The sequence below is a fragment of the Legionella waltersii genome (assembly GCF_001468085.1).
GTDB classification, from domain to species: domain Bacteria; phylum Pseudomonadota; class Gammaproteobacteria; order Legionellales; family Legionellaceae; genus Legionella; species Legionella waltersii.
This window is the reverse complement of sequence record NZ_LNZB01000015.1, coordinates 127,055-184,527: the sequence shown is the minus strand read 5'-3', so window position 1 is coordinate 184,527 and position 57,473 is coordinate 127,055. Positions and strand designations below refer to the sequence as shown.

The window sequence follows — 57,473 nt, the reverse complement described above, 5'->3', positions numbered from 1 at the left end:
GATTTGTTTCACTATTGTGCTTATCATTTAGAAGAGATTGCAGAGAATGTTCGTGATGTCGATTTAGCAATACGTTGGGGTTTTGGATGGGAGCAAGGACCATTTGAGACTTGGCAGCTCGCTGAAATAAGAACCATGGTTGATTTTATTGAATCATCAATTCAAGCAAATACCAGTTTAAGTCGAGCTAAGCTACCCACATGGCTGATGCAAATTAATCATTTTTATTCAGAAGAAGGAGCTTATTCTCCTCATCAGAATCAATACCAGGCTCGGAGTCATTTACCTGTTTATAAACGCCAATTTTTCCCAGATAGGGTCTTAAGAGAAGCGCAGTACCCAACAACAGTGATCTATGAAAATGAAGGTGTGCGTTTATGCCATCTTAAAGACGATGTTGCTGTTGTTAGTTTTAAAAGCAAAGCTAACACCATCGGTCAAGCCGTTTTAGACGGGCTTGAAGAGGCTATTAGTATTGCCGAAAAACAGAGCCAGGGACTCATTGTTTATCAAAGCGATGCTGGTAATTTTAGCTCCGGTGCTGATTTGAGAGGGGTATCCGAGCTTATAGCAAAGAGCCAGTTTACCGCATTGGATAAAATGGTTACTCAGTTTCAGAATATTGCTATGCGCTTGAAATACAGCACCATCCCGACTATAGCGGCATTGAGAGGTCGCGCATTGGGTGGGGGTTGTGAGCTTATGATGCATTGTGACCATGTTGTTGCGGCCTTTGAGTCTTATCCAGGTCTAGTCGAGGTGGGTGTAGGTGTGATACCTGCGGGTGGCGGTACCAAGGAGATGGCACTGCGGGCAAACAATCAATCACTGCAAGCCGAACTAATGACCTTTATCGCGCCATTGTTTCAACAGATAGCAACAGCCAAAGTGGCCTCAAGTGCGAATGAAGCAAAATTAATGAGTTACTTGAAACCCAATGCAAATATTGTCATGAATGCAGATGAGGTACTTTATATCAGTATGGAAAAAATTAAATTCATTCAGGCAGCGAACTATCTTCCTCCCTTACAAAATCCCATTAAAGTTGCCGGGATAGAGGGGAGAGCTCGATTACAGGCCGGGTTAGTGAATTGGTTGGAAGGTGGCTTTATTTCAAAACATGATTATTTGATTGCGACGGAGTTAGCAAACGTGATTTGTGGTGGTGATGTCAATCAAGGGACGTTGGTGGATGAACAATGGCTATTGAAATTAGAGCGTGAAGCATTTGTTAAACTAGCAGAAACCCCACTCACCCAAGCTAGGATTCAATACTTATTAGAAACTGGCAAGCCATTGCGCAATTAATCTAGGAGAATGAGAGATGACTGACGTATATATTGTGGATGTATTGCGTACTCCAGTAGGTAAGGCACCCAAAGGGGTTTTTAAACATACGCTTCCCGATGATTTATTAGCACATGCCATCAAATCACTAATGAATAGGAATCAGACTATCGATTGGCAAGAGATTGGCGATGTAGTCATTGGTTGTGCTATGCCTGAAGCTGAGCAAGGTATGAATGTTGCAAGAATTTCATCGCTATTAGCTGGATTGCCTAATTCTGTTCCTGCAATGACGATCAATCGTTTTTGTTCTTCGGGTGTGCAAAGTATAGCAACAGCGGCTGCTTCAATACGCAACGGAGATATCCATCTGGCTTTAGGTGGTGGAGTTGAGAGTATGTCTATGGTTCCCTTAGGAGGCAATAAATACACATCTAACCCTAGAATTTTTAATGACGAAGATGTAGCTATCGCTTATGGTATGGGAATTACAGCAGAAATTGTTGCTAAGCGCTGGGAAATCACACGTGAACAACAAGATGAGTTTGCTCTTTCAAGTCATAAAAAGGCTCTAGCCGCTCAGGAGCGCTTAGATTTTGATGCAGAAATTAGCCCTATTGAAGTGACTACTCGAATTGCTGATTTAGAAACCAATACCGTTGAAAAGAAGAAAAAACTAATTTCGAAAGACGAAGGCCCAAGACTTGATACCTCACTTGAGGCTCTTGCACGATTAAGACCTGTATTTTCTCTCAAAGGTTCAGTCACGGCTGGCAACAGCTCACAAACAAGTGATGGTGCGGGCATTGCACTTCTGGCTAGTGAGAAAGCACTAAAGCAGTATAATATTGAACCGATGGGACGTTTGCTGAGTTTTGCTGTAGCTGGTGTACCACCTGAAGTTATGGGCATAGGCCCGATCAAAGCGATTCCAATTGCTTTAAAGCGCGCTGGCCTCACTTTAGATCAAATAGATTGGATCGAGCTCAATGAAGCGTTTGCAGCGCAAGCTTTGGCAGTAATAAAAGAATTGAATTTGCCTAAGGAGAAGGTAAATCCTCTTGGAGGGGCAATCGCATTAGGACATCCGCTAGGAGCTACTGGCACCATTAGAACAGCTACACTACTTCATGGCTTAAAAAGGACTAAAGGTCGTTATGGTATAGTGACTATGTGCATAGGTACTGGTATGGGCGCTGCTGCAGTATTTGAAGCGCTGTAGTTTTTACAGGTTTGTGCTCCAATTAAGTTTTAATTTGTTAATATATTCAAGCAACTTTGTTTGTCGTTTACTTGAATTGTTATTTCTTTATTCTAATCTTAAATAAAGAGGGACGAAATTGGAGCAAGTATGCGACGTTTTCTCTTCGCACTGTTATTGACACTTAGTGGTACTGTGTTTGCTGATGAATTAATTGGTTTTACAGCCTATGAAAATGGCGATTACACTACTGCATATCCTCATTTAATGCAGGCAGCTAAAGATGGAAATGATGATGCGATGTACTTGCTGGCACGCATGTATCAATATGGGTATGGTGTTCCTATCAATTTTGAAGAAGCTCGAAATTGGTATTTAAAATCGGCTGAAAAAAATAATGCATTATCACAATTAAGCATCGGATATTTGTACGATACAGGAAAGGGAGTCAAACAAGACTTCTCCGAAGCATTTAATTGGTACATGAAGGCAGCCATGCAAGGAAATGCAATTGCACAAAGAAACATAGGTTTAATGTATGCATCAGGTGATGGTGTTGCTCAGAACGAGGAAAATGCATTTACTTGGTTTAAAAAGGCTGCTGAGCAGGGTTATAGTAAAGCTCAAGTCAATTTAGGTTATCAATACATGACGGGTAAAGGTACACCTAAAGATGTCGCGAAGGCCATGGAATGGTATCGAAAAGCCGCTGAACAAGGTGATGATAAAGGAGAGTACAGTTTAGGATTATTATACACCGGTCAAGAAGGTGGGGTTGCTATTGATGATAAGGCCGCTTTCTATTGGTTTTCTCAGGCGGCTAACCAAGGTCATGTTAACGCACAAACCTATTTGGCTTATTATTATTTAAAGGGCTATGGAGTAGATTCTGACCCACAAAAAGCGTTCTATTGGTATCAATCAGCGGCAGAAAAGGGTCAGCCTGAAGCTCAGGCGCAGGTTGGGCAATTACTGCTTACGGGATTGGGTACAAATAAGGACTATCAACAAGCTGCTTACTGGTTTGGGAAAGCCGCAGAACAAGGAAATGCTGTGGGACAAGCTAAATTAGCCTATATGTACATGGCAGGTTTAGGTGTAACTCAAAGCATGGTTAAAGCTTATGCTTGGCTTAAAATTGCGGCAGACAATAAAAACGAAGAGGCTGTTAAACAACTCAAGTCAGTGGAAGCGAAATTAAGTCCCAGTGAAAAGGCAGAGGCTGAAAAAATGATCAAAGAGATGGGGCCATTAGAAAGTAAAGGGGATTATGAAGAGTAATCTCAGATCCACGAACTGTAATCAAAGATATTGGCATTAAAAGCTATTTAAACTCTCTCTAATTACTTTTACAGATAGCTTACCTTTTTTATCTCGAGTTCTCTTTAATAAACTGTAAACAACCAAATCAAAATCTTCTGTTTTAGCGTAAGCTAAACAAAGGAAGTATTGGCTTTCAATCGTAATTTGATCACTAGGTAGATTCATTTTTTTTAATAACTCGGAAATGGATTTTATATCTGAAATTCCTTGTGATCCACGTGCTTGAATTAATTCATTGGCTTGGCTTTCACTAAGCCCGTCTCCTAATGCCATTATTACTGGTGTGGGTGCAGTATTGATATTTACACTGGTTGATTCCGGTAATGCTGTTATAAAGGGTTCTAAATTCAAGTACATGGATTGATCAACGTCTTTGAGCAAACGAAGTTCAGAACTACTTTTCAGTGTTTGATGTGCTGGATAATAGGGAGGCTTTAGGCTTAAGTAATAAGACGTGTAATTGTCTTCTCCTTGTCCTGGTCTGTAATCCAGTAGCCAATGTTTTACTCCTAATGCAATATTTACACGCTCTAAACTAGTAGCTTGGGTATTTAGTTGGTGCATAAGATTCATGAACACCGAGAGATTTTTCTTTTCGATTAGATTATTGATATTAAATCGAGCTTGTAGGTCATAGATTCCCCCCCCCAATTGAACACTGTTATCCAATTTAGCTAATTCTCTTGGAAATTCGGCAACTAAGCCCTCTTTATATGACCTAAAATAGTGATTATTTTTATCGTATAAATCATTTATTGCCCAAAAAGTAACGGCTTGTGATGCAAAATACAATTTATCTTGATTCACAATCATCCTAGTACGATAAATATCCAGCTGCAGTCGTGTTGTCATGGCTGTAGCAACAATTGCTACTAAAGTCATAATGAACAATGCGGTGAGTAGGGCACTTCCATGGTGCTTATTATTCGTACACATACAATGCCCCAGGAATAATGAAGAGCATATTGAGCTCACCCCAATCTTTTAGAATGATATTAAGCTGTATAGCTTTTGGAAGGGGCTCCTTTTTCTGATTTTGCGTGACCGCTTGTTCACGCCATTCAGAAAGAGTCTGTAAGGTGTGGTTTAAGTAATTGAAATAGCAATTGTTCAAATTGCTGATGAGTACTTTATCTTCATAGATATTTCGATCTATTGGATCAAGCGTTCTCCATGTTCTTCTGAGTAGTTTCCCTTCTTGGCACACGAGGGCAATACGTTTAAGTGAACTTCGTTTTTCTATACCATTAGGGTTCACTAAGCCATCTCTAGTTAATTCAAGATAGTGATCCTGCCCTACGAACACAGGAAAAAGACGCATTTCATTTCCCCTAATGGCTCGCTCTACAGTTTGTAAAGTATCTTGTCGAATGATACTCATCGCAAGCTGTAACTCATTTAGACGCTCGGCTTGTTCATTGACTCGGTTGCGAGTGGTAAATGTGTTAAATAGGACCGAGGAAGTAATTGTTGCTAGGATAGCAAAGACAGTAAGAGCGATGAGTATCTCGATGAGGGTAAATCCTTTAGGCCATCTCATGATATGTACCTAAACGCGATTAATTCTTCTCTAAAAGGGCCAGACTGATTTTGACTAACAGAAATAACGATTCTTTGTAATCGTTTGATCGGGGTTGAGTGAACTGCTGCACGCCAAAACCATTTTTCTCCCAACATGGTTGTTGCTTGAGTTGATTCTTGGCTTTGGTTGGGCTGCATTAAACCTAATTGAATCATATTAACGCCTTGTTCAGCTATCCAATGGCTTATGGTCTTTTCTTTTATGCGAGAGGTATTTTCTACATCTTGAGAAGTTGCTTTCAAGAGTGCTGTAAGGGCTATTGCAATAATAGCCAAGGCTAATAGGACTTCAATAAGGGTAAATCCGTTGGTTTTCATTGGATTAATCATTCGGATCGCGCTGAGTTAAGTTCTAGATCGCCATTAGAGCTACCAATAATTCGTGTTATTGATTGTTCACTATTGCTGCCAAAGTCTAGGGTAAAAAGCGTCATATCACCAGAAGGCATAAGAATAATATCTGGGGAATTATGCTCACTGTTTCCATTTTTTTTTAAATGTAACACAGTATGACTGGGAAGGTAATGAATTTTAAAGATTCCTTGATTGGATATGGGCTTCCACTCTTTGTTATTTACAAATTTTAAAATTTGGTAGCTGGATTTATCTAACTTTAATCCTAAGGTGCTTGATTCTAGGATTGCTTTTTGTTGCGAAAGCTTGATGGTATTAAGTAATTGTTCTGCAGCAAAGCGAATGCGTTTACTTTCGCCAAAATCACCAAAAGCAACTAAGGCAAAACCGATGGTAATGCCTATAATAACTATAACAATGAGTATTTCAATTAAGGTGAACCCTTTATGAGGGGTCATCCCAATTTCCAATTTCTGCATTAATTCCAGTTCCCCCAGGTTGGCCTTCAGCGCCATAGGTAAATACATCCACGTCAGTATGTTGTCCAGGGTTTAAATAGAGGTATTCTCTTCCCCAAGGATCTTTAGGTAAAGATTTGAGGTATTGTTTCCAATTGGTGGGGATTGGATTAGAGCTAGGTTTTTCAACCAAGGCCATTAATCCCTGATCGGTTGTAGGATAACTACCATTGTCAAGCTTGTATAAATCCAGAGCGTTTTGAATGGCAAGTACGTCTTGTTTCGCTTTTACTTTACGAGCTTCATCGGGTCGGCCCATTATTTTGGGCACAACAATGGATGCTAAAATACCTAAAATAACAACAACCACCATAATTTCAATCAGAGAAAAACCTTTTTGTCGATTCATTTTGTTACCTTAAAAATCAAAACAGTCAAGTATACCATACCTAGACCACCAATTGCTCCATAGAAAAGATTGGGAGCAACGTGGCTAACACAATGAACAAGACCACAGCACCCATCACTAAAATGACCAAAGGTTCTAGAAGTGTTAATGACGTATCAATAATTCGATTAACTTCATTATCGAGATGATTAGCTGCTCTTTCCATCATTTCAGACAGCTGACCACTTTTTTCACCACTAGCTATAAGATGGATTGCCATAGGACTGATGAACTTAGACTCCTTTAAAGCTTCACTAATTCCCCCTCCTTCTCTCACTCTTACAGTGGCTGTATCAAAGGCTTGCCGCATGATCACATTTGTAACAAGACTTGCGGATACACGCATAGTTTCTAGCACACTAACACCCGCAGCAAATAAAATTCCAAAGGTATGGATATAGCGTGCGACGTTGATTGTTCTTACTAGGTAGGAAACAATAGGGAGCTTTAAAATAATGCGATGCCAAATGGTTTTGATTTTTATGTTGTTAAGGCTTCTTTTAAATCCAGCTACAGCGATTATGATTCCTATTAGTGCATATAAACCATAGAATTTAATAAACTGGCTTAGTTTAATTAAAATTTCAGTCATTGCCGGTAAGGTTTGTCCACTGCCTGTAAATACTTCAATAATCTTGGGGACAACAAAAGTTAACAAAAAACTAATAATACCAATCGACACCAAAATCATTAATATTGGGTATATTAATGCCTGCTGTACTTTCTGACGTGTTTGTTGCTGTTTTTCAGTGTAGTCAGCGAGTTTTTCTAGAACCAAATCCAATCTACCGGTTTGCTCTCCTGAGGCTACAGTTGCTCTGTATAACTCTGGAAATGCGTTTGGATACTGGTCCATGGCTTGAGCTAATCCATATCCCTCTAAGACCTTTGCTCTTATGCCTATCATTAATTCTCTGACTTTGTCTTTCTCAGTTTGTTCACTCACGCCTTTTAATGACTCTTCTACGGGAATCCCAGCAGCAAGCAAGGTAGCTAATTGTCTAGTGAGAAGAGATAGGTCGCTTTGAGAAATTTTACCTTTTGTACTAACGGATTTTTGTTGGGAAAGTGTTTGTACCTGAGTAGGGATAAGTCCTTGTTCACGTAGTAACTGCCTTGCATGACGCTCAGAGTCTGCCTCAAGAACACCTTTGGTGGCATTACCATTGACCTTTAAGGCTTGATATTGATATGCACCCATATTATTTTAATAAAGTTAAAACTATAGAGTGTAATCTATTGGGTTTCATAAGTCACTTAGGGTAAACTATACGCGGACTATCCTGGAGAACGAAAGATGACAAAAAACGCACTGCTTGACGCTATCAAAGAGTTTGATGCCAAATTTGTGGATTTAAGATTCACAGATATTCGTGGTAAAGAACAACACATCACTATTCCTGTTTCTGCAGTTGATGATGATTTCATCGAGAATGGTAAGATGATAGATGGATCTTCTTTCAAAGGATGGCAAAAAATACATCAATCTGATTTGGCTTTGAAACCTGATATGAATTCAATTCAAATGGATCCATTTTTTCAGGACAGTACATTGTTTATACGTTGTAACGTAGTAGACCCTCAAACGATGATGGGCTACGATCGTTGTCCGCGATCATTGGCTCAACGAGCAGAAAATTATCTAAAGTCGACAGGGATAGCGGATGGCTTTAATGTTGGTCCAGAGCCAGAGTTTTTCATTTTTGATAATGTGCAGTGGGAAACAAACATCAGCGGATCATTTTATAAAATTGATTCTGAAGAAGCTCATTGGAATTCTGGGAAAGAGATGGAAGGAGGAAATATTGGGCATAGACCTCCTTTAAAAGGTGGGTATTTCCCCGTTCCTCCGGTGGATTCTTCTCATGATATTCGTTCAGCAATATGTCTAACTTTAGAGTCTTTAGGTACGGTTGTAGAGGCTCATCATCATGAGGTAGCAACTGCCAACCAATGTGAAGTAGCCACTCGTTTTAACTCGTTAACATTAAAAGCAGATGAGATACAAATATTAAAGTACGTTGTTCATAATGTAGCCCACAATTATGGAAAAACAGCTACCTTTATGCCAAAACCATTGGTAGGTGATAATGGTAGTGGTATGCATTGCCACCAATCTCTGACTAAAGATGGAGTCAACTTATTCTCTGGTGATCAATACGCAGGATTATCTGAAACCGCATTGTATTATATAGGTGGAATTATTAAGCATGCTAGAGCACTCAATGCCTTTACTAACCCTTCAACGAATAGTTACAAGCGTTTAGTACCAGGATTCGAAGCGCCAGTGTTATTAGCTTATTCAGCGCGTAATCGTTCAGCTGCAATTCGTATTCCTCACGTGAGTAACCCGAAGGCGCGTAGAATAGAAGTGCGATTCCCAGATCCTACAGCTAATCCTTATTTGGCTTTTGCAGCGATGATGATGGCCGGTCTTGATGGAATTCAAAAGAAAATTCATCCTGGCCAACCGATGGATAAGGATTTGTATGATTTACCTCCAGAAGAGTTGGTTGATGTACCTACTGTGTGCTCTTCATTGGAGATGGCTATGGATCATCTAAGAGCCGATTGTGAATTCTTGTTGCAAGGTGATGTATTTAGCCGTGATTTTATTAACAATTACCTTAGCATGAAGGAAGAGGAAATAACAAAGATAAGAAGTTTAACTCATCCTTATGAATTTGAACTTTATTATAGTCTCTAATTAGGTCTGAACTGATGAAAAAACTGGCTCTATTCATTTGTTTAATGATTTGTATTAATTTAACCTACTCACAAATCTATAAATGGATAGATAGCCAGGGTATTGTGCATTTTACAGATAAGCCTCATGAGGGTGCTGAAAAAATTAAACTACCTGAAACACAAACCTATACCCCTCCTAAAACACCTGAGGAAGGAACTACAGAAAATCAAAAAAAAGAAGAACAGCCGACTGATGAAGAGAAATACACAACCTTATCCATTATCCAGCCTGAAAATGAAGCTACGATTCGAAATAACCAAGGATATATTGTTGTTGCTGTAGAAGTTAATCCCGAGTTAAGTGCTGGAGATATGGTACAAGTTATCTTTGACGGTGCACCCATGGGTGATCCTCAGTCGAATTTAGTGTTCCAGTTAAATGGAGTATACCGCGGCTCTCATTCAATTGGTGTACAAATTGTAACTCCAAGTGGGGCTGTGATTAAAACGAGTAAAACCATTCAAATTTTTATGCATCGTCCTCGCGTTGGTATGGGGAAAAAGAAATAACCTTATTAGGCTAATCGTTCATGTTGACTTTGTTATCACCGGCTAAAAAATTATTAGATTTTAAGACTCCATTTGCTCATGACACAACGGATCCTATTTTACTTACTGAGGCTAATCGATTAGCCCAGATTATGAAAGAAAAAACAGTCGACGAAATTGCTCATTTAATGAATCTTTCAAAGGATCTGGCGCAACTTAATTATAAGCGATATCAACAATTTCATCTTAAACACGTCACTGAAGAGCTAACGTACCCTTCACTCTATCTGTTTCAAGGTGATGTATATCAAGGTTTACAAGCTGCATCCTGGAGCTCTAAAGACGTAAGCTATGCTCAAGAACATCTTGGAATATTATCTGGACTGTATGGTCTATTAAGGCCTTTAGATAGGATTCAACCCTATCGTTTAGAAATGGGGGTCTCTTTGAGTAACCCTGAGGGAAAAAATTTATACGCATACTGGGATGATACGCTCGCCCATACTTTAAATCGCTTAATTGCACATCACCAAACACCTGCTCTGATTAATCTTGCATCCAGTGAATATTTTAAGGCGGTTAATGGTAAAAAAATTAAATGTCCAATAATTACTGTTAACTTCTATGAAAAAAAGGGAAATGACATCAAAATGATAGGTCTTTTTGCTAAAAGGGCACGAGGAATGATGGCGAGATTTTTGATGCAAAATCAGATCGATACTCTTGATGATATACAAAACTTCAATGAAGCAGGGTATGTTTTTAATCGAGAAATGTCGAACAGCAATACATTGAGTTTTGTGTGCCTAAGAAGCTAGATGCAATCTGGAACTTGTGCAGTAGGGTGCATCAACTGCATTCCTATTCTTCTCCGGATATTCAATGTTTTGTAAAGCGTGATGACGAGCTAGGCTGCGGTATTAGTGGCACTAAAATCAGAAAATACGCCAGTTTAGTTCCATCTTTACTCAGTCAAGGTATACAGCACCTTCTGATTATTGCTGGTCCCCAGTCCAATAATCTATTAGCCGCCTTACAGATAGCTAGAGAATATCATTTCCAAGTTACTGCTTTTTTAATTCAACCTAAACACACTCAAATACAAGGAAATTTTAAGCTGAGTCTACTCTTTCTTAAAGAGGAAGAAATTCAATGGATTCCCAGAGAGAAGTGGGTGAATGTAGAGGTCATTGCCGAAGAGTATTTAAAATCAATGAATGAGACAGCATTTATTCTATCGGAAGGGGCTAGTGTTAAAGAGTCTATGGCTGGTTCCATGACATTAGCTGACGATATCCTCCTTAATGAAACCTCTCTTGGATTTCAATTTGACCATGTATTTATTGATGCTGGAACAGGTTTTTCTGCAATTGCACTCATTAAGCGAATGCAAGAAATAAATCATCCTGCAACTATTCACGTGTTATTGCTTGCTGATAAAGAAGAGGTATTTACTGCAAAAGTACGCCATTGGATAGAAGGATCAGCTGCAAATTACAATTGCTTTTATCCAAGCACTGCAAGAGCATTTGGCTCCGTAAACCAAACTATTAAAAATGAAATTAAACACCTTGCTTATGAAGAGGGGATTTTAACGGATCCTGTTTATTCGGCTAAATTATTTTATGAATCGAAGCTCTACATCAATAATCGAAAACTGAGTGGGAAAATTCTCATCGTACATTCAGGTGGGACTATAACACTCTCAGGGTTCTCATTTTAGTTCTGTCAGGACTTACGCAAAACCCTGATCTCTTCGTTAAAAAATGGTTTGAGTTCGGTCATTTAGTTTATCTAAACTCCCTCATTCATGCCATTGTTTGCCTTTACCACAGGGCTTTGCATCAGTCCTGTCTATATAGGATAAACAAGCCTAAAGAGAATTTGCACAACAATCTAAAAAAGTACTTATTAAAACCTTGAAATTAGCAAGATTACCCCTATATGAGTATCTATGTATGACAGTTGGTTTATAGGAGAAATTTTTCATGGTTAGCAAGCAACAAACAATGGGATTCCAAACTGAAGTAAAGCAAATGTTGCATTTGGTTGTGCATTCATTGTACAGCAATAAGGAAATCTTCTTAAGGGAGCTGATATCAAATGCTTCAGATGCATTAGATAAGTTAAGATTTTTAGCACTATCAAATGCCTCCTTGTTTGAAACTGATTCCGATTTAAAAATAACCGTAGAAGTCAATGAAAAATTAAATACCCTCACCATAACTGATAATGGGATTGGGATGAGTTGGGATGAGGCAGTGGATAATTTAGGAACGATTGCTAAATCAGGTACTAAAGAATTCATGAGTCAATTAACCGGTGAACAATCTAAAGATTCACAGTTAATCGGTCAATTTGGAGTCGGTTTTTATTCTGCTTTCATTGTAGCAGACAAAGTGACCGTAAAAAGTCGTCGTGCCGGTTTAAAGCCAGAAGAGGGGATAGTTTGGGAATCCAATGGGGATGGAGAGTTTACGATTGGATATGAAAAAAAAGCCGCAAGAGGTACAGAAATCACTTTACACCTTAAGCCTGAGAGCGATGAATTTTTAAGCGACTGGAGAGTTCGTGGAGTTATAAGTAAATATTCAGATCATATCTGCTGGCCTATCTCCATGAAAAAAAATGCTGAAGAAGGCAAGGAGAGCAAAGAGTTTGAAACTGTAAATAAAGCAACAGCATTATGGACTCTACAAAAGTCAGAAATTAGCGATGAAGAATATAAAACGTTGTATAAACACATTTCTCATGACTTCATGGATCCATTAACTTGGTCCCATAATCACGTTGAAGGTAAACAAGAATACATTAGTCTTTTATACATCCCAGCACACGCTCCCTATGATTTATGGCAGCAAGAAGTAAAGCATGGGTTAAAACTTTATGTAAAACGTGTATTTATTATGGACGAGGCTGCACAATTTCTGCCACGTTATTTACGCTTTGTAAAAGGTATTATTGACTCAGGGGATTTACCCTTAAATGTGTCTCGTGAAATATTACAAGACAACAAGCAAGTTGAATCGATACGTTCTGCATGCACAAAGCGAATATTGTCTATGCTTGAAAAAATGGCACAGAATGAAAAGGATAATTACCAGAAGTTTTGGGATGAATTCGGTTTAGTGATGAAAGAGGGGCCAATTGAAGATTTTGCAAATAAGGAGGCTATTGCTAAACTACTGCGCTTTGCTACGACAACTTCGAACAGTGAAAAGCAGACAGTGTCTTTGGAAGATTACCTAAGCAGAATGCAGGAAGGCCAAGACAAAATATACTACATTACTGCATCGAGTTATAACGCCGCTAAAAACAGCCCACATCTTGAAATTTTTAGGAAAAAGGGCCTCGAAGTTCTTTTATTAAGTGACAAAGTAGATGAGTGGTTGGTTAGTTACCTGAGTGAGTTCAATGGTAAGAAGCTTCAATCCATATCTAAAGGGAAAGTCGAATTTAAAGACGAACCGACTGAGCAAATTAAAGAACAAGAAAAAAACTTGGAACCTTTGACTAAGCATATTGCGAAAGTTCTTGGTGACAAGGTGAAGGAAGTTCAGGTAACGAATAGATTAACTGACTCTCCTGCATGTGTTGTTGCGGACGAACAGGATATGGGGCTAGAAATGCAAAGAATTCTCCAGGCAGCTGGACAACAGATTCCTGTGAGCAAGCCAGTTTTTGAAATCAACCCTGAGCATGCTTTAATTAAGCGATTGCATGATATTCAAGACGATACGCAATTTGAGTTGTGGGCGACCATGTTGTTTGAGCAAGCGGTTCTTGCTGAAGGTGGACAATTGGATAATCCTGCAGATTTCATTAATAAAGTGAACAAGTTATTGGTATCTGCTTTATAGGATGCAAGTTGTAGTGCCCAGAGCGGGATGGGACCCACTGGGTTCCGTCCGAAGTTTCGAAGCCCGAATCAAAAGCCAAAAACAGTAGATATCTGCTCCCTTACGGTCGCGGCTCGGTTAGCATAGAACAAAACAGAGCCGCGACCGTAAGGGAGCAGAAAACCTTAAACAAAAAAGGCTCGAACATTCGAGCCTTTTTGTTTAAGCTTTTCCTTATTCGTCAGTTAGGCGGAAATATTTTGTGCCGAAATATTTTTGTAATTTCTTTCTAATTGTTCCACGGCTGATACCTAACATTTTAGCAGCTTGTAGTTGGTTGCCACGACGTTTCTCCATAACAGCTTGTAATAGAGGCGGCTCAACTTCCGACAAAATCATGTCGTAAAGATCGCTAATCGATTTGGATTTGTTTTCAGCAAGAAAGCGGGTAACCAAACTGTACACTAAATCCTGTAAACCTTGTTCTTGTTTAACGGATTGTGTTGTAGCTTGTGTATCAATGACATTCATCTTAACTTCCTTATTATTAATTAACACATACAGTCCTAGTGCTTACATATTGCAATGAAAGCAAAATTAATTTTACATGAAGGCTAATTTATTATCTAGATTTTCTAGAGAAAACTATGCATTTTTTTCGGGCAATTCAGTCGCTATTAGTTCTTCAAGTGAGCAGTCAGATTCATTAAGTGACAGACTCTCTTTTAATGCACTTAATTGACTTATCATAGCTTGTGGCTGTAGAGGGTTGTTATAAAAACTCAATATATATTTAGTTAATTCAGTAGAGTTACAATCGTATTGTAAAAACTCAGGAACCATCATTCGATTGACCAATAAATTGCATAACCCTAAAAATTTTACTTTTATAAAATACATCGCGACTAAGTAGCTTATAAACTTGCCTTTATAGATTATGCACATGGGCTTTTCAAGTAAAGCTGACTCAAGAGAGGCTGTTCCTGATGCAACTACAACAAAATCGGCTGCAGACATCGACTCTATAGACTGTGCTTGAATTAAACTAAGTTTTATCTGTTTATCTTTAGTATAGGATTCAATTTTCTTAGGGCAAATGGTACCAGCTATTGGGATGATAAAATGCAAGTCCGGTTTTGCTCTGGAAAGTTTCATTGCAGTTTCTATGAGTACTGGCATATGCTTTTCAACCTCATTGTTTCTGCTTCCTGGAACTAGCGCAATGATTTGTTCGTCTTCTCGGAGGTTTAATTTCTGTCTATTGGACAGTTTATCTTGCTGCTTCTCGAGTTTACTGACTAAAGGATGACCTACAAAGGACACGGGAACTCCAGCTTTTTGATAGATGTCTTTTTCAAATGGAAGTATAACGGCCATATGGTCAACACATTGCTTGATTAGATGTATGCGTTTCGCTTTCCATGCCCATATTTGAGGACTAATGTAATAGATGATTTTTAGTCCGAGCTTCTTTTTAGCATATTTTGCTAATCTCAAATTAAATCCTGGTGAGTCTACTAGGATTAAGAGATCGGGTTTGGTGTTTGCTAAATGATTTTTTATAGTCTGTAATGCTCTATGGAGAACTCTAATATAAGGAATAACCTCAATAAGTCCAGTAATTCCATAGCGTGCTAAATCGGATACGAGCTTTGCTCCAGCATTTTGCATATGCTGACCACCTACACCACTTATTTCTATAGAGGGATCACTTGCTTTTAGTTTATGAATAAGCTCGGCAGCATGGTGATCCCCTGATTCTTCGCCGGCCACAATGACGATGTGTCTAGCTCGTTGCATAACGCTCTACTAGATTCGAGTTAATTAATGTTGTTATTTTTTCTGCTGTTTTAAGAGCATCTCGACCTTCTTCTCCAGTAACCATAGGCACAGTGTCCTGATCCACGCATTTTACAAATGACTTAATTTCTTCAAGCAAAGCATCACCTTTTTCAAATTCCTTTTGATCCATGGTTATGTCTGGTATACCTGGAAACATTTCACCAGTACCTTTCTTAAATACAGCAAACTGCTTGTTTTGATAATCGATAGAGATGTAGGAGTTATCTTGAAAAATTCGAGTTTTTCGTTCAACTTTAAAGCTAATTCGACTGGCTGTGACATTGGCAACACAATGATTGGCAAAAGTAATACGAGCATTGGCAATATCAATATCTTGAGTTAGAACTGGAGCTCCATGTGCCATAATGGACTTGATGGGGCTTTGTACTATATTTTGAATGATGTCGATATCATGAATCATTAAATCAAGTATGACGTTAACATCAGCGCCTCTGGGGTTGAAAGGGGCTAATCTTTGGGACTCAATAAATAATGGAGCATCAAGATAATCATCTAATGCTAGCCTAGCTGAATTGAAGCGCTCAAGATGTCCAACCTGGAGTTTTACGTGATTCATTTTAGCAATTTGTATGAGCTCGTTTGCTTGCTCAACTGTTTCTGTAATTGGCTTTTCAATCAACACGTGAATCCCTTGTTTTAAGCAATCTAAAGCAATTTCATAATGCTTGTTTGTTGTAGCTGCTATGCTAACAGCATCCACACTTCCAAATAATTCACGGTAATTAAGGTAAGCAGGTACATTAAGCTCTTTGGAAACCGCTTCACAGGATTCTGGATTTACATCACATACACCAACTAATTCGACATTCGGTAGTAAATGATATTTTTGGGCATGAAAACGTCCAAGATAGCCTACCCCAATTACGGCACAACGTATTTTACTCATTTGTTCAACATGTGATAATAATTTGTACTTATGATCGCATTTCCTAGGTGATAAATCAATTTTAAATCGTTATTATAGCGCAACTATTCATACACTTGCTTTTAAGGAATACAGAATAATGAATAAGGACAGAATAACAATCACTGCTGGGGTTGATGAAGTAGGTAGAGGTCCATTGGCTGGAGACGTTGTGACTGCTGCAGTGATATTAAGTCATCCTATAGATGGCTTAGCAGATTCAAAAAAATTAACAGCACTTCAACGGACAAAGTTGTCTTTCAAAATACAGGAGCAAGCTCTAGCTTACGCCTACGGTCGAGCAACTGTAGCAGAGATAGACGAGTTAAACATTCATTATGCGACCTTGTTGGCGATGAAGCGCGCTGTAGAGGCCTTACCAATTATTCCCGATTTTGTGTTAGTGGATGGAGCACACTCTCCAACATTGAGCGTTCCTTGTAAGGCGATTGTGCAAGGAGACTCATTGATTCCGGAGATAAGTGCTGCATCAATTCTTGCTAAGGTATTGAGGGATGCTGAAATGATAGAGCTTGAAAAAGCATACCCTGGGTACGGTTTTTCAGAGCATAAGGGTTATCCCACGAAGGCACATAAAGAAGCGTTGTTACGTCTGGGGCCTTGTGCGATACACCGAAAAAGTTATGCACCTGTAGCCGCTCTTTTTGCTTAGTTTCTAGTCCAGGCTGTTAAATAGGATCCTATGGGAGCTGATGGACATTAAAATCCCAAAGCTAGCTAGAAAAGTAACCATAGCTGTTCCACCATAGCTTACAAGAGGCAAGGGAATTCCAACGACAGGAAGAATTCCCATAACCATACCTATATTCACAAAGGCAGACAAGAAAAAAGTCATGGCAAGGCTTGCAGCTAAAAGTCTAGTAAACGATGTTTGGGCGTTCCTAGCTATGGTTAAGCTTCGTAAGGACACAACAACCATCAGCACAATAATAGCAAAGCTACCCATGAAACCAAATTCCTCACCACTTACTGCAAAAATAAAATCTGTAGCATGCTCTGGTAAAAAATTTAAATGGGATTGGCTTCCCTTTAGCCAACCTTTACCCATTACACCGCCTGAGCCGATAGCAATTTTGGATTGAATAATATGGTATCCAGAACCCAATGGATCTTGTTCTGGATCCAGCAAGGTATAAATTCTCTGCTTTTGGTAGTCATGCATGAAGTTCCAAACTACTGGAACAGAGGAACAAATTAACACCGCAATTAATAAAATAATTTTAAAGCGAATCCCTGCAATAAATACCACGCACAATCCTGCTGCACTCACCATAATGGCAGTCCCTAAGTCTGGCTGTTTGGCAATAAGTAAAGCCGGTAAAAAGATAATGAGAAATGCAACTCCTATAGTCTTCAAATTGCTCGGCTGTGTTTGACGATCAAAATACCAAGCGGTCATCATAGGCACGGCTAATTTCATTATTTCAGATGGTTGAAAGCGAAATAAGCCTAACTCAAGCCATCTTTGAGCACCTTTACCTATCTTTCCCATCAGCATTACGCCAATTAAAAGGGATAATCCAACACCATAAATCCATGGTGTCCAAATTTTATATTTGTGGGGCGGTATGAATCCCATTACAACCATAATCATCAAAGCGAAGACCAAACGTATAGACTGGCGAAAGATCATGCTCATGTTGGCATTAGAGGCGCTATATAATATCAAAAGCCCAAAACCTATAAGCACTAAAAGCATAATGAGCAATGGGAAGTCAATATGAAGAGATTGGGCAGTAAATCGATAGACTGGTTTTGCAGTTTGTCTTTTCATGATGATTCTTTCAATGGGTAGAATTGGTAATAAGTATCCAGTACTTGCCTAGCAACAGTAGACGCTAGTACATCGTTTTCAACGACAACAGCGATTGCAATGTCAGGATGATCTACAGGGCTAAATGCAATAAATAATGAGTTATCTCTCAGATGCTCAGGGATATCCTCGTACTTTGCTTTTTCATATTGCTTTCCACTATACACTTGAGCTGTTCCAGTTTTTCCACCCACGGGATAGGGAGGGTTTCTTCCAAACCGATATCCCGTTCCTTCGTTGCTGATCAAAACGTTGTGCATGGCCTCTTTAACAATGTCCCAATTTGCCTTTTCGTGCAATTTGATGGTTTTTTCTTTTAAAGGTTTGTACTCTTCCACTGCATTATTATCGCTATTAACTGTTTTCATTAAGAGGTGGGGTTTAAATCTTTTTCCATGCTGGCTCAATGCGGCTGTTGCATTTGCCATTTGTAGGGGAGTTGCAAGCATAAATCCTTGTCCTATCGAGGATATTACTGTATCACCAGGATACCAGGAAACTCCTTTACTTTTACGTTTCCATTCTGCAGTAGGAACAACACCATTGGCTTCTTCATAAAGATCAATGTGAGTTAATTGTCCTAAACCAAACTTCATAAGCATTTTGGCGATATTGGTGATTCCCATTCGATATCCAAGTTGATAAAAATAAATATCGCAAGACACAGTAATGGCTCGTTTAAAGTTAATGACTCCATGCCCAGTTTTTTTCCAATCTCGGTATACATGACTTGCTGTGGGTAGTCTGTATTTACCATAGTCCCAAATTTCGGTATCTGTTGTTACAAAACCATTATCAAGACCAGCTAGGCCAACAAAGGGTTTAATGGTTGATGCTGGCGGGTACACGCCTCTGACTGCTCTGTTAAACAAAGGTCTTTGTAATGCATTCGATAGAATTTTGTAGTCATCCTTACTGACTCCACTCACAAAAATATTAGGGTCAAAACTTGGGGAGCTGACCATAGCTAGAACTTCACCATTGTGTGAGTTGATGACAACTACTGCTCCTCGTTTATCTTTTAAGGCTTTGTATGCCGCTTCTTGTAGCCTAACATCAAGGCTTAAATAGAGCTTAGCCCCTGAGTGTGGGAATATTTTATTGATGACTCTTAATGTTCTGCCACTTACATCAGTTTCAGCCATTTGATAACCTACTTTTCCGTGCAGAATATCCTCATAGTATTTTTCAACACCGGCTTTACCAATGAAATTGGTAGCTCGATAGTTTGTAGGATCTACTTGCTTTAATTCTTCAAGGTTTATACGGCCGACGTAGCCTAGTGCGTGAGCAGTCATTTCACCAAGTGGATAATGGCGCATTAGACGTGCTTTAATGTTAACTCCAGGATAATGGTACTGATTACTGGCAAATATAGCGACTTCTTCCTGGCTTAGCTTTAATTTAATCGGTATGGGCACAAACGCACGATTCTGTGACTTGGCTTTATAGAAATTATCGATATCCTCATTTGTAATGGAGGGTAGCAGTTTTTGTAACTTGGCAAGTGTTTTCTTCATGTTCTTTACTCGCTCAGGAGTGATTTCAAGCACGTAAACAGGAATGTTTTCAGCGAGTAGAACCCCATTTCTATCTAAAATGACGCCTCTTGGTGGTGCAATGGGAATAACATTCACTTGATTTTTAAGTGATAGGGTTTGGTAACGCTTAAATTCTGAAATTTGGAGGTAGGCAAGTCTAAGAACTAGAACCAAAGATAGAATAATTAAAAGTGCGATTAATAAATTAAGCCTAAACTGTTGATGTTGAGATTCGATACGATAATTTTTGAAAGATTGATTTCGATACATCACAGACAGTTTTTCTAAGTGAATAACAAATCAAATATAGTAACTGAAAAGTGGTATTTTTACCAATGGTTCTCTGAAATGAGGTGGAAATTGAGGTGGCCGGGAAAAAGGGGACCCATTCCACCGAGTTCCATCCCCGTTATTGACCCAGATGATCTTATTTATGATATGGATGGTTGTTAATTATTGACCAAGCTCGATAAAGCGCTTCAACCAAAACAATCCGCGCAAGCGGATGAGGAAGTGTTAACTTTGATAAAGACCAGCGCTCATGACATCGATTCAAGACGTCGGGTGATAGGCCTTCAGGGCCACCTATAATAAAGCAGAAATGGCTGCTTACATTTTGCAATTGAGTAATACGTGTTGCCATCTCTTCGCTGTTAAATTCCTTTCCATAAACATCCAAGGCAATGAGGTGGCAATTGTTGGGTATGTTTTCTACTATGATCAAAGCCTCCTTTTCTAGGATTCGATTTAGGTCGGATGCTTTATTTCGTTTTATCAAAGGGATTTCAACTAGTTTTACTTGAATCCCATCCGATAAACGTTTTGTGTAATCATGAGTACCTTGATTAACCCAATCAGGCATTTTGTTTCCAAGCGAGATAATGGTTAATTTCAACATACACGGTCTAAGTAGGACTGGGAATTTCTTCCCAAAGACCTTCTAAGTTATAGAAATGTCTTAGCTCAGGTTGCATGACATGCAGTATAATATCGCTAAAATCAATTAACGCCCAATCACCATGCTCGACACCACTTGCGCTTAGGGCGGGAGTTCCTGAGGCTTTCATGTCCTCCATCACCTTTTGTGCTATCGACTTTACGTGTCTAGATGAACGACCTGATGCAATGACCATGAAATCTGTAATTGTGGTTTGCTTGTGAACATCAATCACTTTGATGTCTATCGCTTGGATATCATCAAGAGATTTGAGTACTTTTGTTAATGTTTCTGTTGGCTCAGTCATAAATAGGGAAAGTTTCCATCAAAAAAACTTGAATCATATCAATTTTTATTGGTCTTTGACAATTCATTATGTTCATTACATTGAATATGGGTGAGCAGAAACTTGATAACTGCATAGATTATTACACACCCTAAGCTGGCAATGAATAAAATACCTAATTGTTGATTAAAAGCGGAAGCATAAAGTGATTTCAGCACCATGATACTCTTTTCACCAGTAGGAATAGCTGTTAAAGAAGCTAATTTACCAGAAAGAAATGCTCCTATACCTAGAGAAACGAAAAAGATTCCCATCATGGTACTGACTTTATTTTTATCAGCCAACACAGTGATCGCTGCCAAGCCAACTGGGGATAACAGTAATTCGGCCACAGAGATCATCAAATAAGCTGGAATAACCAAGATAGGGGATATCAAGACTTCTTTACCTATAAAATTACTAATAACAGCAATGATTGAATAGGCTAATGTCATAAATACCATGGCTAATACAAATTTTTTCCCTGTACTTAAGCCTCTTTCGGTTAGAGACATGTGGTGATGCTTTTTAGAAAGATAGTAGCCAATAAGGAGCATTCCTAAGCTTTGAACAGTAATGTAGTAGGGTGGTGGGAAATCAATACCCAAAAAGCTTGGTTGAACTACACGAGATATAAACAATGTGAGCGACATAAACATCTCAAAATAGAAAGCCCAGAAAATAACTGAGATAATGCAGAGCAAACCTATAACAAGAGTTTGACGTGACTGGTTGGTACTCTCTCTATTGACGGAGTATAAAATGTAGCTTGCAGAAAATAAAACCACTAAGCCAAACATAATATTGGCTAATTTAGGTGAGTATAAAATATAAAAAGACAAGCCCCAAAGAGAGAGAATTAAAGCTGCAGCACCTAATATACTCTTTAGTTGCAACTGAAATGGATTATAGTCCTTAATTCGATAATGGGTAATTCCAAACAGAAAAACCATAAAGGCAATGACTAGGCCTATTGCCGCACTTAAAAATGAAGTTGACCATCCAAATGATTCACTAAGTTGGCTAGGTATGGTTGTGCCTAAAATAATCCCTGTTGTAATACCCATGTAGAAGATGGTAAAACCACTTTCTCTTTTAGTTGAGCCAATCGGGTATTCATTACCTAATAACGAGGAAATGTTTGGCTTGAGTAATCCAGTTCCTACAGCAATACTTGCCAATGAACCTACTAATGCTGAATGTCCAGAAATTACCGATAAAAAACAATAACTTAGTCCAAGAATTATAGCACCTAGAAGAATAGCTCTCTTTTGTCCAATTAATTGATCAGCTATCCAGCCTCCAACTATAGGAGACAGATAGGTTAGGGCTGTAAATGAACCTACTAATGCATAAATATCCTTGTCTGCCCATTGAAAATGATTCGCTAAATAGAGCGCGAGTAACGATTGTACAGCGTAAAAGCCATAGCGTTCCCACATTTCAGTGGTGAAGTATATACGGAGAGATTTTGGGTGTTTTTCCATAGTACTCATGGTTATGCATTAAACAATAAAAAATTATACCATATTAATATCAATTTGAGTATATAGTGGTCAACAAATGGTTCATGTATTCAACTTTAGTCATTAAATCGGTAAAGAATGATGGGTGGCGGGGGGCGAACCCTGAGGGATCGACTCATTTTTTAAAATGGGGCATTTATACCAAAGGTCGGGTGTTTCGCCAAATGGCGCTGTCTTAAGCGGCGTCATTAGGTTCTTCTATACGGCCAACATCGCTCCGCTTGCTGACGCGCGCGGCTCAGTTCCTTCTTTGCTGTCTGAATCAAATCCTAGTCACAGCAGGGAAGGAACTGAGCCGCGCGCGTCAACAAGGGATACGAAACTATACGCTTTCACGAATGACCCTGCTTAAGGCAGCACCATTTGGCGAAGCGCCGGACCTACGCTTACTGACCATCATAGAAGAGATTAGTTGAGGCAATATAATTTGAGTCGATTCCTCAGGGTCCGTCCCCTAGAACCTCCATGTCCATCGGGTTTTCCTGGGCTTAAAAAGAATTTGAACAGACATTTTCGAAGATTCATGTGTAGTGTATTATGTTAATTTAATTTGAAGTGCTTGAAATCGAAAGGGATTGTTATGGAAAAAACAAAGCGAATCATTGCAGCTCCAAAGGGAGATAGAATACAGACAAAAAGCTGGCTAACAGAAGCTGCTCTTAGGATGATTTGCAACAATTTAGATCCTGCAGTTGCTGAAAACCCTGACTCGCTCATTGTCTATGGAGGATTGGGGAAAGCAGCAAGAAATTGGGAGTGTTTTGATGCGATTATAGATGTGCTAAAACAACTCGATTCTGATCAAACCTTATTGATCCAATCTGGTAAGCCTGTGGGTGTATTTACAACGCATGAAGATGCACCAAGAGTTCTCATTGCAAATTCAAACTTAGTTCCTCGATGGGCGAGCTGGGAACATTTCAATGAGCTGGATAAGAAAGGCTTAATGATGTACGGTCAGATGACTGCAGGAAGCTGGATCTATATAGGTTCCCAAGGAATTGTCCAAGGAACTTATGAGACTTTTGTAGCAGCTGCTAAAAAACATTACAACGGCGATTTATCGGGTCGATGGATATTAACTGCGGGCTTAGGTGGAATGGGGGGCGCGCAGCCTTTGGCAGGAACTATGGCCGGAGCAAGTGTCTTAGCGGTGGAATGTGATATTACCAGAATTGAAAAGCGTCTGAAAACAAAGTACTTGGACAGATACACGGCTGATCTAGATGAGGCTTTAGAGTGGATTCAACAGTCCTGTGAAAGGAAGGAACCTTTATCAGTTGCACTATTAGGTAATGCTGCTGATGTCTACCCGCAATTACTCATTAAAGAGGCTACCCCATCTCTAGTCACTGATCAAACCAGTGCTCATGATCCTTTGAACGGCTATTTACCCTTGGGTTGGACAATGCAAAAAGCTGAAGAATTGAGACATACAGCGCCAGCAGAAGTAATTAGAGCTGCTAAAGAATCCATGGCTGTTCAGGTCCATGCAATGCTTGAGTTTCAAGCGAAGGGAATTCCTGTATTTGATTATGGTAACAATATCCGTCAAATGGCTTTCGAGGCTGGGGAGCATAATGCTTTTGCTTTTGAAGGGTTTGTTCCAGCTTATATAAGACCGTTGTTTTGTGAGGGAATTGGTCCATTTAGATGGGTTGCACTATCTGGAGATCCAGAAGACATTTATGCTACTGATAAGGTGGTGAAAGAACTAATACCGAATGAACAGCACTTACATCATTGGCTTGATATGGCTAAAGATAAAATTAGCTTCCAAGGGTTACCTGCTAGAATATGCTGGGTTGGTTTAAAGGATAGGGCACGGTTAGGACTCGCATTTAATGAAATGGTAAAAAATAAACAAGTGAAGGCGCCTATTGTTATTGGTAGAGATCATCTCGATTCAGGATCAGTGGCTAGTCCAAATCGTGAAACGGAAGGAATGATTGACGGTAGTGATGCGGTATCCGATTGGCCTTTGTTAAATGCTTTATTAAATTGTGCCAGTGGCGCAACTTGGGTCAGTATCCACCACGGAGGCGGCGTTGGCATGGGTTTTTCTCAGCACGCAGGTGTTGTTATTGTGGCTGATGGAAGTGAGAGGGCTGCAAGTCGCTTGGCCAGAGTACTGCATAATGATCCTGCTACAGGGGTTATGAGGCACGCAGATGCTGGGTATTCCATAGCAAAACAGTGCGCCAGAGACAATTCACTTTGGTTGCCAATGCTTAAGTAGAAGGAGCAATTTGCATGTCAGAACAATTTATTCTTCATCCGGGAACGCTAACTCTAAGCACTATAAAGCTGATTATGATGCAACATTTAGAGTGTTGTTTATCAGAAGCGGCGTACGATTTGATTCATGCATCACATCAAACAGTGAAGCAGGTTATTCAAGAAAATCGGACAGTATATGGAATCAATACTGGTTTTGGTTCATTAGCAAACCAAGCCATTAGTCCAGATAATTTAAAGCAACTCCAACGCAATATAGTGCTCTCTCATGCCTGTGGAACTGGAGAACTATTACCTGATGATGTTGTGGCTTTAATATTGCTTCTTAAGATTAATAATTTAGCACAAGGGTATTCAGGTGTAAGACTTGAGTTAATTGAGTCATTAATCGCTTTATTTAATCATAGAGTTTATCCCTGTATTCCTTGTAAAGGTTCAGTTGGCGCTTCGGGGGATTTAGTTCCTTTGGCTCATTTATCCCTACCTTTACTTGCAGAAGGACAAGTACGTTATGATGGGAAGTTGATTCCTGCTAGAGATGGTTTGAGCATAGCTGGTATAAAGCCGTTGGTGTTGGATGCAAAAGAAGGCCTTGCTCTTTTGAATGGGTTGCAAGTATCTACCGCGTTAACCTTAAAAGCATTGTTTGAGAGTGAAAAAATCTTTGAAACAGCTGTTGTAGCTGGGTGCCTTAGCGTTGATGCAGCTCAAGGTAGCGATGTACCCTTCGATGATCGAATACATCAAATTAGAGGACATAAAGCGCAGTCAATCGTTGCTGCAATGTATCGATCCTTATTGTCAGGAAGTGACATTCGTGAATCTCACAAGCAGTGTAATCGAGTTCAAGATCCATACTCACTCCGCTGCCAACCACAAATAATGGGAGCAGCTTTCCATCAAATGGGGTTTGTCGGTGAAACTTTGCAAGTAGAAGCGAATGCTATTTCGGATAATCCCTTAGTATTTGCTGAACAAGGAGATGTCTTATCTGGTGGAAATTTTCACGGTGAAATTATCGCTATGGCAGCAGACAATTTAGCTTTGGCAATTGCTGAAATAGGAGCAAGTTCAGAGCGAAGAATAGCTTTATTAATCGATAAAAACTTTAGTGGATTACCTGCCTTTCTGGTTAAGGAAAGCGGGTTAAACTCTGGTTTTATGATTGCGCATGTAACAGCGGCGTCTTGTGCAAGCGATAACAAGGCACTTGCCCATCCTCATTCTGTAGACAGTATACCAACGTCTGCGAATCAAGAGGATCATGTTTCTATGGCAACCAATGCAGCACGACGATTATTTGCAATGATAGATAATACACGGACTATCTTAGCGATTGAATTATTAGCGGCTTGTCAGGGATTAGAGTTTCATAAACCGTTAACAACTTCTCCTCAATTACAGCAAATCCATAAGAAACTTAGGTCGGTTGTTCCTCCTTATGATAAGGACAGGTATTTTGCTCCAGACATCGCAGCTGTTAAAAGCATGATTGCTGAGGGTGTGTTTGCGGTATCAAACGATAATTTAAATTCTTGAGGAATCTGATGGACTTACAAACAACGTTTACTGAGCTTCAAAAGAATTTCCAAAGCGCACCTTATCCATCTCTAGCGGAGCGTAAACAGAGATTGAGCAAACTAAAGACATTGCTTCAAGAAAAAGCTCTTGTTTTATCTGAAGCAATCAATAGTGATTTTACTCATCGTTCAACCGAAGAGACGCTATTTTTAGAGCTATTTCCAATAATCAAAGCCATTGACTATTGTCTTAAACACACCAAAGGCTGGATGAAGAAAAAGCGTAAAAGTGTTTCATGGTTGCTATTTCCTGCAAAAGCCTATGTGTTTCCTCAACCCCTAGGTGTGATTGGAATTATGGTTCCATGGAATTACCCTGTCTATTTATCACTGGTTCCAGCAATTTACGCCATAGCAGCTGGAAATAAAGTGATGATTAAAATGTCTGAGTTGTCTACCCATATTGGTGAAACACTATCTCAATTAATCCAATCAATTCATCTGCAATCTGAGATAGCGATTATTAATGGAGATGTTAGCGTTTCACGAGAGTTTTCTTCTCTGCCGTTTGCGCACATACTCTTTACGGGATCTACCCAAGTTGGAAAATTAGTCATGAAAGCTGCAAGTGAAAACTTGACGCCAGTGACATTAGAACTAGGTGGTAAATCGCCAGCAATAATCTCTAAGTCTATGAATAAACGTTATTTTAAACGGCTGTTTATGGGTAAATTATTTAATGCTGCTCAAACTTGTATAGCCCCTGATTATTTATTAATACCGAAAGGGTGGGAGTCTAAAATTGAAGATGAGCTTAGAGGATTTATCCATAAGTCTTATCCGGAGTTAATGAGTAATAAGAACTATTCAAGCATTATTTCCTCTCATCATAAACAACGTCTATTAGATATGCTAGAAGATGCTCGGACTAAAGGAGCACGAATTGTAGAGTTTGGAGAATTAAGTTCTGAGACGAGAAAGCTACCACTTTATCTATTATTTAATGTCTCTAAAGAGATGAGAGTGATGCAAGAAGAGATATTTGGACCCATTTTGCCAGTTTTGAGTTACCAAAGCTTTCAGGAAGCAATCGATTATATTAATTCCGAGCCTAATCCATTGGCATTGTACTATTTTGGTGAGAATAAGAAAGAACAGCAAATAATTAAAACACTAACTCTTTCGGGTGCCTTTACAATTAATGATACAATCATGCACATTGCTGTTGATGATTTACCATTTGGAGGTGTAGGAAATAGTGGAATGGGCCATTATCATGGCCAAGAAGGATTTAATGCTTTTTCAAAGTTAAAGCCTATTTTTGTACAGCGTTTTATATCCACTGTATCCTGGCTTTATCCACCCTATGGAACTCTAATGAGATCTTTTCTATCGTGGATTGGGGGCATTAAGTTGAGAGGTGATGAATTTAATCGTCACTGATTATGAAATTAATCATTGGAACTTATGAAAGTAGAAATTTACACAGATGGCGCATGTAAAGGAAATCCTGGTCCAGGTGGATGGGGGGCTTTGCTTAGATACAAGGACACTGAAAAAACCTTACATGGTGGAGAAGCGCATACTACGAACAATCGCATGGAGTTATTAGCAGCAATTAAAGCACTTGAGGCACTGAAGCGTCCTTGCGAGGTTGATTTATATACTGATTCTCAGTATTTAAGGCAAGGGATGATGCAATGGTTGGCAAACTGGAAGCATAATGGCTGGAAAAACTCTAAAAAGGAACCAGTAAAAAATGCGGAACTTTGGCAATCCTTGGATAAGTTGGCATCGACTCACACTATACATTGGCATTGGGTAAAAGGGCATTCGGGTCATTTGGAAAACGACTTGGTTGATGCATTAGCAAACCGTGGAATTGAAGAGTTACCATGAGACAAGTTATTCTTGATACTGAAACTACAGGTATTGGTCCTGAGCAGGGGCATCGTGTGATCGAAATCGGTTGTGTTGAATTGATTGACCGTAAAATTACTGGTAAGCACTATCATGTCTATCTTAACCCTGAACGAAAAGTAGATGATGGTGCCTTCAGAGTCCATGGGATAAGTACTGAATTTCTAAAGGATAAGCCGCTGTTTGCGGATGTCGTTTCGGAGTTTTTGCAGTTTATCGAGGGCGCAGAGCTCATCATACATAATGCAGCATTCGATTTGGGATTTCTCAACTCAGAGCTACGGCATGTTAAGTGGAACAGGCAAATTGAAGATTATTGCAGAATCATTGATACCTTGGCTTTGGCCAGAGATAAACATCCTGGACAGAGAAATAGCTTAGATGCCTTATGCAAGCGCTATGACATAGATCACTTTAACAGAGATTTACACGGCGCTTTATTAGACGCTGAAATCCTAGCTTTTGTTTATCTAGCAATGACAGGCGGTCAGAGTAGTCTATTTATTGAAGCTGATACAATGTCAGGCCAGGGTAAAAAGAAAAAACAGGAAATTGTTGCATTGAATATAAAAAATCCTGTGGTCATTCAGGCTGATCATGAAGAGATTCGGCTTCATAGAGAGTTCATACAATTATTAACTAAAAAGTCCGGGAAAAATTATTGGAGCGATGACCATACTGAAGAGTAGGCATGGTCATGTAAGAAGTCGGTAATCAAGGGAGATAAATGGTGCCTTTCAAGTATAAATGGCAGCTTCCTTCCAGTAAGACTCTATTCCCGTTGACTGCACAAATGAGATCACCCTGACGACGACCACCTTGTTTGGCCTTAATTCGGTTTTTTCCAAAACGTTCACACCAATACGGTGCTAGCACGCAATGAGCTGAACCTGTCACTGGATCTTCTGGTACATCACAACCAGGATAAAAGCATCGAGAAAATACATCTGATTTTGATCCTGGAGCGGTTAAAATCAATCCCCGATAATCCAATTTGGCAACGGCTCTAAGATCGGGTTCTGCATTTATAACATCCAGCTCACTGTCATAGACGAACAGCAGGTCAAAGGAGCTTTTGAACACTTTTACAGGCATTTTAAGATTTAACGACTCGAAGCTATTCATTGACTCTATGGGAGTATAGCTCAGGGCTGGAAAGTCCATGATTAATGTTTTTTCTAGCTTTCTTACGTTTAGCTCACCGCTTTGACTATAAAACTTAATTTCGTTACTAGAATATCTCATCTGATCGAAAAGAACATGAGCTGTGGCAAGTGTTGCATGTCCGCAAAGTGCTATCTCTTCATTTGGAGTGAACCACCTAATGCGAAATCCATCGTTTTCAGACACAACGAATGCTGTCTCTGATAAGTTGTTTTCTTTGGCAATAGATAGCATCTGTTCATCACTTAGCCATTTATCCAAGGGGCAAACCGCTGCAGGATTTCCTTTGAATATATCTGACGCAAAAGCGTCAACTTGATACATCGTTAACTTTTTCATTGAATGCTCCTAATACAACTTGCGCATAATAACATAGCTTGATATTATATAGCAAGCTATGTAAATAGGAGTTCAAATGTACTTATCAACCCTCCTTAAAAGGACCAATCGATTGCTCGTTAAAAGAGCCAATGAGATCATAAAACCCTTAGGGTTAAATCATGCCTATACCTTCATTCTTATGGAGTTGTATAATCAAGATGGGTTAATGCAAAGCGAACTCGTTCAATTAATCGATGTAGAACAGCCTACATTGGTAAGAACACTAGATAGAATGGAAAGAGATGGTTTAATTACCAGAAATCCAAGCCCATCTGATCGAAGAAGCATGAATATTTACCTTACAGCTAAGGCACAAAACCTGCAATTTAATTTAGATCAAAGTGCTAAACAACTGAATAAGGAGGTATTAAAAGGATTTACCAATCAGGACGTGGTTCAGCTCAGTAACTATCTCTGTAGAATATCCGATAACTTAAAAATTAGTTCTGGAAATAATGAGCTACGCTACATGTAAGTCTTATTCTTAAGCCCTACATGTAGCGATGCACAATAAGGATATTAAGATAGCATCCTATCTTATTTTATTACTCATTTTTAGGGATTAGATGTTTTTCAGCAAAGTCTTTCCCGATGCATTCACCCAGTGATTTCCCCCAAGTTGATGCTGATTCGCTATTCACCTTATCAGGAATACTCGCATACAACTCATCCTTGCATTTATTACTGCTTTCAGGGATCAATGTTACGCATTGTTCAAAAGTTAATTTAAGCTCGTCAAAGCGTTGTTTCAGTTCAGCGTCTTGCATGAATCCTTTGCATATAAGATCTGGCAACATCGGCATCATGAGATTTAACCAGGCATCCTTTGCCATCTCATTTGAAGAAGCTGATGTATCTTCAGCATAAGCGGCTGGTAGCAATGAACTGCCTAAAATTAAACCAGCTATTAGTAGTTTCCTAGACATGATGATTTATCCTTATTTTTTTGTCTCATTTTAATAGTAGGACAAAAAAAATAAATTTGCCTTTTCATTAGTCAGAATTTTGTTTTTAAAGGAAAAGTTACTGCATTTTAACGTATTAATGATTAAAAAATGCTTGAAATGATCAAAATATAAACTAAAATAAAAGGGCGATGGAAAGAAAAAGGGAACATCATGGAACAGTCCAATTATTTTACACGACGTGTATACCAAATAATACTACTGCTTTTATCCTTCTCAATTGTTAACTGTGGATTTGCTGCAGGAAATGTGTTTATTTTTAACCCTAATACGCTCACCTGGAAAGCGATTAATGCAAACGGTAAGGTTATTAAAACGGGCCGAGGATCCGGTGGGAAGCATTATTGCAAAGATGTAGGTAGATCCTGTAAAACACCATCAGGAGTATTTACAGTCATCAGTAAGGGAGGAGCTGGCTGTCGTTCAAGTCGGTACCCTGTAGGAAGGGGCGGATCACCCATGCCTTATTGCATGTTTTTTAGTAAATTGTATGCAATTCATGGTTCTTATGATGTCCCCAATTACAATGCCAGTCATGGTTGTGTAAGGGTCAGACCTAGTGATGCAAAATGGCTAAGTCAGAATTTTATCACTATTGGAACAAAGGTGATTATCAAATCCTATTAGAAGATACCTAGCAGTACATCCGTAAAAATCTGGACAACTGTTGAATTGATGTTTAATACAATAGTTGTCTAGTTGTTTTTAAATTACATGTCTTCGTCGTCAATGCTAAAGGAAGATCCACAGCCACAAGTCGTTTTAGCATTAGGGTTGCGAATAACGAATTGCTCACCTTGGATTCCTTGGACGTAATCAATTTCTGCATCGTGCAAATATTGATAACTCATAGAATCAACAAGAAGTTTTACGCTTGATCGCCCATCTGAGCATTTCTGAGTAACAATAGTATCATCTTCATTAATTTCTTCGTCGAAACTAAAGCCATATTGAAATCCTGAGCAACCACCACCAGTGATTGACACTCGTAAATTTAAGTTATCGTTATTTTCCTCTTTGATCAACTCAGCAACCTTATCTGCTGCACTGACAGAAAAGTAAATATCAGTTTCATTAGGTGATGCGTTAATTGCAGTCATGTTAACCTCAGCTTATCTTTATACTTATAGTATACCATTATTCATTGGCTAAACGTAGATAAGGAGCAAAAGAGAGGGGAAGATTAAAAAGCGTTGTACTATCGAATAATTTCTTCAATTGTAGCACCTCCCAAACAGCGATTTTTTTCATAGAACACAATGAACTGTCCTGGAGTAATAGCACGCTGGGGTATTGAAAACATCACGTAATGCCGCCCATTATCAGGAGGGGAAATCATGCAACCTTGATCGGGTTGTCGGTATCTGGTTTTTGCATAGCAGGTCAATGGGAGTTGATCTTGATACTCTGCTAACCAATGGATAGGACCACATATGAGACCTTGTGCGAAAAGCATAGGATGGTTACTTCCTTGTGCAACGTAAAGAATATTGTTGTTTACATCTTTGTCCACAACATACCAGGGTTCATCAGAAGAGTTTTTCATACCTCCAATCCCTAAGCCTTGACGTTGGCCCAAAGTATAAAACATGAGACCATCATGTTTACCGATAAGCTTTCCTTCGGTACTCTGAATTTCACCTGGTTTAGCAAGAATAAATTCATTTAGAAACGTCTTAAATCGTTTTTCACCAATGAAGCAAATACCGGTTGAATCCTTTTTTGCATGAGTTACTAGCCCGAGGTTTTTTGCAAATTCTCTTATTTGTGGTTTTGTATAATCACCAACGGGAAACAAGGTTTTAGCAAGGGCTCTAGGTTCTACTGCATGTAAAAAGTAAGTCTGATCTTTGTCTTTGTCTTTGGCTTTGAGTAAGTGACCGATAGAACCTTCTATTTTATTTTTTGCATAATGACCTGTTGCAATATAATCAGCTCCCATTTTCAGAGCGTGGTTGAGAAATGCATTAAATTTAATTTCCTTATTGCATAAAACATCCGGATTTGGTGTACGACCCATTTCATATTCGTGTAAAAAATAAGCGAAGACACGGTCCCAATATTGTTCCGAAAAGTTAATGGAATGCAATGGAATGTCTAGTTGGTTACAAACCGCTTGGGCATCTGCTAAATCTTGTGCAGCAGGACAAAACGAGTCAGTATCGTCTTGTTCCCAATTTTTCATAAACAAGCCTTCTACACGGTACCCTTGCTCTTTTAACAACCAAGCTGCAACAGAGGAATCTACTCCGCCGGACATACCGACAATAACTTTTGCATTCATTATTTAACTTCTAATACTTTAATACCAAATATTATCGCATATTCATTGTGAAATAGCAGCAATGTTGGGGCAAACGACCAGAGGGGTGTCGTTTGGTGTAAATCCCAAGCTTTCAATACATGGGAGGCAGACAACAATGTAGTCCGTTTCCGTTTCAAGCCTAAACAACCAGAGCGATGTTGCCCGTTTTGTACTTCCGTAGCCCGTAGTAACAAAGTTAATACGGGAAAACTCTCATTTCGTTATCCTCTTTTATCCAATGATTCGGATAGAAAGCACAATAAGTTGTGAATTTCTTCATATTGTAAGATAATATTATATTTTGGAAATGCTTTATGATTCATCTGCAAGAGCTGTCAAAGCACGGACAACAAGAGCAAGTATTCGATTTGGATCAGCGCTTGCCAATCTTTGTTAAACCGGTGTGTCAGCTTAAAGCACTATTTCATATTGAATCAAAGGATGATTACTATTTAATTCACTTGCAAGTGAAAGGGGACTACACTGGAATCTGCCAACGTTGTTTGCAAGAGTTCCCAGTGTGCTATGATAATGCAACAATCATAGCGGTTTGCCGCAGTGATGAGAGGGCGGAGCAATTATTAAGTCTGTATGAATGTATTGTTTCATCCAACTGGCATGTGGATTTGAAAGAGTTAATTATTGACGAGTTGCATTTGTATGCCCCACAAATGCATTCGAATGTTCAAGACTGTGATGAAGTCGTGAATAAAATGCTAATCGGGAAAACTTAAACTTATTGATATTTTATGCATTTAATACTTGGATTGAAGACAAAATATCGGTAATATTCCCGCCCTATAAATGCGATTTGCTTAGGAGTAATACAAAATGGCTGTTCAACAAAATAAGAAATCACGTTCACGACGCGATATGCGACGTTCACATGACTCTTTAACTAAACCTACATTATCTGTAGACCCAACTACAGGGGAAACTCATCGTCGTCATCATATGACTCCAGATGGTTACTACAGAGGTAAAAAAATTATTGATACTGAAACTGCATACGAACAAGAGTAATATTCTTGAAAAACATAACCATAGCAATTGATGCCATGGGTGGGGATCATGGACTTGAAGTCGTGATTCCTGCTTGCGTTCGAGCGGCAAAACAAAATGCCAACTTAAAACTATTGTTAGTTGGTGTTCAAGATAAAATTAATGCCATGTTAAAAAAACAAGGTGTTTCTACGTCATCTCAATTTACAATCATCCATGCATCAGAAGTAGTGACAATGGATGAGTTGCCATCGCATGCCTTGCGCAATAAGAAAGATTCATCAATGCGTGTTGCAATAAACTTGGTGAAGGAAGGGCGTGCCCAAGCTTGTGTAAGTGCGGGTAACACAGGTGCTCTAATGGCTACTGCGCGCTATGTATTAAAAACACTACCAGGAATTGATAGACCAGCGATTATATCAGCTCTACCGACAATTAACGGAAAAACTAGAGTGATTGATCTTGGAGCTAACGTAGACTCCTGTGCAGAGCATTTATTTCAATTTGCAGTAATGGGATCGGCCTTGATTCAAGCTGTTGAAGGAAAACAGAAGCCTAAAATTGGTCTGCTAAATATAGGTGTCGAAGAAATCAAAGGGAATGATCAGGTAAAACGTACTGCACATATGCTTGCAGAGTGCACAGTTATGAATTATGTAGGCTATGTTGAGGGCGATTGCTTTTATCTAGGTGATGTGGATTTAGTGGTTTGCGATGGATTTGTCGGTAATGTGGCGTTAAAAGCTAGTGAAGGCTTAGCTAAATTATTGTTAAGCGTACTTAAAGAGGCATTTAGCCGAAATTTCTTCACAAAAATATCAGGTCTTTTAGCTACTCCAGCACTAAAACATTTAAAAAATCGTTTAGATCCTTCCCGCTACAATGGCGCTAGCTTACTTGGTTTAAACGGCATTGTCGTTAAGAGTCATGGCGGAGCAAATGAATTTGGTTTTCAAAATGCGATTCAGCAAGCAGTCCTAGAAGTGCAAAACAATGTGGTTGATTTGGTACGAGATCAAATAAATGATTTTATTAATCAGGGATTGTTGTTATGAAATATGCTGTTATTAATGGTACCGGTAGTTACTCACCAGAAAATAAAGTCACAAACGTTGATTTAGAGACTCAACTCGATACTACTGATGAATGGATAGTATCAAGAACGGGTATTAGTAGTCGCAGTGTAGCTCAAGAACATGAAACCACCTCTTATATGGCAGGTAAAGCAGCAGAGCAAGCAATTTTGGCATCAACCATTGTTGCAGACGATATCGATTTGATTCTCGTAGCAACATGCACTCCAGATCACTTTTTTCCAAGCATTGCTTGTCATGTACAACAGGCATTAAAAATAAAAAAACCTATCCCCGCCTTTGATATTGGTGCTGCTTGTAGCGGATTTGTCTATGCTATGGATGTGGCCAAACAGTACATTGCAAATGGTGCAGCTAAGCATGTTTTAGTTGTGGGTAGTGAAAGCATGTCAAGAGCTGTTGATTGGTCAGACCGATCAACGTGTGTATTATTTGGTGATGGTGCAGGAGCTGTTGTGCTTAGCGCTAGTGATAGACAAGGTATTATGGGTAGCGTTCTACACTCAGCTTATGACGCAGAAAAATTATTGGTTTTAGAAAATTCTTCGTTCAAAGGTCAAAAGGCCACTATTGGTATGAAAGGGAATGAAGTATTTAAAATTGCTGTAACAATTATGGGTAATATTGTTGATGAAGTACTTGATATCAGCAAACTAAGTAAGTCAGACATTAATTGGTTAATACCTCATCAGGCTAACATCAGAATTATCCAAGCAATTGCAAAAAAATTATCACTTCCAATGTCCCAGGTTGTCGTTACTATTGGTAATCAAGGTAACACTTCAGCGGCCTCAATCCCTTTGGCCTTAGATTATTCGATTAGAAATAATCAAATCAAAAGGGATGAGTTGTTACTCATCGAGTCCTTCGGTGGAGGAATGACTTGGGGCGCCATGGTTATTCGATATTAAACTAATACACAAGGTTGATCATAGTATGACAAAAACAGCATTTGTATTCCCAGGGCAGGGATCTCAATCTTTAGGTATGTTATCTGATTTTATACCGCAATATTCGATTATTTCTGATGTTTTTTCAGAAGCATCTAATGCTGTTGGATACGATGTTTGGCATTTAACACAAAATGGCCCTGAGGAAAAGCTGAATCAAACAGAGCATACTCAAGTGGCTATGCTGACTTCTGACGTAGCAATATATAGCTTACTTATTCAACAAGGTTTTCCGAAGCCACAATTAATGGCAGGTCATAGTCTAGGTGAGTATGCTGCATTGGTATGTGTTGGTGCGTTAACCCTGACAGAAGCAGCAAAACTAGTCGCTCGTAGAGGTCAATTAATGCAAGATGCAATTCCTTTAGGACAAGGAGCGATGGCCGCTATTGTTGGTTTGACTGATGATCAAGTTCGAACTTTATGCCAACAAGCAAGCACACATGCTATGCAAGTATCGCCAGCTAATTTTAATGCAATTGGACAAGTGGTAGTCGCGGGACATAAGCCAGCTGTTGAAGAGCTGATTAAACGAGCTGAGCAAGACGGTGCTAGGTTGGCAATGATGATACCTGTAAGTGTTCCTTGCCATTGTCCATTATTGAATGAGGCTGCCCAGCTTTTCGCACAGGATCTAAATGCAGTTGATTTTAAAGTACCTTCAGTAGAAGTAATTAGTAATGTTGATTTGAGTATTTATAGTTCAGGACAACACATTAAAGACAAATTAAAAGAGCAATTATACAGTCCTGTACGTTGGGTTGAAACCATTCAGCTACTCCAGCAAAAATCCATTGAACTTGTGATAGAATGCGGTCCTGGAAAAGTGCTTAGTGGTCTAATTAAACGAATTGATAGAACTATTGCGACAATCAGTGTGTATGACACCATTAGTCTAGAACAGGCTATGGATAGAATACATAGTGCGGCTTAAGAGGATGATACATGTTTAGCTTAGAAGGTAAAATAGCTTTAGTTACCGGTGCTAGCCGGGGAATTGGTCATGCCATTGCTACTAAGTTAGCAAGGAGTGGCGCATTCGTTTATGGAACGGCTACAACTGAACAAGGTGCTGCTGCAATCCAGGCTTACTTTGAAAAGGAACAACTAGCTGGCAAAGGGATAGTGCTAGACGTAACAAGTACAGAACAAGTTGAAAATTTAATGGCGATGTTATCAGACAATGACCATTGTCCAGGTATTTTAGTGAATAATGCAGGGATTACTGCTGACAATCTATTATTACGTATGGATGACGATGAATGGTATAAGGTCATTGAAACCAATTTGAATTCCATTTATCGATTATCTAAAGCATGTTTAAAACCTATGTTTAGGGCCCGCTGGGGAAGAATTATATCTATTGGCTCAGTTGTTGGATCGATGGGTAACTCTGGTCAGGTTAATTATACGGCAGCTAAAGCAGGGGTTGTTGGATTTTCTAAATCATTGGCTCAAGAGATAGGCAGCCGCGGTATAACTGTAAATGTTGTTGCGCCTGGCTTTATTGATACAGACATGACTGCTGCTTTACCCGATATGGTGAAGGAAGAAATGCTAAAGCGTATTCCTATGAAAAAATTAGGACAGCCAGAAGATATTGCAGATACTGTAGCATTTTTAGCGTCAGATAGTGCTAAATATATTACAGGTGAAACAATTCACGTCAATGGTGGCATGTATATGGATTAAATTGACTTGCGTTCTCCGTATAATTTAATAAACTAGCCTTCATGCTTTAAAATTTAAATCAACCGAAAGAGGAAAATCACGATATGAGTACAGTTGAAGACCGAGTCCGTAAAATTGTTGTTGAACAATTAGGAGTCAAGGAAGAAGAATTAAAAAATGATGCATCATTTGTTGATGATCTAGGTGCTGATTCTTTGGATACTGTGGAATTAGTAATGGCTCTTGAAGAAGAATTTGAAACCGAAATTCCTGATGAGAAAGCTGAGAAAATTACCACTATTCAAGAAGCGATTGATTATATTGAATCTAATTTGAATAAAGAAGAAGCTTAATTTCTTCGAGGAGCTTTAAGTGAGTAAGCGGCGCGTTGTTGTAACCGGCATGGGGATGTTAACCCCAGTTGGTCTTAATGTTGAAGAGACTTGGCAGAATATTTTAGCAGGAGTAAGTGGAGTAGGGCTGGTGGACTGTTTTGATCCCAGCGAATACTCAACTAAAATTTGGGCCAAAGTAAAAAACTTTAACGTTGAGGACTATGTGCCTGCTAAAGATGCTCGAAAAATGGATGTATTTACTCAGTATGGAATTGCTGCTGCTGATGAAGCACTTCGAGATTCAGGTCTGGTCATGAATGAGGCTTTAGCTCGACGCACTGGCGTAGCAGTTGGTGCCGGTATAGGCGGTATACAAACGATTACTGATAACCAGGATAAGTTAGTAGCTGGCGGACCTCGAAAGGTTTCGCCATTTTTTATACCAGCAGGCATTATTAACATGGTTGCTGGACAGATTTCTATCAGGCACAATCTTAAAGGCCCCAATATTTCTGTTGTCACAGCTTGTACTACTGGTACACACAACATTGGTATTGGTGGGCGAATGATTGCCTATGGTGATGCAGATGTTATGGTTTGTGGTGGTTCGGAAATGACCACAACACCTCTGTGCCTAGCAGGGTTTTCAGCAGTTCGATCCTTGTCGAAACGTAATGACGAGCCAACAAAAGCTTCAAGACCTTGGGACAAAGACAGAGATGGCTTTGTTATGGGTGAGGGGGCTGGAATTCTGATTTTAGAAGAATACGAACATGCTAAAGCTAGAGGTGCAAAAATATATGCTGAATTAGTAGGTTTTGGTATGTCCGGCGATGCTTATCATATTACTGCACCGGATGAAGATGCTGATGGCGCTTCACGTGCAATGGAAGCCGCTATTCATGATGCTGGGATTGATCCCAAGAGCGTTGATTATATTAATGCACATGGTACATCAACTTATTTAAATGATTTGAATGAAACAAAAGCTATAAAGCGTGTATTTGAGAATCATGCCTATGATTTGGCTGTAAGCTCAACAAAATCGATGACAGGGCATCTTTTAGGCGCTGCGGGAGCTGTGGAAGCTATATTTAGCATTTTGGCAATTCGAGATCAAATTGCTCCACCAACAATTAATCTTGATAATCCAGATGAAGGATGTGATTTAAATTACGTACCTCATAAGCCACAAAAGCGTACCATTAATTATGTTCTTAGTAATTCATTAGGTTTTGGTGGGACAAACGGTAGTATTATATTCAAGCGAATTTAAATGCAATGGATAAACTATAAAAAGTCAGTGTCGCTTATTTTTTTAACACTTTTTATAGGTATTGCAGTTTCTTTCTGGCAAGTGAATCGGATGCTTTATGTCTCTATGTTACCGGAGAATGCGTCCCCTACGATAATCACAATTGATAGGTCAACAACAGCCTACCAACTAGCCTATTCTTTACAAAACAAGCAATTAATCCCCTCAGCTAGAGCTTTATTATGGGTTATTCGTTATAAAGATCTAGCTCACCGATTGAAAGCAGGGGTCTATCAAATAGCACCAGGTGATACTCCAATGAGCCTATTGGAAAAAATTGTAAATGGGGCTGTTATTGTTCAATACTTTGCAATTATTGAAGGTAGTACTCAGAAAAAAGTCGATGAAGATCTGCGTAAAGCAAATTATTTGTTCTATCAACCAGAAGCTTGGTCAATAGTTCAGGGTAAATACTCTAATGCTGAAGGTCTATTGCTTGCTGATACTTACCAATATCAAGGAGGAAGTGGTTCTGAGAAACTCCTATTGCAAGCCCATAATAGTCTGATTGCCTATTTAAACAATTGTTGGAATTCCAGAGATGATAATTTGCCGTATAAAACGCCTTATGAGCTATTAATAGCTGCCTCCATTATCGAAAAAGAAGCCTCTATTCCTGCAGAACGTAAATTAATATCTGGGGTCATGATTAACCGTTTAAGAAAGAAAATGCCATTGCAAATGGATCCTACGGTGATTTACGGACTTGGTAATGACTATCAAAAAAAATTAACCCATAATGATCTATTGATCCCATCGCCTTATAATTCCTACTTGAATAGAGGCTTGCCTCCAACGCCAATTGCAATGGTTGGAAAAGAGTCTATAGATGCAGCTGCACATCCTCAACTTTCCAATTATTTGTATTACGTGGCAAAAGGCGATGGATCGCATCAGTTTTCTGAGACTTATGAACAACAAAAGCAAGCAATTAACCAATTTAGACGTAAGGATCACTAATGCCATCGAATGCTAATGGGAAGTTAATTGTTATTGAAGGTATAGAAGGTGCTGGAAAGTCAACGGCAGTTAATGTAATCGTTGATATTTTGGCAACAAAGGGTATTCCATACATAACAACACGTGAACCAGGTGGAACAGAAATTGGTGAAATCCTGCGAAGCATTATCAAAGATCCAGCAAATAAACACACACTGGATAACCGAAGTGAACTTTTGCTGATGTATGTTTCTAGAATTCAATTACTAGAACAAGTGATTAAACCAACACTAAAGCAAGGGGTATGGGTGATTGCAGATCGTTTTGAGATGTCAACTTTTGCCTATCAAGGTGGGGGCCGAGGTTTAGATGTGGCTATGATTCAACAACTTTCTAATTTTTGCCTGCAAGGATTTAAACCTGATCTCACTATATACCTGGATATTTCACCCGAACTCGGAATGCAGAGAGCTCAAACTAGAGGACAGTTTGATAGAATTGAACAACAGTCTATTGATTTTTTTCATCGAATTTATGACTCTTATCAAAATTTGTTAAAGAATGCTCCAGATATAATACAAATTGATGCTAGCCCTCAACTTGATAGGGTTAAACTGAGCGTAGAAAAGGCTATAACGCAATACATAGAGCAACTATGAGTGTTAAAATGGAACAGTGGCAAGCGATTCAGAACGCATTTGACAAGAACAGAATCCCTCAAGCCATGTTGTTTGTTGGATCGCCGCATATCCCTCTGGAGCACTACGTTAAAAAAGTCCTATACCATTTATTTTGTAAATTGAAAACGGCCCAACCTTGTCTAACTTGCATTGACTGTAAAATGATAGAGGATTGTGAGCATCCGGACATGGAGTGGGTAAAGCCAGAAAAAACTGGCTCAGCGATTAAGATAGATCAAATTCGCAGTTTACAAAGTTCAGTGTATTTGTCTCCACAACGATCAACCCATAAAGTGATTGTCATTGATGGGGCTGAAACCATGAATGAATCTTCATCTAATGCGTTATTAAAAATTTTGGAAGAGCCATCAGAAAAAACAATATTTATTCTTTTATCTAAACAAATTGGGAGTCTATTGCCTACGATTGTGAGTCGTTGTCAGCTCACCCAGTTTTCAAATTCAAAAGAGTGGTCGGCAGAGCAATTATTGGATGCAAGCCAATATACCGATGTGGATAAAACAATATTAATGGAAAATGCAGAGCAAATTTTAGAGGGGCTTATCCGTTTGTTGCAATGCGAAATACATCCTTGTCAGTTAGTGTCTGAATGGAGTCAGTATGATCTAGCCAATTTTTTATGGTTTTTGTATCTTATCTATTCCCAACTCCAGTACATGTATTTATTCAAGGTGGAATACAATGGTTTTGCCTGTGAACAAATCAATAGATTATTTGTTCTATTAAATCCATTGGTTGTATTTGAGCAAATTGATAAAATTAATAGCATTAATAAAAAATTAAGCCATAATATCAATATGAATCATACTTTAGTGATGGAAGAGATATTATTTTCTATTTCATCAGGCCTATAATAAACATAATGAATAGGTTGATTACCAAATGATAAAGATATTTCTAGTCTATGAAAGATTAGTCTAGTTGTGATGACAATGTTTTAAGTTCAATTTACTTGTAATCTTAAAACAGGATGAATGCAGTATAGGAGATTGTATGACTGAAAAGTCACTGCTTATCAATTGTTCATTTCCAAATGAAGCTTCGTTGTATATGTCGTACATGCCATTTATAAAAGGTGGTGGTTTATTTATTCGTACGAATCAAGTTTATCCTCTAGGCCAAATGGTTGATCTGTCAGTCAATTTAGTGAATGAACCTGAACCCTATCTAGTCAGTGGAAAAGTGGTATGGATCACTCCAAAAGGTGCTCAAGGAAATAAACCACCAGGGATTGGAGTACAATTTCTTGGAGAATCGAGTCGTAACTTATGCAATAAAATAGAAACCTATTTAGCTGGCATGTTAAAATCAACACAGCTGACAGACACCATTTAGGACGTTTTATGATAGTTGATTCGCATTGCCATTTAAATTTCATTGATTTAACTGACTTTAATCATGATTTATCTCAAGTGATAAAGCGAGCTAGAGACAATGGAGTTGGTCATTTTCTATCAGTGTGCGTTGAGTTGACTGACTACCCTCAGTTAGAGCAACTAGCCCTTGAGTATAAAAACATTAGCATTTCAGTTGGAGTGCATCCAAACACGGAAATGGATACACGTGTTACAGCGGAGATACTATGTGATTTAGCTAAAAATCCTGCCTGTATAGCCATTGGGGAAACAGGTCTAGACTACTATCGAGCAGAGTCAGAAGAAATAAAAGAGCAACAAAGAGATCGCTTTCGCGAACATATTAAAGCATCCATAGAGACATCGAAACCATTAATTATTCACACTCGGCAAGCAGCAGAAGATACTTTGTTACTGATGGAAAAAGAAAATGCAAAGCAAATAGGTGGCGTTATGCATTGTTTTGCAGAAGATTTAGACATCGCACAGCGAGCTATTGAATTAAATTTTTACATCTCATTTTCAGGAATTGTCACTTTTAAAAATGCAAAGTCACTGCAAGAGGTGGCTAAGAAAATCCCTCTTGATCGAATACTCATTGAAACAGATTCTCCCTATTTAGCGCCTGTACCTTTTAGAGGGAAGCAAAATCATCCAGCATTAGTTAAAGAGGTTGCATTGTGTATTGCAGAGCTCAGGGGGATAGATTTTGAAACCGTGGCTAAGGTGACAACCCAGAACTTCGCGAACTGCTTTCGAGTTGAGTTAGGATAAATGATGATGAATCAATTATCATACCTGCTCCCTTACGGTCGCGGTTCAGTGGTAAATAGCACCAACTTAGCCGTGACCATAAGTGAGTTGATCAAGCGGACACCCAGTTCATTATCGCCATTGCGACAAAATCGAACCAGGTTCAGAGGGCCTTTTATTGATAATGCACACAATATTGTTAACCATCCTAAGTTCTAGTACCATTTGTTCATCACTCTTAATCAAGATCTAACAATGTCCCTATACATAGGCTTAATGTCTGGAACAAGCATGGATGGAATTGATGCTGCTCTGGTGGAGCTTCCTTCTAACCGCTTAGTGCACGGAATTACTCAACAATACAGCATTCATGTAAAGCAACGTTTAAAAGAATTAAGTGAAAAACAAGTGACCAGCTTACCATCAATTTGCCAACTCAATACTGAAATTGGTAGGGAATTTGCGGCGGCTGTTCATTCATTATTGCAAGAGGTGGGGCTTAAATACCGAGAAATTACAGCAATAGGAAGCCATGGTCAAACTGTATGTCATGATGCAGATGCATCAATACCCTACACCTTACAATTAGGATGTCCACATACCATTTCTTCATTAACAGGGATTACAGTGATAGCTGATTTTAGAACCAGGGATATTGTTCATGGTGGGCAGGGTGCTCCTTTTGCGCCTGTTTATCACGCGGAACTACTTAAGAATAAGCATGAGAATGTGGCACTTGTTAATATAGGTGGTATTTCAAATATTACGTTTATTGAACCCAATGGTTCAGTTAAAGGTTGGGATGTAGGACCTGGTAATTGCTTAATGGATGCCTGGATTGCGAAACATAAGAAGCAAGCTTTTGATAAAAATGGTGACTGGGCTAGTCAAGGTAAGATAATTCAGCCCTTATTAGATGATTTGCTACAGGATCCTTTTTTCTTAATGCAATCACCTAAAAGTATAGGGAAAGAATATTACTCGCTCATTTGGCTAGAAGAGTATGTGCGTAAAGAGTATAGTGCCGTGGATGTCCAAGCTACATTAGCAATGCTTACAGCTAAAGCTATAGCAGATGCAATTCGTGAGGAAGCTAAGCAAGTGAAAACGGTCTTGCTATGTGGAGGGGGCACACATAATACTCATCTAAACTCAACTTTAAGACGTTTATTACCAGAAATTTCTATCAAAAGCGTAGAGAATATAGGCATAAGCCCTGACTATTTAGAAGCAATGATGTTTGCATGGTTAGCCGCTCAAACCATGAATCAAAACCCAATTGATTTAACAAGAATTACTGGATCAAATAGGCCAAATCTTTTAGGTGCAATCTATCCTATACTAAAAGAATATTGACAAACCAAATCCCAATAGGGTTTAATTTATAACTTTTATCTAGAGTGATATAAAATTGACCGCACATTACAATGGTTCATCATCAGGCAAGGTGGGCGTATCGCTTTCAACGTCCTATTTTATTTTTTTTCTAGCAGCATCATTCTATTTGTATGAATTTATTTTACAGGTAGCACCTAGTGTGATGGCTGAATCTATGATGAAAACATTTGGCGTTACTGGTCAAGGATTTGGGGTTATATCTGCTTTCTATTTTTATGCTTATGCTCCAACTCAGTTACCAGCGGGTGTATTGTTTGATCGTTATGGACCTAGAAAGTTAATGACTTTCGCAATAGCCTTATGTGCATTTGGATCTGCTTTTTTTGCTTCTACGGATAGTGTATTAACCGCTTGTATAGGTAGATTCATGATTGGCGTTGGTTCAGCATTCTCCTTTATTGGAGTTCTAGTACTGATTTCTCGATGGTTTCCACCCTATTATTTTGCAATTTTAGCTGGTGTAGCTCAACTTATGAGTTCTGTTGGTGCAATGTTTGGTGAAATGCCCCTTGCTGCCTTTATTGATTTAGTTGGCTGGAGAAACGCAAGCTTTTTGTTATCAGCCATTGGTTTTGTACTAGCGATTTTGTTTTGGGTGTTTATTCGAGATTTCCCACATCAACAGACCCAGTCTATACCCGATCATTATCTACGAGACGAATGGAAGCGTCTGGTTGCTGTGTGTAAACATAGTTATACCTGGATTATTGGTGGGTATGCTTTTGCAATTTGGACACCTATCGCTGTATTTGCTGCTTTATGGGGCGTGCCGTTTTTACAAGAAAAATATCAGATTAGTGTTGTAGCGGCTTCTGGCTTATGCAGCATGATTTGGCTCGGAATTGGAATAGGAAGTCCGCTTCTGGGATGGGTGAGTGATAGGTTAGAAAGCCGACGAATTGCACTGATGTTCAGTGCCGTATTAGGTTTAGTGGCAACTTTAATGATCCTATACATGAATAGCCTATCCTATTACATGGCTTATGCGGTGTTATTCGTACTTGGCTTAGGAGCTGGTGGGCAAACCGTTAGTTTTGCTGTTGTCAAAGAAAATAATACTCCTGAGCTTGTAGGGACAGCTTCAGGGTTTAATAACCTTTCAGTATTAATTGGTGGTGCTGTATTTCAACCTTTAGTGGGTTATATATTGCAGCAAACAGGCACATGGCGAATAGAAAATGGTGTGCATGTTTATACCGTAGCAAGTTATCAAACTGCATTATTAGTGATGCCTTTGTGTTTTCTCGCGAGTCTGATTATCTCTGCATTTGTACTTAAAGAATCTCATCCGGCTAAACGGAAGTAGTGCAGAATTTCCGCTCCCTTACGGTCGCGGCTCGGTTAGCACAATCTTAATTCGAGCCTCGACCGTAAGGGAGCGGAGGGTTAATTCACTTTCCTTTTCACCAAAAAGGTAAGACCTATCAATAAAAGCGTTATCACTGCCACGCAATTCCAATACAGTGCTAAATGTAAATTATTATGCAATTTATAAAAAACATTAGCCACCTCAATGCCCAATGCGCCAATAATCATAACGCTTAAACTAACAACAGCAGAAGCAGTGCCTTTACTAACTGAAGTTACAAATAGGCAGTATCTATTTAAAGGAGCATTCAAGATACTGAGCGCAAAGAAATACAAGATTACTCCGGGTAGGATTAATTGATAGTGATTACCGTATAAATAGGGCAGTAATGCAGTCAAAACTAGCCCAGCTAGGATAAGAATACTTCCCAAGCAAATGATTTGCTCTAGTTTGTATTTATAGGTCAATTTGTGCAGAAACCAATTGCCCAATATAGTTGCTCCAAATACTGGAAGTTGCCACAGTGCATAATCGATTACACTCAACTTGGATTCTGCAATTAAGAGAATTGGGGAAATTGCAATCCAGGATATACATGGAATACCTACAAAGCCAGTAGCAAGCGCACTGAAACAAAATTTAGGGTTAGTGAGTAATGCTTTGTAGTTAGCAAACATGGCTTTCGCAGAAAAGTTTGCTTTTACAATGATTTGACCATCCTTTTTTAATTGGCCGATGGGTTCAGGCATAAATCGCCATAGGCCCCACAAAGCCAGAACAGCAAGCCCTGCAATCATGATAAATATTAGTCGCCATGTTGCAAAATGGATGATAACTGCACCAATAAGGGGTCCGAGGAGGGGGGCGAGAATTGCAGCGTTGGCCATGATAGCGATAAGGCGTACAGCATCCATTTCCTCAAAAATTTCTTGTATGGTGGCATACCCTATTACTCCAATAAAACATAGGCCCATTCCTTGAAAAAATCGTGCAAGCAAAAACTGCTCCATAGAATTGGAACAGGCAATGAACAGCGTAAATACAAGAAACAAGCTTGAACCCAATAACATCATAGGACGTCGACCATAGGAGTCAGACAAAGGCCCAAGAATAATTTGCAGACTAGCTCCACCTAAAATATAGACCGTTAATGACGTTGCAACCATTGTTTCAGGAGCATTAAATGACTTAACAACATTGATCATTCCAGGCATGATCATGTCGTTTGCGATGTAGGTTAGGAATTCATAAAAGACTAAAAAAACAGCGAATAATACTGCTTGTCGTCGTGTAATAGGTATCAGTGGTTCGGACATCGCTAAAGCCGTTGAAATTTATTGACAAAGGTCTATCAGTATATGATCTTAATTATAGATATGATAGTAATTTTCACAGCTTATTTAAAAGAAGAACCAATAAAGGATTTATTGTTCCCCATACAATAGTTATTGAATACGTTGCCTAAACTCCTGCAAATGTTTCTTATCGCTTTCAGATTCTAAATAGCACTTCAATTGCTCTATTTGGTGCAAATATTCCTCTTGATTTAGATTTCCCCGAATGAGTTCAAAACGTAAAAATACACAGTAAGTATTTAGCACGTCAGTTTCACAGTAATCTCTAATTTCTTTGAGTTGCCCCGCTTGGTATTGATCCCATACTTTTGAACCACTCATTCCCATTTTTCCGGGAAATCCGAGCATAGAAGAAATGTCATCGAGAGGTGCAAAGGCTTTGTTTTGATAGCCAGCAAGAATGTCCATTAAATCCATGTGCCGGTAATGAAAGCGGCTCAAGTAATTATTCCATTTGAAGTTCTGTTGATTATCCCCAACTTCCCAATAGATAGGAGCACTTATAGAATGCAGCATGGAGCGATAATGCAAGACAGGTAAATCAAAACCACTTCCATTCCAACTGACTAGTGTTGGTGTGTGCTTATCAATACCAGAATAAAATCGAGTGATTAACTCTTTTTCGTCTGATTTTTCATCGCCTAATGACCAAACTTTGATCTGAGATCCATGGCTAAGAACCAAGGATATGGCACAGATTTTTTGTAAATAATGAGGCAAAAAATCATTCCCTGTCTTTTCACGGCGAATTGCACTCATGGCTAGCGCCGTGTCATGATCGTTTAAATCACCAAGATTGTATAATTTTCTTCCCGAATCGACATCAGGAATTGTTTCTATATCGAATACTAGAATAGTCATCGGTAAATAAATGTTTAATTAAAAGAACAGTTTAACATGGTCTATACAAGATGTAATTAGCAGCGTGGAGACTGAGTTGATGGGATGAATGAAATGGGGACTGACCCTGAGGAATCAACTCCTATTATACTGCCCCAACTAATCTCTTCTCTGATGGTCAGTAAGCGAAGGTCCGGCGCTTCTCCTAATGGCGCTGCCTTAAGCATGGGAATTCGTGAAAGCGGTTAGTTTCGTATCCACTTGCTGACGCGCGCGGCTCGGTTCAATCCCTGCCGTGACTAGGATTTGATTCAGACAGCAAAGAAGAAACCGAGCTGCGCGCGTCAGCAAGCGGACCGTTGCGGGCCGTATAGAAGAACCTAAAGACACCTCTTAAGGCAGCGCCATTAGGCGAAACACCCGGCCTTTGGTATAAATGTCCCATTTAAAAAATGAGTCGATTCCTCAGGGACGGACCCCGCTGGGGTCCGTCCCTGGCTTTAGCGTTAACTCCCTTCATTCATTAAGAATAAATAGATTAAACCAATTGAATTTGCTAAAATCCGATAAATCGAAGCACCTAATTAATTTTATATAATAAAATCATGAAGTTAAAATTAATTCTACTCTTTCCAATGCTGATCCTTCTTACTGCTTGTGTGAGTAAACCTCCAGCTGATGTGAATAATATTTGCAATGTTTTTAAACAATACCCTAAGTGGTATAGTGATTCTAAAGATGTTGAACGTCGTTGGCGAGTCCCTGTTCCTGTCCAAATGGCTATAATTCATCAAGAATCGAAATTTGATGCAAAAGCACGACCACCCCGTACCAAATTATTAGGAATTATTCCTTGGAAACGTCCTTCCACGGCTTATGGGTATACACAAGCCTTGCACTCAACTTGGAATCAGTATAAGAAGATGAATGGATGGTTTTGGTCATCTAGAGATGATTTTGGTGATGGAGTAGATTTCATCGGTTGGTATGCTAATCAAGCCAATATTAAAGCAGGAATTCCTCGCTCAGACGCCTATTCCTTGTATTTGGCGTATCACGAAGGTATTGGTGGCTATCAGCGTAAAACCTATCTGCAAAAACCTTGGTTAATTTCTGTGGCACGTAAAGTCAAAGCCAAGTCACAACTTTACTCGATGCAATTGAATTCTTGCAATCAACCCTTAAAATCGAGACGGATGTGGTTTTAAAGTGATGTGATTCTAATCCCTAAATCCCTCCCCCCGTAGAAATAAAACATTTCCATATGTGCTAAAATTACTCATATATGCTTTGAAGTAGTTGGGGGGGCAACGTCGTGAAATCTAGAATTGAATTGCAAGATCGTATTGCTCTAATGCTTCAAAAGAAAACAGGACATGAATGGGTTGTGGGTGATTATGGTGTTAGTTACGACAGCAGATATAAATATCAAGATGACCAGGATAACCTCGAATTTGATCATTTATTTGCGGATATTAACCCTAAACCTAGAAAGGTAGAGGTTGTTCCTCAAATGCGTGGTCAACCGTCAACTATTAGAGCTGAGTATACCGGTACTGTAGAGTTACTTGGGTTATTAAGTAGGTTTGAGACAGATCCTTCATTGTACGATGGAGGCCTAAATTGCAACCAAGTTAAGGCAGATATACAAGTTAGAAATCAAAAAATAGCTGAGATGCTTACAGAAAAAATGGGAATTGTATGGACTAGTGATGAGGAAGGGGTTAAATGCGTGGCAATTATAGATGCAGAGAATTATACGAGTGGTGGCCAGAGGTTTCATGACATTATGGCGAAAATGGGAATTACAGCTGATGTAAGTGTACTTCCTACTAGTAGAGGCATGCCAGAGGGTAAGGTTACAGTTCATGCGAGCTTTAGTTCATTTGATTCTTTGTCTGAGCTTGATGCTATTATCAATAATTCTGAGATCCAAGAGCGCATTTTAAATCGACAATCTGGAATCGAGTTTCATGGGTTAACAAACTCTCAAGTGTTAAGTCCTATTCGGAAAGTGGATGAAAAAATGCCTTGCCCTGTCACACAGTTTAAACAACAATTAACTGAAATAAAGCCTGCTACAGTTAATGAGAGTTATCAACAGCAATTTTTTAGGGAGCATGCTAGATTATTGGCGCTTGATAGACAAGCTCCTTTCGGTTCATGGAGAAAAACGACCATCACAGAAGACAGCAAACAACAGATGAGTTTGTCGGAAATTGTAGAGCATGCCATGGAGTCGAAAAATCGCAGTAGGCAAGCCTGCATAAATCTGGGATGGATGAAAAAGGATGGTACAATCGCTGATACGGCTCCCAAAGAGGTTTTGGATTGTGTTTCCGAAATACAATCAAAAAAACAATCAGGTAATCGTCGTTTGTGCTAACTACTATTTCAACTAAAGTTGTAACTATTATACGCTTTCAAAAACTTACTGAGATTATATTGTATTTAGCTCTATTGTTTTTAATATAAAGATCATTAATATTAATGTCTGTGATATAATTAAGCCTATCAATTAGCGTGTTTTAGAGAATGATGGCCTACGTAAGGAGTTTTGGATGCGATTGATGCTGTTAGGTGGACCTGGTGCTGGTAAAGGTACTCAAGCCTCACTTTTAATTGAACGATATAAGATTCCTCAAATTTCAACTGGAGACATGTTACGTGCTGCCATTGCACAAGGTTCTGAATTAGGCTTAAGTGCAAAAGCAATTATGGACGCAGGTGGACTTGTTTCAGATAAGATCATTATTGGCTTAGTTGAAGAGCGATTAAAGCAGCCTGATTGTAAAAATGGCTTTTTATTTGATGGATTTCCTAGAACCTTAGTTCAGGCTGATGCCATGAAAAATGCCAGGATTCACCTCGATCATGTTATTGAAATAGCTGTTGATGATGAAGAAATTATAAAACGCATCAGCGGCCGTCGAATTCATCAACCCTCTGGAAGAGTTTATCATGTAGTGAACCACCCACCCGTCAATGCTGGAATTGATGACGAAACGGGCGAGCCATTAATTCAACGAGAAGATGACAAAGAAGAAACGATACGTAAGCGCTTGCAAGTGTATCATACCCAAACAGCTCCATTAGTGAAGTATTACAAAGATTGGGAACAAACTGGAGATGAAAATGCTCCTCGATTTCATACCATTGAAGGTGTTGGTACTGTAGAGCAAATATTTGATAAAATACTAACTGTTCTAGACCATGAGGGATTATCATGCCGAGCGAAACTATAAGAAGCAACGATTTTGAAACTTTAATTAGTGAAAATGAAATTGTGTTTATAGATTTTTGGGCCGCATGGTGTGCTCCGTGCAAACAATTCTCAAAAGCGTATGAGAAGGTCTCAGATGAATTTCCAAGTATAAAATTTGTTAAAGTAAATATTGAGGAGCAAAAGGAATTAGCGGATTTTTTTGAAATTAGGTCTATACCTCATTTAATGGTATTTAAAGACAGTATCGCAATTTATTCAGATGCTGGCAGCATACCAGAATCTACCCTGAGAGAGTTAGCTCAACAATCTCTTGATGCTGATGTCAGTGAAATACGGGCTCAACTTGAACAGGAACACTAGATCTGGACTTTAGATACTCTGCCAGTTCTTTTTTGCTGGTGTCGTCCATGGTCAATCCAAGTTTAGTTCTACGAAATAATACGTCATTGGCTTCAACTGCCCATTCCTCTAGAACTAGGTAATCAACCTCTACCTGGTACAAGGAATCACCGTATTTTTTGCCCATGTCTTTTTCGCTATTGCATTGGGATAAAAAAACCTCAGTATAACAACCATAACTGTTCAAATATCTATTTAATAGCTCTGGGTTTAGCCAGTGGTATTTATTCTTTGCATAAGCCATGTAGGTTGTAAAAGTCATGTCAAGATAGGTAGCTCCTGGAAGAGGGGTGTGTTTGGTTAAACATGGCTTCATGTTGGAAAAGAGCGGGGCAAGTTTATTAATGGATTCCTCAGCGAGCTGGCGGTAAGTGGTTATTTTTCCACCAAAGATAGTGAGCACTGGAGCGGGTTCGAGTGCTAGTTCATAAACGTAGTCTCGACTAAGAGCGCCCGCATCCTTACTTTGGTTAGCAATCAGAGGTCGTACACCACTCCATGAATAGACAATATCCTCTTTACCAATGTTTATGTTAAAATAGGTGTTCACCAAATCGGTTAGATAATCCATTTCTTCTTGGCTAATTTCTAAGTGATTTGCATCTCCATAAAATCTCACTTCGGTAGTTCCTATCATATGAAACCCATGATACGGTATAACAAAGACAACCCGATTATCGGCATTTTGTAAAAAATATGCCTGTTTACCTTCATATAATTTAGGAACTACAATATGGCTCCCTTTGATCAAGCTAATTTCTTGATGTACTGCAGTATTTGATAGTTTTGCTATCGATTGCACCCATGGGCCAGCAGCATTAATGAGACTTTTAGCCCGGACTGTATAACCTGCACCGATTTGTGGTTTTACACTAAGATGCCAAATGTGGTCAATGACATCTGCTTGAATTACCTTTTCACGTGATTTGATATGAGCTCCATGATTCTTAGCTTGAATTGCATTGAGAATCGTTAATCGAGAGTCATCCGTTGAACCGTCATAAAACAGAAAGCCACGATTAAAATTATCCTTTAGTGGATTAAAATAATTGTTTGTAATGCCTCTTCGTATGGATCTCGATTTAGGTAAGTGATTTAAACGGCTTAGATGATCATAAAAGAATAAACCTAAACGTAAAAGCCAAGCGGGCCTCATATGCTTTTGATAGGGCAGGACGAAGGATTGATCATGAACAATATGTGGAGCAACGTTTAAAAGGGTATGTCGTTCTTCTAAGGCTTTTTTTACTAGCTTAAACTCATAATGCTCTAAATATCGAAGCCCCCCATGGATGAGTTTTGTGCTACTGGAAGAGGTTTTTGAGGCTAAATCATCCTGTTCAAACAATATGACGGACAAACCTCTTAATGCGGCATCAGCTGCACATCCGCACCCATTGATGCCTCCACCAATAATTGCTATATCGTACACCTGATCCATGTTTTTATCTCCAAAAAAAGATTACACTGAATTAAAAGTACAGAGGGGATTAATTTAATAATGAACTATGTATTAGCAATAGATCAAGGGACAAGTAGTTCGAGAGCGATGATCTACAATACCAAAGGAGAGTTGATCAAAACTAGCCAATACCTTTTGACTCAATATTATCCAAATAAAGGGTGGGTGGAACACGATCCTGAAGAGATTTGGCAAAAAACACTTCAAGCGATGAAAGACGTAATCGCTCAAGTGGACGTTAAGAAAGTATTATGTTGCGGTATCACCAATCAGCGAGAAACAACTCTGATTTGGGATAAAACAACTGGCGAATGTTTAGCACCTGCTATTGTTTGGCAAGACAGAAGAACAGAAGAGTACTGTCAGTCTTTGTCTGCTCATTCAACGAGTATAATGCATAAAACTGGTTTGGTTATTGATCCTTATTTTTCAGCCAGTAAAATAAATTGGTTTTTAAAGAATAATCAACGCGCCAAGGATTTAGCCGCTAAGGGAAACTTAGCTGTGGGTACGATTGATACTTTCCTAATCTGGAGACTTACAAAAGGTGCAAAGTATTGCACTGATCTAACCAATGCTTCTCGAACCATGCTATTAAATATTCACTCTCAGAGTTGGGATAGTGAACTATTGGAGTTATTTCAGGTACCTGACTCTATTTTACCAGAAGTTATTGCATGTGATGGAGATTTCGGCTCCATTCATTCAGAACATTTAGGCCATGAAATCCCAATTACAGGTGTTGCGGGTGATCAACAAGCGGCTCTTATCGGGCAAGGTTGTTTCAAGGAAGGCATGATTAAGGCCACTTTTGGTACGGGGGGATTTCTGCTCTTAAATACGGGAAGACAGATAGTGGTTTCAAAAAATAAACTATTAACCACGATAGCCTACAAAATTAAAGATCAAATTGCTTATGGCCTTGAAGGAAGCATCTATCATGCTGGTACTACCGTTAAGTGGCTTCGTGACGAGATGAAATTGATAGCCAACGCTTCTGATACGGAAACATTGGCTAAAAGTTTAACGAGTAATGACGGTGTTTATTTGGTTTCATCCTTTACGGGTTTAGGTGCTCCTCATTGGCTAACGTTAGCAGGCGCATGCATACTAGGTTTGTCTCGCTCCACTACTCCAGCACATTTTGCAAGAGCCACTTTAGAGGGTGTGTGCTATCAGACACGAGAAATTTTGTCTTGTATGCGTGAAGAATTCAACACTGACTTATCTCTAATGAGGGTTGATGGGGGAATGGCTGTTAATCAATGGTTTTTACAATTTTTAGCGGATCAGTGTCAATTGATCATTCAGAGGCCTAAGGATATTGAGACAACAGCGCGAGGTGCTGCTGTATTAGCAGCAATTGGCTATGGGGTATTTGATTCGCTGGTTTCATTAAGCAAGATATGGGAGCTTGAGAAGGAATTTGAGCCTAGCATGGATAAAAAACGCATTGAGCTTGATTATCATGGGTGGATCAGAGCTTTGGATATGGTTAAAAGTGGGAAATAACTAATGCATTGAATATAACCTTGATTGAGGCAATATCTCTATCAAGGTTATACATGGAGATACATTTATTTTACGTCACGAATTTTCTCGCCAGTGTATAATTGGCGTGGTCTACCAATTCTAGACTTACTAGCTACCATTTCCATCCAATGACTCATCCAACCTACTGTTCTTGCTAAAGCAAAAACGACAGTAAACATGTTTGTTGGAATACCGATTGCGCTTAGTGTTAGTCCTGAATAGAAGTCAACGTTGGGATAGAGTTTTTTCTCAATGAAATAATCGTCTTCTAGAGCAATTCTTTCGAGCTCCATCGCTAATTTAAACAATGGCTCGTCTTTTGCTCCAACTGCTTCGAGCACATCATAGCAAGTTTTTCGCATAACCTTGGCTCTGGGATCATAGCTTTTGTACACACGATGACCGAATCCCATGAGTCTGAATGGATCATTTTTATCTTTAGCTCTTTTGATGTATTCCCCAATTCGGCTAACATCTCCAATTTCTTTGAGCATATTCAAACAAGCTTCATTGGCACCGCCATGAGCTGGTCCCCAAAGTGCGCCTATACCTGCTGAAATACAAGCGAATGGGTTAGCTCCTGTTGAACCAGCGAGTCTCACAGTCGATGTTGACGCATTTTGTTCATGATCAGCATGAAGAATAAAAATGGTATCCATAGCCCTAACAAGGACAGGATCAGGGGTAGATTCTTCAGAAGGCACTGCAAACATCATATGTAAGAAGTTTTCTGCGTAGCTCATTTTATTTTTAGGATACATGTAAGGCATACCTACAGAGTATTTATAGCTCATTGCTGCTAAAGTAGGCATTTTAGCGATAATTCTGATTGCCGAAATAAAACGATCTTGTGCATTATTGATGTCCATGGATTCATGGTAGAAAGCAGAGAGTGCTCCAACAATCCCCACCATAATAGCCATTGGATGAGCGTCTCTTCTGAAACCATTTAGAAATTGATACATTTGTTGATGAACCATTGTATGGTTATTGATTAAGCTAACAAACGTTTTCTTTTCTTCAACATTCGGTAATTCCCCATTAAGCAAAAGGTAGCTAACGTCTAGAAAGTCCTTTTTCTCAGCCAATTGTTCAATTGGATAGCCTCTATAAAGAAGTATCCCATTATCTCCGTCAATATAAGTAATTTTTGATTCACAGGAAGCAGTAGATAAGAACCCTTGATCAAAAGTAAAGACACCATGAGCACCAAGCTGGGTAATGTCAATTACATCGTTACCTAAGGTTGGAGTATAGATAGGTAAATCAAGTTCATCTTGCCCATTGATGCTGAGTTTAGCTGTCTTTTGAGTCATTGCTTCTCCTGTTCTTTTTATGCTGTGAGCACATCTACTTGCATTAGTGCGCCGAACTATATAAAAATGACATCATCCAGTCAAATTAAACGTAATAGTATCCATACAAATTGCTGTTGTAATTATGGCCCATGTTTTTCAACATGCCTAATTTTAATTTACATTTTAAGTATATATTATTAATTATAATCGAGAGGAATAACAGAAAAAAATGATTAGTCCTGCGGAATTACCTATTAATCCACGAGGAGCTGTTTACCACCTTGATTTAAGACCCGAAGAAATCGCAGATATTATCATTACTGTTGGCGATCCCGGTCGGGTCAGCCAAGTGAGTCAGTATTTTGATTCTATTGAAATTGTTCGCTCTCATAGAGAGTTCATTACTCACACAGGGAGAATGGGAAATAAGCGTTTAACAGTATTGTCAACAGGAATAGGCATTCCTAATATTGATATTGTAATGAACGAATTGGATGCCCTGGCAAATGTTAATCTAAACACCCGACAGATTTTGCCAAATAAAAAGCAACTTTCGATTATTCGTTTAGGGACAACAGGAGGGCTAATCACTGATTGCAAACCTGGTGACATTGTTATTAGCCGTTATGCAATTGGATTTGATGGTTTATTGGATTATTACCAGTACACTGCAAAACCGGCCCTTAACGAATTTAAAAATCAATTAAAGCGCCATTTGCAGGGTGGGAGTGGACCATTCTATTTTGTCGAGTCTTCACCTGATTTGATTCAAGAGTTTAGTTCTTTGGGACAAGTAGGGATTACTGCTACTTGTGGTGGTTTTTATGGCCCACAAGGACGGCATGTGCGGTTACCTTTACGATATCCAGAGTTCATCGCTCAACTTGCCACATTTCGAATACATGACTACTCTGTGGTCAACTTAGAGATGGAAACCGCTGCAATCTATGCCTTAGGAGAAATGCTAGGTCATCGTTGCTTATCATTAAGTGTAGTCTTAGCGAACCGCCAGCAAGGCACCTTTGTCTCTGATGTGACATCGTGCTTAGAAACGTTGATTAGCAAGTCTTTAGACAAAATTAAACATATTTAGGGCTTGTTATAGCGTGATAAGCAGGAGGAGTGTGCGTGTATTTAGTCCTGTTTTGTAAGAACAAAGTTTAAATAATAGCGCCAATATGATATCCTTTCAGTTTCAATTTGTTACTCCATTATTGTCTAAGGAATCATCCAAATTATGGTTTATTTAGCTAAAGAAGTCTTACCTGTAAATATTGAAGACGAATTAAAGCAATCCTATTTGGATTACGCAATGAGCGTAATTGTGGGCAGAGCCTTGCCAGATGTTCGTGATGGCTTAAAGCCGGTTCACAGGCGAGTTTTGTTT

The 57,473-nt window shown here is 39.1% G+C and carries 60 protein-coding genes (2 of these 60 running past the window's edge); 38 read left to right on the top strand and 22 right to left on the bottom strand.

What is annotated here, in order from left to right:
- The 3 genes from Lwal_RS04055 to Lwal_RS04045 form a co-directional block, all read left to right on the top strand.
- A protein-coding gene (locus tag Lwal_RS04055; protein ID WP_058479639.1) for a 3-hydroxyacyl-CoA dehydrogenase/enoyl-CoA hydratase family protein crosses the window boundary here: on the top strand, positions 1 to 1,308 show its 3' portion. 1,059 nt of this gene lie to the left of the window's left edge; the window shows 1,308 of its 2,367 coding nt (coding positions 1,060–2,367); the start codon falls outside the window, past its left edge; the stop codon is at positions 1,306 to 1,308.
- A 16-nt stretch (positions 1,309 to 1,324) separates the two neighbouring features.
- Positions 1,325 to 2,509: an acetyl-CoA C-acyltransferase gene (locus Lwal_RS04050; protein ID WP_058479638.1), complete on the top strand. Its 1,185-nt coding sequence runs from the start codon at positions 1,325 to 1,327 to the stop codon at positions 2,507 to 2,509.
- Between the two features lie 129 nt (positions 2,510 to 2,638).
- Positions 2,639 to 3,769 (top strand): SEL1-like repeat protein, encoded by a 1,131-nt coding sequence (locus Lwal_RS04045; protein WP_058479637.1) that lies wholly within the window; start codon positions 2,639 to 2,641, stop codon positions 3,767 to 3,769.
- Positions 3,770 to 3,805: 36 nt separating this feature from the next.
- Here Lwal_RS04045 and gspK read toward each other — a convergent pair whose 3' ends face one another.
- The 6 genes from gspK to lspF are packed head-to-tail and all read right to left on the bottom strand — an operon-like array spanning position 3,806 to position 7,853.
- A complete protein-coding gene (gene gspK / locus Lwal_RS04040; protein ID WP_058479636.1) occupies positions 3,806 to 4,747 on the bottom strand; it encodes a type II secretion system minor pseudopilin GspK in 942 nt (313 codons plus the stop codon).
- Positions 4,734 to 5,351 (bottom strand): GspJ family T2SS minor pseudopilin variant LspJ, encoded by a 618-nt coding sequence (gene lspJ / locus Lwal_RS04035; protein WP_058479635.1) that lies wholly within the window; start codon positions 5,349 to 5,351, stop codon positions 4,734 to 4,736. Before lspJ ends, gspK begins: the two co-directional genes overlap by 14 nt.
- Positions 5,348 to 5,710 (bottom strand): GspI family T2SS minor pseudopilin variant LspI, encoded by a 363-nt coding sequence (gene lspI, locus Lwal_RS04030; RefSeq protein ID WP_269458321.1) that lies wholly within the window; start codon positions 5,708 to 5,710, stop codon positions 5,348 to 5,350. The genes lspJ and lspI overlap by 4 nt, the downstream gene beginning before the upstream one ends.
- 8 nt (positions 5,711 to 5,718) lie before the next feature.
- Positions 5,719 to 6,204 carry a type II secretion system minor pseudopilin GspH gene (gene gspH / locus Lwal_RS04025; RefSeq protein ID WP_058479633.1) on the bottom strand — a complete coding sequence of 162 codons (486 nt, stop codon included), beginning with the start codon at positions 6,202 to 6,204 and terminating at the stop codon, positions 5,719 to 5,721.
- A complete protein-coding gene (lspG, locus tag Lwal_RS04020; RefSeq protein ID WP_058479632.1) occupies positions 6,191 to 6,613 on the bottom strand; it encodes a GspG family T2SS major pseudopilin variant LspG in 423 nt (140 codons plus the stop codon). The genes gspH and lspG overlap by 14 nt, the downstream gene beginning before the upstream one ends.
- A gap of 40 nt (positions 6,614 to 6,653) precedes the next feature.
- On the bottom strand, positions 6,654 to 7,853 hold the full coding sequence (lspF, locus tag Lwal_RS04015; RefSeq protein WP_058479631.1) for a GspF family T2SS innner membrane protein variant LspF: 1,200 nt from the start codon (positions 7,851 to 7,853) through the stop codon (positions 6,654 to 6,656).
- Between the two features lie 96 nt (positions 7,854 to 7,949).
- Here lspF and glnA point away from each other — a divergent pair, with 96 nt between their 5' ends.
- The 5 genes from glnA to htpG all read left to right on the top strand — a co-directional run bounded on the left by glnA (position 7,950) and on the right by htpG (position 13,749).
- Positions 7,950 to 9,359: a type I glutamate--ammonia ligase gene (gene glnA, locus Lwal_RS04010; RefSeq protein WP_058479630.1), complete on the top strand. Its 1,410-nt coding sequence runs from the start codon at positions 7,950 to 7,952 to the stop codon at positions 9,357 to 9,359.
- Between the two features lie 14 nt (positions 9,360 to 9,373).
- On the top strand, positions 9,374 to 9,910 hold the full coding sequence (locus Lwal_RS04005; RefSeq protein WP_058479629.1) for a DUF4124 domain-containing protein: 537 nt from the start codon (positions 9,374 to 9,376) through the stop codon (positions 9,908 to 9,910).
- 20 nt (positions 9,911 to 9,930) lie between these two features.
- Positions 9,931 to 10,707, top strand: a complete 777-nt coding sequence (yaaA, locus tag Lwal_RS04000) for a peroxide stress protein YaaA (RefSeq protein WP_058479628.1) — start codon at positions 9,931 to 9,933, stop codon at positions 10,705 to 10,707.
- 5 nt (positions 10,708 to 10,712) lie between these two features.
- Entirely contained in the window at positions 10,713 to 11,612 is a 900-nt protein-coding gene (locus Lwal_RS03995; protein ID WP_058479769.1) for a pyridoxal-phosphate dependent enzyme, read from the top strand.
- Between the two features lie 265 nt (positions 11,613 to 11,877).
- Positions 11,878 to 13,749 (top strand): molecular chaperone HtpG, encoded by a 1,872-nt coding sequence (htpG, locus tag Lwal_RS03990; RefSeq protein ID WP_058479627.1) that lies wholly within the window; start codon positions 11,878 to 11,880, stop codon positions 13,747 to 13,749.
- A gap of 213 nt (positions 13,750 to 13,962) precedes the next feature.
- On the opposite strand, the gene Lwal_RS03985 is transcribed toward htpG, so the two are convergent.
- From Lwal_RS03985 to Lwal_RS03975, 3 genes are all read right to left on the bottom strand, one after another.
- Complete coding sequence (locus Lwal_RS03985) at positions 13,963 to 14,259, bottom strand: helix-turn-helix domain-containing protein (protein WP_058479626.1); 297 nt, start codon at positions 14,257 to 14,259, stop codon at positions 13,963 to 13,965.
- A gap of 114 nt (positions 14,260 to 14,373) precedes the next feature.
- On the bottom strand, positions 14,374 to 15,528 hold the full coding sequence (gene lpxB, locus Lwal_RS03980; protein ID WP_058479625.1) for a lipid-A-disaccharide synthase: 1,155 nt from the start codon (positions 15,526 to 15,528) through the stop codon (positions 14,374 to 14,376).
- Complete coding sequence (locus Lwal_RS03975; RefSeq protein WP_058479624.1) at positions 15,515 to 16,477, bottom strand: Gfo/Idh/MocA family protein; 963 nt, start codon at positions 16,475 to 16,477, stop codon at positions 15,515 to 15,517. The genes lpxB and Lwal_RS03975 overlap by 14 nt, the downstream gene beginning before the upstream one ends.
- 118 nt (positions 16,478 to 16,595) lie before the next feature.
- Between Lwal_RS03975 and rnhB the strand changes: the two genes are divergently transcribed.
- Positions 16,596 to 17,168 (top strand): ribonuclease HII, encoded by a 573-nt coding sequence (rnhB, locus tag Lwal_RS03970; protein WP_058479623.1) that lies wholly within the window; start codon positions 16,596 to 16,598, stop codon positions 17,166 to 17,168.
- A 3-nt stretch (positions 17,169 to 17,171) separates the two neighbouring features.
- Here the strand turns inward: rnhB and rodA are convergent, their stop codons facing one another.
- The 5 genes from rodA to Lwal_RS03945 all read right to left on the bottom strand — a co-directional run bounded on the left by rodA (position 17,172) and on the right by Lwal_RS03945 (position 22,619).
- Positions 17,172 to 18,290: a rod shape-determining protein RodA gene (gene rodA, locus Lwal_RS03965; protein ID WP_058479622.1), complete on the bottom strand. Its 1,119-nt coding sequence runs from the start codon at positions 18,288 to 18,290 to the stop codon at positions 17,172 to 17,174.
- On the bottom strand, positions 18,287 to 20,140 hold the full coding sequence (mrdA, locus tag Lwal_RS03960) for a penicillin-binding protein 2 (RefSeq protein ID WP_058479621.1): 1,854 nt from the start codon (positions 20,138 to 20,140) through the stop codon (positions 18,287 to 18,289). The genes rodA and mrdA overlap by 4 nt, the downstream gene beginning before the upstream one ends.
- 157 nt (positions 20,141 to 20,297) lie before the next feature.
- On the bottom strand, positions 20,298 to 20,768 hold the full coding sequence (gene rlmH / locus Lwal_RS03955) for a 23S rRNA (pseudouridine(1915)-N(3))-methyltransferase RlmH (protein ID WP_058479620.1): 471 nt from the start codon (positions 20,766 to 20,768) through the stop codon (positions 20,298 to 20,300).
- A gap of 7 nt (positions 20,769 to 20,775) precedes the next feature.
- Entirely contained in the window at positions 20,776 to 21,114 is a 339-nt protein-coding gene (gene rsfS / locus Lwal_RS03950) for a ribosome silencing factor (protein WP_058479619.1), read from the bottom strand.
- Between the two features lie 38 nt (positions 21,115 to 21,152).
- On the bottom strand, positions 21,153 to 22,619 hold the full coding sequence (locus tag Lwal_RS03945) for a peptide MFS transporter (RefSeq protein ID WP_058479618.1): 1,467 nt from the start codon (positions 22,617 to 22,619) through the stop codon (positions 21,153 to 21,155).
- A 619-nt stretch (positions 22,620 to 23,238) separates the two neighbouring features.
- Between Lwal_RS03945 and hutU the strand changes: the two genes are divergently transcribed.
- The 5 genes from hutU to dnaQ are packed head-to-tail and all read left to right on the top strand — an operon-like array spanning position 23,239 to position 29,025.
- Positions 23,239 to 24,897, top strand: coding sequence for a urocanate hydratase (gene hutU, locus Lwal_RS03940; RefSeq protein WP_058479617.1), 1,659 nt, complete (start codon positions 23,239 to 23,241; stop codon positions 24,895 to 24,897).
- A gap of 14 nt (positions 24,898 to 24,911) precedes the next feature.
- Positions 24,912 to 26,435, top strand: coding sequence for a histidine ammonia-lyase (gene hutH / locus Lwal_RS03935; protein WP_058479616.1), 1,524 nt, complete (start codon positions 24,912 to 24,914; stop codon positions 26,433 to 26,435).
- 8 nt (positions 26,436 to 26,443) lie between these two features.
- Positions 26,444 to 27,859, top strand: a complete 1,416-nt coding sequence (locus tag Lwal_RS03930; RefSeq protein ID WP_058479615.1) for a coniferyl aldehyde dehydrogenase — start codon at positions 26,444 to 26,446, stop codon at positions 27,857 to 27,859.
- A gap of 24 nt (positions 27,860 to 27,883) precedes the next feature.
- Positions 27,884 to 28,315 (top strand): ribonuclease HI, encoded by a 432-nt coding sequence (gene rnhA / locus Lwal_RS03925; protein WP_058479614.1) that lies wholly within the window; start codon positions 27,884 to 27,886, stop codon positions 28,313 to 28,315.
- Complete coding sequence (gene dnaQ, locus Lwal_RS03920) at positions 28,312 to 29,025, top strand: DNA polymerase III subunit epsilon (protein ID WP_058479613.1); 714 nt, start codon at positions 28,312 to 28,314, stop codon at positions 29,023 to 29,025. The genes rnhA and dnaQ overlap by 4 nt, the downstream gene beginning before the upstream one ends.
- 25 nt (positions 29,026 to 29,050) lie before the next feature.
- Here the strand turns inward: dnaQ and Lwal_RS03915 are convergent, their stop codons facing one another.
- Positions 29,051 to 29,839: a PhzF family phenazine biosynthesis protein gene (locus Lwal_RS03915; protein ID WP_058479612.1), complete on the bottom strand. Its 789-nt coding sequence runs from the start codon at positions 29,837 to 29,839 to the stop codon at positions 29,051 to 29,053.
- Between the two features lie 76 nt (positions 29,840 to 29,915).
- Between Lwal_RS03915 and Lwal_RS03910 the strand changes: the two genes are divergently transcribed.
- Positions 29,916 to 30,356: a MarR family winged helix-turn-helix transcriptional regulator gene (locus Lwal_RS03910; protein ID WP_058479611.1), complete on the top strand. Its 441-nt coding sequence runs from the start codon at positions 29,916 to 29,918 to the stop codon at positions 30,354 to 30,356.
- A gap of 70 nt (positions 30,357 to 30,426) precedes the next feature.
- Here Lwal_RS03910 and Lwal_RS03905 read toward each other — a convergent pair whose 3' ends face one another.
- Positions 30,427 to 30,807: a hypothetical protein gene (locus tag Lwal_RS03905; protein WP_058479610.1), complete on the bottom strand. Its 381-nt coding sequence runs from the start codon at positions 30,805 to 30,807 to the stop codon at positions 30,427 to 30,429.
- A 192-nt stretch (positions 30,808 to 30,999) separates the two neighbouring features.
- Between Lwal_RS03905 and Lwal_RS03900 the strand changes: the two genes are divergently transcribed.
- Positions 31,000 to 31,473 carry a L,D-transpeptidase gene (locus Lwal_RS03900; RefSeq protein ID WP_058479609.1) on the top strand — a complete coding sequence of 158 codons (474 nt, stop codon included), beginning with the start codon at positions 31,000 to 31,002 and terminating at the stop codon, positions 31,471 to 31,473.
- Between the two features lie 83 nt (positions 31,474 to 31,556).
- Here the strand turns inward: Lwal_RS03900 and erpA are convergent, their stop codons facing one another.
- Positions 31,557 to 31,946: an iron-sulfur cluster insertion protein ErpA gene (gene erpA / locus Lwal_RS03895; protein ID WP_058479608.1), complete on the bottom strand. Its 390-nt coding sequence runs from the start codon at positions 31,944 to 31,946 to the stop codon at positions 31,557 to 31,559.
- A gap of 98 nt (positions 31,947 to 32,044) precedes the next feature.
- Entirely contained in the window at positions 32,045 to 33,130 is a 1,086-nt protein-coding gene (gene mnmA, locus Lwal_RS03890) for a tRNA 2-thiouridine(34) synthase MnmA (RefSeq protein WP_058479607.1), read from the bottom strand.
- A 335-nt stretch (positions 33,131 to 33,465) separates the two neighbouring features.
- Here mnmA and Lwal_RS03885 point away from each other — a divergent pair, with 335 nt between their 5' ends.
- The 15 genes from Lwal_RS03885 (at position 33,466) to Lwal_RS03815 (ending at position 45,970) form a co-directional block, all read left to right on the top strand.
- Complete coding sequence (locus Lwal_RS03885) at positions 33,466 to 33,885, top strand: YceD family protein (RefSeq protein ID WP_058479606.1); 420 nt, start codon at positions 33,466 to 33,468, stop codon at positions 33,883 to 33,885.
- A gap of 97 nt (positions 33,886 to 33,982) precedes the next feature.
- The gene (gene rpmF / locus Lwal_RS03880; protein WP_058479605.1) at positions 33,983 to 34,174 is read left to right on the top strand and encodes a 50S ribosomal protein L32; all 192 of its coding nucleotides are present in this window, start codon (positions 33,983 to 33,985) and stop codon (positions 34,172 to 34,174) included.
- A gap of 5 nt (positions 34,175 to 34,179) precedes the next feature.
- Positions 34,180 to 35,208: a phosphate acyltransferase PlsX gene (gene plsX / locus Lwal_RS03875; RefSeq protein ID WP_058479604.1), complete on the top strand. Its 1,029-nt coding sequence runs from the start codon at positions 34,180 to 34,182 to the stop codon at positions 35,206 to 35,208.
- Positions 35,205 to 36,158, top strand: a complete 954-nt coding sequence (locus Lwal_RS03870) for a beta-ketoacyl-ACP synthase III (RefSeq protein ID WP_058479603.1) — start codon at positions 35,205 to 35,207, stop codon at positions 36,156 to 36,158. Before plsX ends, Lwal_RS03870 begins: the two co-directional genes overlap by 4 nt.
- A gap of 25 nt (positions 36,159 to 36,183) precedes the next feature.
- A complete protein-coding gene (gene fabD, locus Lwal_RS03865) occupies positions 36,184 to 37,131 on the top strand; it encodes an ACP S-malonyltransferase (RefSeq protein ID WP_058479602.1) in 948 nt (315 codons plus the stop codon).
- An 11-nt stretch (positions 37,132 to 37,142) separates the two neighbouring features.
- Complete coding sequence (gene fabG, locus Lwal_RS03860; RefSeq protein ID WP_058479601.1) at positions 37,143 to 37,889, top strand: 3-oxoacyl-ACP reductase FabG; 747 nt, start codon at positions 37,143 to 37,145, stop codon at positions 37,887 to 37,889.
- An 83-nt stretch (positions 37,890 to 37,972) separates the two neighbouring features.
- Complete coding sequence (acpP, locus tag Lwal_RS03855; RefSeq protein ID WP_018576556.1) at positions 37,973 to 38,221, top strand: acyl carrier protein; 249 nt, start codon at positions 37,973 to 37,975, stop codon at positions 38,219 to 38,221.
- Between the two features lie 19 nt (positions 38,222 to 38,240).
- Entirely contained in the window at positions 38,241 to 39,479 is a 1,239-nt protein-coding gene (fabF, locus tag Lwal_RS03850) for a beta-ketoacyl-ACP synthase II (RefSeq protein ID WP_058479600.1), read from the top strand.
- Positions 39,480 to 40,478 carry an endolytic transglycosylase MltG gene (mltG, locus tag Lwal_RS03845; protein ID WP_058479599.1) on the top strand — a complete coding sequence of 333 codons (999 nt, stop codon included), beginning with the start codon at positions 39,480 to 39,482 and terminating at the stop codon, positions 40,476 to 40,478. It abuts the gene before it with no gap.
- The gene (gene tmk / locus Lwal_RS03840) at positions 40,478 to 41,116 is read left to right on the top strand and encodes a dTMP kinase (RefSeq protein ID WP_058479598.1); all 639 of its coding nucleotides are present in this window, start codon (positions 40,478 to 40,480) and stop codon (positions 41,114 to 41,116) included. Before mltG ends, tmk begins: the two co-directional genes overlap by 1 nt.
- A complete protein-coding gene (locus Lwal_RS03835) occupies positions 41,113 to 42,012 on the top strand; it encodes a DNA polymerase III subunit delta' (RefSeq protein ID WP_058479597.1) in 900 nt (299 codons plus the stop codon). The genes tmk and Lwal_RS03835 overlap by 4 nt, the downstream gene beginning before the upstream one ends.
- A gap of 139 nt (positions 42,013 to 42,151) precedes the next feature.
- On the top strand, positions 42,152 to 42,493 hold the full coding sequence (locus Lwal_RS03830; RefSeq protein WP_058479596.1) for a PilZ domain-containing protein: 342 nt from the start codon (positions 42,152 to 42,154) through the stop codon (positions 42,491 to 42,493).
- A gap of 8 nt (positions 42,494 to 42,501) precedes the next feature.
- The gene (locus Lwal_RS03825) at positions 42,502 to 43,287 is read left to right on the top strand and encodes a TatD family hydrolase (protein ID WP_058479595.1); all 786 of its coding nucleotides are present in this window, start codon (positions 42,502 to 42,504) and stop codon (positions 43,285 to 43,287) included.
- 234 nt (positions 43,288 to 43,521) lie between these two features.
- Positions 43,522 to 44,622, top strand: coding sequence for an anhydro-N-acetylmuramic acid kinase (locus tag Lwal_RS03820; RefSeq protein ID WP_058479594.1), 1,101 nt, complete (start codon positions 43,522 to 43,524; stop codon positions 44,620 to 44,622).
- Between the two features lie 55 nt (positions 44,623 to 44,677).
- Positions 44,678 to 45,970: an MFS transporter gene (locus Lwal_RS03815; RefSeq protein WP_058479593.1), complete on the top strand. Its 1,293-nt coding sequence runs from the start codon at positions 44,678 to 44,680 to the stop codon at positions 45,968 to 45,970.
- Positions 45,971 to 46,050: 80 nt separating this feature from the next.
- Here the strand turns inward: Lwal_RS03815 and Lwal_RS03810 are convergent, their stop codons facing one another.
- On the bottom strand, positions 46,051 to 47,289 hold the full coding sequence (locus Lwal_RS03810) for an MFS transporter (RefSeq protein ID WP_058479592.1): 1,239 nt from the start codon (positions 47,287 to 47,289) through the stop codon (positions 46,051 to 46,053).
- Between the two features lie 129 nt (positions 47,290 to 47,418).
- Entirely contained in the window at positions 47,419 to 48,189 is a 771-nt protein-coding gene (locus Lwal_RS03805) for a 3'-5' exonuclease (protein ID WP_058479591.1), read from the bottom strand.
- 584 nt (positions 48,190 to 48,773) lie between these two features.
- Between Lwal_RS03805 and Lwal_RS03800 the strand changes: the two genes are divergently transcribed.
- The 4 genes from Lwal_RS03800 to Lwal_RS03785 all read left to right on the top strand — a co-directional run bounded on the left by Lwal_RS03800 (position 48,774) and on the right by Lwal_RS03785 (position 51,754).
- A complete protein-coding gene (locus Lwal_RS03800; protein ID WP_058479590.1) occupies positions 48,774 to 49,376 on the top strand; it encodes a transglycosylase SLT domain-containing protein in 603 nt (200 codons plus the stop codon).
- A 107-nt stretch (positions 49,377 to 49,483) separates the two neighbouring features.
- Positions 49,484 to 50,554, top strand: a complete 1,071-nt coding sequence (locus Lwal_RS03795) for a hypothetical protein (protein ID WP_058479589.1) — start codon at positions 49,484 to 49,486, stop codon at positions 50,552 to 50,554.
- A 175-nt stretch (positions 50,555 to 50,729) separates the two neighbouring features.
- Positions 50,730 to 51,413, top strand: coding sequence for an adenylate kinase (adk, locus tag Lwal_RS03790; protein ID WP_058479588.1), 684 nt, complete (start codon positions 50,730 to 50,732; stop codon positions 51,411 to 51,413).
- Positions 51,395 to 51,754, top strand: a complete 360-nt coding sequence (locus Lwal_RS03785) for a thioredoxin family protein (protein WP_058479587.1) — start codon at positions 51,395 to 51,397, stop codon at positions 51,752 to 51,754. Before adk ends, Lwal_RS03785 begins: the two co-directional genes overlap by 19 nt.
- On the opposite strand, the gene glpD is transcribed toward Lwal_RS03785, so the two are convergent.
- On the bottom strand, positions 51,717 to 53,234 hold the full coding sequence (glpD, locus tag Lwal_RS03780) for a glycerol-3-phosphate dehydrogenase (RefSeq protein ID WP_058479586.1): 1,518 nt from the start codon (positions 53,232 to 53,234) through the stop codon (positions 51,717 to 51,719). The two genes, Lwal_RS03785 and glpD, sit on opposite strands and share 38 nt — an antisense overlap.
- A 60-nt stretch (positions 53,235 to 53,294) precedes the next feature.
- Here glpD and glpK point away from each other — a divergent pair, with 60 nt between their 5' ends.
- Entirely contained in the window at positions 53,295 to 54,767 is a 1,473-nt protein-coding gene (gene glpK / locus Lwal_RS03775; RefSeq protein ID WP_058479585.1) for a glycerol kinase GlpK, read from the top strand.
- 65 nt (positions 54,768 to 54,832) lie between these two features.
- Here the strand turns inward: glpK and gltA are convergent, their stop codons facing one another.
- Positions 54,833 to 56,104, bottom strand: a complete 1,272-nt coding sequence (gene gltA, locus Lwal_RS03770) for a citrate synthase (protein ID WP_058479584.1) — start codon at positions 56,102 to 56,104, stop codon at positions 54,833 to 54,835.
- 211 nt (positions 56,105 to 56,315) lie between these two features.
- Between gltA and Lwal_RS03765 the strand changes: the two genes are divergently transcribed.
- Both Lwal_RS03765 and gyrA read left to right on the top strand, forming a co-directional pair.
- The gene (locus Lwal_RS03765) at positions 56,316 to 57,179 is read left to right on the top strand and encodes a nucleoside phosphorylase (RefSeq protein ID WP_058479583.1); all 864 of its coding nucleotides are present in this window, start codon (positions 56,316 to 56,318) and stop codon (positions 57,177 to 57,179) included.
- A gap of 144 nt (positions 57,180 to 57,323) precedes the next feature.
- Positions 57,324 to 57,473, top strand: partial view of a DNA gyrase subunit A gene (gene gyrA / locus Lwal_RS03760; protein WP_058479582.1) — the start only. Its footprint extends 2,454 nt past the window's final position; the window shows 150 of its 2,604 coding nt (coding positions 1–150); the start codon lies at positions 57,324 to 57,326; its stop codon lies beyond the right edge, outside the window.

Excerpts from the sequence above, each read along its gene's own strand:
- fabG (WP_058479601.1), top strand. The coding sequence starts at position 37,143 with ATGTTTAGCTTAGAAGGTAAAATAGCTTTAGTTACCGGTGCTAGCCGG.
- Lwal_RS03785 (WP_058479587.1), top strand. The coding sequence starts at position 51,395 with ATGCCGAGCGAAACTATAAGAAGCAACGATTTTGAAACTTTAATTAGT.
- lspI (WP_269458321.1), bottom strand. The coding sequence starts at position 5,710 with ATGAAAACCAACGGATTTACCCTTATTGAAGTCCTATTAGCCTTGGCT.
- hutU (WP_058479617.1), top strand. The coding sequence starts at position 23,239 with ATGGAAAAAACAAAGCGAATCATTGCAGCTCCAAAGGGAGATAGAATA.
- Lwal_RS03945 (WP_058479618.1), bottom strand. The coding sequence starts at position 22,619 with ATGGAAAAACACCCAAAATCTCTCCGTATATACTTCACCACTGAAATG.
- mnmA (WP_058479607.1), bottom strand. The coding sequence starts at position 33,130 with ATGAATGCAAAAGTTATTGTCGGTATGTCCGGCGGAGTAGATTCCTCT.
- erpA (WP_058479608.1), bottom strand. The coding sequence starts at position 31,946 with ATGACTGCAATTAACGCATCACCTAATGAAACTGATATTTACTTTTCT.
- Lwal_RS03835 (WP_058479597.1), top strand. The coding sequence starts at position 41,113 with ATGAGTGTTAAAATGGAACAGTGGCAAGCGATTCAGAACGCATTTGAC.
- Lwal_RS03805 (WP_058479591.1), bottom strand. The coding sequence starts at position 48,189 with ATGACTATTCTAGTATTCGATATAGAAACAATTCCTGATGTCGATTCG.
- Lwal_RS03800 (WP_058479590.1), top strand. The coding sequence starts at position 48,774 with ATGAAGTTAAAATTAATTCTACTCTTTCCAATGCTGATCCTTCTTACT.
- glpK (WP_058479585.1), top strand. The coding sequence starts at position 53,295 with ATGAACTATGTATTAGCAATAGATCAAGGGACAAGTAGTTCGAGAGCG.
- rnhB (WP_058479623.1), top strand. The coding sequence starts at position 16,596 with ATGAATAAGGACAGAATAACAATCACTGCTGGGGTTGATGAAGTAGGT.
- glnA (WP_058479630.1), top strand. The coding sequence starts at position 7,950 with ATGACAAAAAACGCACTGCTTGACGCTATCAAAGAGTTTGATGCCAAA.
- Lwal_RS03885 (WP_058479606.1), top strand. The coding sequence starts at position 33,466 with ATGATTCATCTGCAAGAGCTGTCAAAGCACGGACAACAAGAGCAAGTA.
- mltG (WP_058479599.1), top strand. The coding sequence starts at position 39,480 with ATGCAATGGATAAACTATAAAAAGTCAGTGTCGCTTATTTTTTTAACA.
- adk (WP_058479588.1), top strand. The coding sequence starts at position 50,730 with ATGCGATTGATGCTGTTAGGTGGACCTGGTGCTGGTAAAGGTACTCAA.
- htpG (WP_058479627.1), top strand. The coding sequence starts at position 11,878 with ATGGTTAGCAAGCAACAAACAATGGGATTCCAAACTGAAGTAAAGCAA.
- gspK (WP_058479636.1), bottom strand. The coding sequence starts at position 4,747 with ATGTGTACGAATAATAAGCACCATGGAAGTGCCCTACTCACCGCATTG.
- acpP (WP_018576556.1), top strand. The coding sequence starts at position 37,973 with ATGAGTACAGTTGAAGACCGAGTCCGTAAAATTGTTGTTGAACAATTA.
- Lwal_RS03975 (WP_058479624.1), bottom strand. The coding sequence starts at position 16,477 with ATGAGTAAAATACGTTGTGCCGTAATTGGGGTAGGCTATCTTGGACGT.
- rlmH (WP_058479620.1), bottom strand. The coding sequence starts at position 20,768 with ATGTTGAAATTAACCATTATCTCGCTTGGAAACAAAATGCCTGATTGG.
- Lwal_RS03830 (WP_058479596.1), top strand. The coding sequence starts at position 42,152 with ATGACTGAAAAGTCACTGCTTATCAATTGTTCATTTCCAAATGAAGCT.
- Lwal_RS03985 (WP_058479626.1), bottom strand. The coding sequence starts at position 14,259 with ATGAATGTCATTGATACACAAGCTACAACACAATCCGTTAAACAAGAA.
- lpxB (WP_058479625.1), bottom strand. The coding sequence starts at position 15,528 with ATGCAACGAGCTAGACACATCGTCATTGTGGCCGGCGAAGAATCAGGG.
- glpD (WP_058479586.1), bottom strand. The coding sequence starts at position 53,234 with ATGGATCAGGTGTACGATATAGCAATTATTGGTGGAGGCATCAATGGG.
- fabD (WP_058479602.1), top strand. The coding sequence starts at position 36,184 with ATGACAAAAACAGCATTTGTATTCCCAGGGCAGGGATCTCAATCTTTA.
- dnaQ (WP_058479613.1), top strand. The coding sequence starts at position 28,312 with ATGAGACAAGTTATTCTTGATACTGAAACTACAGGTATTGGTCCTGAG.
- Lwal_RS03810 (WP_058479592.1), bottom strand. The coding sequence starts at position 47,289 with ATGTCCGAACCACTGATACCTATTACACGACGACAAGCAGTATTATTC.
- tmk (WP_058479598.1), top strand. The coding sequence starts at position 40,478 with ATGCCATCGAATGCTAATGGGAAGTTAATTGTTATTGAAGGTATAGAA.
- rodA (WP_058479622.1), bottom strand. The coding sequence starts at position 18,290 with ATGAAAAGACAAACTGCAAAACCAGTCTATCGATTTACTGCCCAATCT.
- lspG (WP_058479632.1), bottom strand. The coding sequence starts at position 6,613 with ATGAATCGACAAAAAGGTTTTTCTCTGATTGAAATTATGGTGGTTGTT.
- rnhA (WP_058479614.1), top strand. The coding sequence starts at position 27,884 with ATGAAAGTAGAAATTTACACAGATGGCGCATGTAAAGGAAATCCTGGT.
- Lwal_RS03930 (WP_058479615.1), top strand. The coding sequence starts at position 26,444 with ATGGACTTACAAACAACGTTTACTGAGCTTCAAAAGAATTTCCAAAGC.
- lspJ (WP_058479635.1), bottom strand. The coding sequence starts at position 5,351 with ATGAGATGGCCTAAAGGATTTACCCTCATCGAGATACTCATCGCTCTT.
- Lwal_RS03820 (WP_058479594.1), top strand. The coding sequence starts at position 43,522 with ATGTCCCTATACATAGGCTTAATGTCTGGAACAAGCATGGATGGAATT.
- Lwal_RS03915 (WP_058479612.1), bottom strand. The coding sequence starts at position 29,839 with ATGAAAAAGTTAACGATGTATCAAGTTGACGCTTTTGCGTCAGATATA.
- gspH (WP_058479633.1), bottom strand. The coding sequence starts at position 6,204 with ATGACCCCTCATAAAGGGTTCACCTTAATTGAAATACTCATTGTTATA.
- mrdA (WP_058479621.1), bottom strand. The coding sequence starts at position 20,140 with ATGTATCGAAATCAATCTTTCAAAAATTATCGTATCGAATCTCAACAT.
- gltA (WP_058479584.1), bottom strand. The coding sequence starts at position 56,104 with ATGACTCAAAAGACAGCTAAACTCAGCATCAATGGGCAAGATGAACTT.
- Lwal_RS03870 (WP_058479603.1), top strand. The coding sequence starts at position 35,205 with ATGAAATATGCTGTTATTAATGGTACCGGTAGTTACTCACCAGAAAAT.
- hutH (WP_058479616.1), top strand. The coding sequence starts at position 24,912 with ATGTCAGAACAATTTATTCTTCATCCGGGAACGCTAACTCTAAGCACT.
- Lwal_RS04045 (WP_058479637.1), top strand. The coding sequence starts at position 2,639 with ATGCGACGTTTTCTCTTCGCACTGTTATTGACACTTAGTGGTACTGTG.
- rsfS (WP_058479619.1), bottom strand. The coding sequence starts at position 21,114 with ATGACTGAGCCAACAGAAACATTAACAAAAGTACTCAAATCTCTTGAT.
- Lwal_RS03765 (WP_058479583.1), top strand. The coding sequence starts at position 56,316 with ATGATTAGTCCTGCGGAATTACCTATTAATCCACGAGGAGCTGTTTAC.
- Lwal_RS03825 (WP_058479595.1), top strand. The coding sequence starts at position 42,502 with ATGATAGTTGATTCGCATTGCCATTTAAATTTCATTGATTTAACTGAC.
- Lwal_RS03905 (WP_058479610.1), bottom strand. The coding sequence starts at position 30,807 with ATGTCTAGGAAACTACTAATAGCTGGTTTAATTTTAGGCAGTTCATTG.
- lspF (WP_058479631.1), bottom strand. The coding sequence starts at position 7,853 with ATGGGTGCATATCAATATCAAGCCTTAAAGGTCAATGGTAATGCCACC.
- Lwal_RS04005 (WP_058479629.1), top strand. The coding sequence starts at position 9,374 with ATGAAAAAACTGGCTCTATTCATTTGTTTAATGATTTGTATTAATTTA.
- Lwal_RS04050 (WP_058479638.1), top strand. The coding sequence starts at position 1,325 with ATGACTGACGTATATATTGTGGATGTATTGCGTACTCCAGTAGGTAAG.
- Lwal_RS03910 (WP_058479611.1), top strand. The coding sequence starts at position 29,916 with ATGTACTTATCAACCCTCCTTAAAAGGACCAATCGATTGCTCGTTAAA.
- Lwal_RS03900 (WP_058479609.1), top strand. The coding sequence starts at position 31,000 with ATGGAACAGTCCAATTATTTTACACGACGTGTATACCAAATAATACTA.
- yaaA (WP_058479628.1), top strand. The coding sequence starts at position 9,931 with ATGTTGACTTTGTTATCACCGGCTAAAAAATTATTAGATTTTAAGACT.
- rpmF (WP_058479605.1), top strand. The coding sequence starts at position 33,983 with ATGGCTGTTCAACAAAATAAGAAATCACGTTCACGACGCGATATGCGA.